This window comes from Streptosporangium sp. NPDC020072, assembly GCF_040631445.1.
Taxonomy (GTDB): domain Bacteria; phylum Actinomycetota; class Actinomycetes; order Streptosporangiales; family Streptosporangiaceae; genus Streptosporangium.
Window position 1 is genome coordinate 396282 of the sequence record NZ_JBEYAB010000002.1, and the last position, 57671, is coordinate 453952.

The window sequence follows — 57671 nt, forward strand, 5'->3', positions numbered from 1 at the left end:
CTCGATGTCGGCGGTGACGGGCAGGTCGACGGCGGCGGCGATCCTGGCGATCAGGTCGATCGCACGGTCACGGTCGAGCCGGTCACCGTCGGGGGCGCCGAGACTCCAGGCGACCCCGGCGCTGGTCGTCGCGACCGCCCCGGCCCCGGCCTCCTCCACGAGACGCGCGCCGGCGACGTCCCAGACGTTGGCGAGCACCAGCGGCGTGCCGCCCCGGTGCAACGAGTGGAACAGCTCTGCTCTCTCACGAAGGGTCGTCATGGCGAACAGTAAACCAGTTCGATCCCCTTCCAGGAGGGGAAAACCCGTTCGAGTCGCGACTTCGGAAAAACGCCGAGGGCGGCCGCGCGGACTCGGGTCCGTGCGACCGCCCTCAGACGATCTGCTCCGTGCGCGGGGCACGGAACGGGGGTGGAGGTGGCGGGAATCGAACCCGCGTCCTTCAACTCCAAGACAGGGCTTCTCCGGGTGCAGCCTGCTTTGCTTTTCTCAGCCCCGGCGATCACACAGGCAAGACGCCGACGGGCTCAGCCACTGTTTGGTTTCCCGATCTTCCCCGTGGCCGGGTCGATCGGTTGAGCCTCCTAGCGATGCCGGATCCGGGCCGGAGGCGCTCCCGGGCCGGCAGAAGTCACTCGCTGCTTAGGCGGCGAGCGCCAGGCGAGCCTGGCTGACTTCGGAGTGCGTCTTATTGGCACTTGTTGGTTGCGGTCACAGTGTTAACGAGGTTATGTCCGCAGTCCTCGACCCGCTTCTCCTGGCTTGCAAAGCCAAAGTCGAAACCAGTCACCCCCCTGTTGAATTGTCAACCCGGTCCTGGGACCGAGGATCCGAAGATACCCGGTACAACACCGGTAACGCCAACTCGATTCCCGGTGAACGGCTCGTTCCCCGGCGACCGGCGGGGCCTGGCGGTCGTGACGGGACCGAGGCCTCCCCCGAGACGAGGCCCCGGTCCCATCGAGGCGACCGGGTCCGCAACCCCCCAAGCGGTGCCCGGTCATCTGGGAAGACGCAGGCCGGGCACCCGATGGTTGCTCAGGGCGAGGAGAAAATCTCAGACCGTCACGACTCGGTGTGCAACTTCTGGAAGAAACGGCCCGCGACGGTCGCCCCCGCGGTCGAGTCGGCGCTCTCCATCAGCACGGCCACCGCGATGTCGCCCTGCCAGCCGACGAACCAGGCCAGCGGCTTACGGCTCTGCGTGGCGGCGGCCGTGACACCGTGGACCGGGTCGCCCGGCGCCGCGGCGGACCTGGCGGAGCCCGCGACCACTCCCGACCGCATGAGGGTGCGGAGCGTGGCGATGGCCTTGTCGTCGATCTTGATCGGACTCGGCGGTTTCGGCGGCTCCGCCTCCGCCGCGGGGTCCGGGCTGTGCGGGTCGGTGACCAGGACCGGCGGACGCCAGGTGCCCGAGGCGACCGCCCCGGCGACCAGGGCCATGGACAGCGGGCTGACCAGCACGTTCTGCCCGGCGATGGCCCTGGCGGTGGCCGCGTCCGTACGCAGGGGGCCGACCGAGCCGCTGAAGGACTTCAGCGGCAGTGTCCACGGCGACTCGATGCCGAACCTGGCGGCGCTGGCCGTCAGCTCGGCGCCGTCGATCCTGCGGGCCAGCGCGGTCAGCGCGGTCACGCACCCGCTGGCGAAGTCACCCTGGATGCTCGGCGCCGTCCCGCCCGGCGGGTCGGCCTGGTGGAAACGGGCACCGCCGACACTGCGCTCCACGGGGCAGGCGAGCCGCTGCTTGGTGCTGATCCCCGCCTTGAGCAGCCCCTCGACCGTCATGATCGAGAACGTGGTGCCCGCGGGGAACCTGCCCGCCAGGGCGTCCTTCTCCTGGTTGTACTCCTTGGTGCTGCCGACCGCGCGGATCTCACCGGTCGAGGCCTGGACCGCCACCAGCATGCCGGGGGTGCCGCCGAAGAGCGCGGCGTCGGCCGCCTTCTGGGCCGGGCCGTCGAGCGTGGTGCGCACCGGCGAGGTCGAGCGGCTGGGCCGCCACTTGCGCAGCTCGGCCACCTGCTGGTTCGTCTTCAGGTCGACCGTGATGACCCGTGTCTCCGTCGAACCGGTCAGGTGCTCCTGGTAGGCCTTCTGCAGCCCGGTCCTGCCGACGGTGTCGCCCGCCCGCTGCGGACCGCCGAGCTGCTGCTCGGTCTCCGGGGTCACCGCGGTGACGGTGCCGACGATCTGGGCGGGCGAGTCGGGGGCGACCGGCTGCTTCTGCGGCGAGACGACGATGCCGGGAACGGCCGCCAGCTTGTCGCTGAGCTGGGCGTACTTGGCGCGTCCGAAGGTCACCAGCGGCACCTGGACATTGGGCCTGGCCGACCTGATCCGGCTCAGCAGCCGGTCCTGGGGGAAGCCGGTGATCTTCGACAGCTGCTCGCAGACCGCCACCGGATCCTTCAGCGACGCCGGGACGACGTTCGCCACGTACAGCGTGGCCTCCTGCTGGAGCGGGTCGCCGTTGCGGTCGAGGATCGGCTTACGCCCCTCGGGGATGACGTCGACCGCGAAGCGCTGCCCCTCGTGCAGGTCGGGATGGAGCACGCTGGGCGACCAGCGCACCTTCCAGCGGCCGTCCACCAGGTGCAGGGGGAGCTTTCCTGTGTACTGCCACAGGGGGTTGTTCTCCCCCAGGTCGACCTCCGCGTCGAAGTCGGCCTCCGTCTCGTCCCCCGTACGGCGCATGCCCTTGACCTTGAAACGGAAGGACGCGGCGTCAAGCTGGACCTTGGCGTTCTCCAGGGCCTTGCTGACCGTCCGCTCGTCCCCGTCGGTACGCCTGGCCGCCGCGACGTAGTCGCCCGTCTGCCAGCCGACCAGGAAGTCACGCACCGCCTCGTGGGCCGAAGGCTCCTCGAAGCAGGCCGACAGCATGGGGACCGTCACCGCCAGCGTCAGTGCCGCGGCGACGGTCCGCCGAGCCTTCCCCGTCACAATTACCTGTTCCTGTGCCTGAGAGCGCGAGCCATCTCACGCTTGGCCTGCTTCTCCGCGAGGGTCTGCCGCTTGTCCCAGTCCTTCTTACCCTTGGCGAGGCCGATCTCGATCTTGGCCTTGCCGTCCTTGAAGTAGATCGCGAGCGGGATCAGCGTCAGGCCGCTCTCCTTGGTCTTCGCGACCAGCTTGTCGATCTCCTTGCGGTGGAGCAGAAGCTTACGGGTGCGACGCGCCGCGTGGTTGGTCCACGTCCCCATGGTGTATTCGGGGATGTGGACGTTGATCAGCCAAGCCTCGCCGTCCTTGAGGAGGGCGTATCCGTCGAGCAGAGAGGCCCTGCCCAGGCGGAGTGACTTGACCTCGGTGCCCTGGAGCACGAGACCAGCCTCGTAGGTTTCCTCGATGTGGTAGTCGTGCCAGGCACGCTTGTTCTGGGCGATGACCTTCCGCCCGGTCTCACGTGGCATGCCCCCGAGCCTACCGGGGACCGGGACGGCCGGCCGCGTCCCGAGGCGGGAGCGCGCCCGGCGGGCGCGCTCCCGGGCGCTCACACCCGCAGGTAGCGGCGGAGCGTGACGAACGAGGCGAGCACACAGATGAGCACGCCGATGACCATCGTGAGGCTGATCGTCGAGGCGACGGTCTCCCACGTGAGCGGGCTGGTGTTGGCCAGGTAGATCTGCACGCCGTCGAAGAGGAACACCTTGCTGACGATCAGCATCACCGCGGCGACCACACCTCCGATCAGGCCCGCGATGACCCCCTCCATGACGAAGGGAAGCTGGATGTAGAGGTTCGAGGCGCCGACGAGCCGCATGATGCCGGTCTCACGTCTGCGGTTGTACGCCGACAGACGCACCGTGTTGCCGATCAGCAGGGTGGCCGCGAAGACCAGGACGATGGCCACGACCAGGGCGGCCCAGCGCAGCCTCTCCAGCAGCCCGAAGAACTTGTCCAGGATCTCCTGCTGGTTGACCACGTAGGAGACGCCGCCCGCGCCCTTGACCTGCTCGATGACGGCCGGGTAGTCGGCGGGGTTCTTGAGCTTCACCCTGAACGACTCGGGCATGTCAGACACCTGCAGCACCGAGAGCAGGACGTTGTTGTCCTTGTACTGCTCGCGGAAGTTCGCGTAGGCCTGGGCCGCGTTCTCGAACTCCACCCGTTCGACCTGGGGCATGGACTCGATCTGCGCCTTGAGGGCGGCCTGCTCCTGGGCGTTGACGCCACCGCTGCCCTTGCACTGCGGGAAGGCGTCGTTCTTCTTGCACAGGAAGACAGAGATCTCGACCTTGTCCACCCAGAAGTCACGCATGGTGGAGATCTGAGAGTTGATCATCAAGCCGACGCCCAGCAACGCCATGCCGATCGCCACGGTCACGATGACCGCGATCGTCATCGTGAGGTTGCGGCGGAGGCCGATCCAGACCTCGGAGAAGATGAAGTTTGCCCGCATGCTCTTCCTGTCGCTTCGCTTCCTTGAGGTCCTGGGTCAGTACGCCTGGCCGTACACGCCACGCGACTGGTCACGGACGATCTTGCCGTCCTCCAGTTCCACTACGCGCTTGCGCATGGAGTCGACGATGGCGGCGTCGTGCGTGGCCATGACGACGGTGGTACCGGTCCTGTTGATCCGGTCGAGCACCTTCATGATGCCGATGCTGGTCGCCGGGTCGATGTTTCCCGTCGGCTCGTCGGCCAGCAGGATCATAGGGCGGTTGACGAAGGCACGGGCCATGGCGACCCGCTGCTGCTCGCCACCGGACAGCTCGTCGGGCATCCGGTGGGCCTTGCCCTCAAGGCCGACCAGTTCGACGACCTCGGGCACGACCTTGCGGATGAACCGGCGTGGCTTGCCGATGACCTCCAGGGCGAACGCCACGTTCTCGTAGACGTTCTTGTTCGGCAGCAGCCGGAAGTCCTGGAAGACGCAGCCGATACGGCGGCGCAGGTGGGGGATCTTGAAGTTGGACAGTCGGGCGAGGTCCTTGCCGGCCACGTGGATCGCCCCGGAGTCGGGACGCTCCTCCTTCAGGACCAGGCGGAGGAAGGTCGACTTCCCGGACCCCGAGGGGCCGACGAGGAACACGAACTCGCCCTTGTCGACATCGACGCTGACGTGGTCCAACGCGGGCCGCTTCTGGTTCGCGTAGACCTTGGTGACATTATCAAAATGGATCACGGGCGCATCACGGCATGCCAGTCTAGGGGTTAGGACAGTCGCGGTGGTGGCAGAGGTTCACTTCCGCCTCTCGCCGGCCGGGGGGCGCCGCTCTTTGCTAACGATCGACGTTCCGGTTGGCCGGAGCCCAGTCTAGGGGGAAGACTGGCATGGAACGTCCATAACGGAAACAAAACGATTCGGCGCCCGGTAACGACCACATAAAGTAGTTCTGACCTAGGAGACGGAGGCTCTCATGAGCTGTGAAGACCTCGTCTGCGCCCGATGCGCCCACCCTGTGGCGGAGGGCCGCTGCGCCCAGTGCCGCGCCTACCGCGACCGGATGCACCACGGCTTCGGCGGGCTGACGCCCGCCACGGTCGCGCTGCTGTTGATCGTGCTGTTCTTCCTCACCGTGGCCCTGCGGCACCTGGCGGGCCTGTGACGGCCCGCCACCGGGCGGGCCGTCGCGAAGAGCCTTACCCCTCGACGCCGGACTCCTGACGGCGGGTCCAGCGGATCTCCGCCTCGATGAACTCGTCGAGGTCTCCGTCGAGCACCGAGCTCGGGTTGCCCGCCTCCGTGCCCGTCCGCAGGTCCTTGACGATCTGGTACGGGTGCAGCACGTAGTTGCGGATCTGCGTGCCCCACGAGGTGGTCGACTCGCCCCTGATCTCGTTGAGCGCCGCCGCCTCCTCCTGCCGCTTGCGCTCCAGCAGCTTGGACTGCAGGACCGCCATCGCGGTCGCCTTGTTCTGCAGCTGCGAACGCTCGTTCTGGCAGGAGACCACGATGCCGGTCGGCAGGTGGGTCAGGCGGACCGCCGAGTCGGTGGTGTTGACGCCCTGGCCACCGGGGCCCGAGGAGCGGTACACGTCGACCCGCAGGTCGTCCTCGTTGATGTCGATGTGGTCGGTCGTCTCGACCACCGGCACCACGTCGACACCGGCGAAGGAGGTCTGGCGGCGGCCCTGGTTGTCGAACGGGCTGATCCGCACCAGGCGGTGGGTGCCGTGCTCGCCGCGCAGCGTGCCGTACGCGTAGGGCGCCTTGACCGTGAAGGTGGCCGACTTGATGCCCGCCTCCTCGGCGTAGGAGGTCTCGTAGACCTCCGTCGGGTAGCCCTTGCGCTCGGCCCAGCGCAGGTACATCCGCAGGAGCATCTGCGCCCAGTCGGCCGCGTCGACGCCACCGGCCTGGGAGTTGATCGTGACGACCGCCTCACGGGCGTCGTACTCGCCCGACAGCAGGGTGCGTACCTCAAGGGCGCCGACCTCGCTCCTGAGGGCGGCCAGCTCGCGGTCGGCCTCCTCACGGGTGTCCTCGTCCTCCTCGGCCGCGGCCAGCTCGTACAGGACGGACAGGTCGTCGAGGCGCCGTTCGAGCCCCTCGATCCTGTTGACCTCACCCTGCAGGTAGGAGAGCTTGCTGGTGACCTTCTGGGCCCGCTCCTGGTCGTTCCACAGGTCGGGCGCCGCGGCCTGCTCTTCGAGCTCCTCGATCTGCTTGCGTATCGCGCCGAGGTCGAGCACGTCCTGGATGTTCTTCAGCGTGCCGATGAGCTCGTTGATCTCTTCTACCGGATCGATGAGTGCCACGTCTGTAAAGGGTACGCGACCGACGCACCCCGTTGTGTACGGCCGGGCCCGCGCGCTGGCTAGCATGGGGCGCCGGAGACCGTGAGGAGGCGGACGTGCGGGGACGTGGTGGACGGGGGCTGCTCGTGTTCACCCTGGCCCTGATGACCGCGACCGCGGCCTGTGCGGACCAGGGCGGCGGCGCACGCGAGCAGGGCGCACAGGGAGCTCAGGGGGCCCAGGGGGCACAGACCGCGGGTCCCGCCTCAAGCCCGGTCCCGGCCGCGTTGCGGGAGCCTCCCGTCACGCTGGCCGAGGCGGGCAGGGCGCTGTCGAGCGTGCTCGGCGCGCAGGCGGTGCTCGAAAGCGCGACACCGCACCTGGAGGCCGACCGCAGGAACCTCCTGGAGCAGACCCGTGACTCCCAGGAGGCGCTCACCATGGCCGCCTTCAACAGCACGCCGGGCCCGCTGCCGCACTACACCTGGGGCAGGCCGGAGCTGCTGGTGCCCAGGGTCCAGCGGGCCCCCTTCTGGTTCGCCGCGGTCGTCGAGCGCGAGGACAGCGCGGGCGAGCGGCGCCCCGCCGTCCTGGTCCTGACCAAGTACGGCGGGCACGAGTGGTATCTCAGCTCGACCTCGCTGCTCGACCCCGGGGAACGGGTCCCGGAGATCGCCAAGGACGCCGGGGGCTACGCGACCGAGCTCGACGACGACGACCCGACCACGGCCATCAGTCCCCGTCTCATGGCGCCGCTGCACGCGACCTCGGCCGAGGAGGGCAGCGCGGGCTTCGCCGCGGGCCTGATCGAGAAGGGCCCGCACACCACGGACTACGCCGAGGAGATCGAGGGCAAGCGGCCGAAGTACAAGAGCGACTGTCTCGGCTACGACTCGATCTTCGGCGCGAGCAACTACCCGGTCCACGCCCTGCGCACCGCGGACGGGGGTTCCATGATCATGTACTCGCTGATCAGGACCACGACCGTGACGGCCAAGATCGAGCCGTGCGCCGACATCAGGGTTCCGCCGAACGCCGAACGGCTGGCCTCGGCGACGGGCGCGCGCAAGGAGCTGCGCACGGTCGAGACGCACCAGTACGTGAGCACGGTGCCCGCCAAGACGGGCAAGGGCCTCGCCCGGGTGATCGGCTACCTGGGCGGGGTCACCAAGGTCTCCGCCAACTGACGCCCGCTCCGCCGCCCCGTACGGCCGGGCGTGGCCGTACGGGGCGGCGGTGCCGTCAGGACTCGCCGAGCGGCAGGCTCGTCGAGGCGACCAGCGTGCGGATGGCGCGCAGCGCGACCGACAGCGTCGCCAGGTCGAAGTTGTCGCTCTCCCAGATCTCCGACAGGGTCTGCCGGGCCCTGGAGACGGCGGCCGAGTTGGCCTCCGTCCAGCGGGCCAGGCGCTCCTCCGGGGTCAGTCCGGGCGTGTTGTGGGCCAGGACGTCCCGGGTGAGCGAGGCGTGGGCGGCGTAGAGGTCGTCGCGGAGGGCGGCCCGCGCCATGGAGTTCCAGCGGCTGTCGCGCGGCAGCCCGATCACCCGCTCGCGCAGCCTGGCCAGCTGGAGCCGGTCGGCCAGGTCGAAGTAGACCTCGGCGACCTCGTTGACCGGACGGTTCGCCTGCACGGCCACCTCGACCAGGTCGAAGGTGGAGTAGGCCGGGACCATCGAGGCGACCCGCTCGGCCAGCTCGTTCGGCACCCCCCTGGCGACGAAGGAGTCGCGCCGCTCCTCGAAGCCCGCCAGGTCGGAGCCGGTGAGCAGCTTGGGCAGGTGGGGCAGCAGGCCGTTCATCCCCTTGGCGAAGAAGGTCACCGTCGAGGCCAGGTCGAGCGGCGTGCGCCGGTTGCCGAGCAGCCAGCGGGTGCCGCGCTCGGCGAGCTTGCGGGACTCCAGGAGCATGGCGATCTGGGTGGAGGTGTCCACCTTGTTGTCCAGCTCCTCGACCTGACGCCAGAAGCTCGGCAGGTCGAAGACCTCGCGGGTGACCAGGTAGGCGCGGGCGATGTCCGGCGCCGAGGCGCCGCTCTCCTCACCCAGGCGGAACATGAAGGTGGTGCCGCCCGAGTTGACCAGGTCGTTCACCACGCCGGTCGTGATGATCTCCCGGCGCAGCGGGTGGGTGTCCATGTGCTCCCGCATGCGCTCGCGCAGCGCCGAGGGGAAGTAGGACACCAGCCAGGAGGCCAGGTAGGGGTCGTCCGGCAGGTCGGAGGCGAGGATCTCGGCGTCGGTGACCAGCTTGGTGTAGGCCAGCAGCACCGAGAACTCCGGCGCGGTCAGCCCGAGCCCGGTCTGGCGCCGTTCGGCGAGGGCCTTGTCCGAGGGCAGGAACTCCAGCTCCCGGTTGACCAGCCCGGCCCGTTCGAGCCTGCGCAGCTGGCGGGCGTGGATGTGCAGCATGTCCGACGCCTGGGCGCGGGCGGCGGCCAGCACCACGTTCTGGTCGTGGTTGTCCCGCAGGACCAGTTCGCCGACCTCGCCGGTCATGTCGAGGAAGAGCTCGTTGCGCTGCCTGTCGGTCAGCTCGCCGTCCCGGACCGCGCGGTCCAGCAGGATCTTGATGTTCACCTCGTGGTCGGAGGTGTCGACCCCGGCGGAGTTGTCGATGAAGTCGGTGTTGACGAGGCCGCCCTCACGGGCGAACTCGATCCTGGCGAGCTGGGTGAAGCCCAGGTTGCCGCCCTCACCGACCACCTTGCAGCGCAGCTCGGAGCCGTTGACCCGCAGGCCGTCGTTGGCCTTGTCGCCCACGTCGGCGTTGGACTCGCTCGACGCCTTGGCGTAGGTGCCGATGCCGCCGTTCCACAGCAGGTCGACCGGGGCCCGCAGGATGGCGCTGATCAGGTCGTTCGGTGCCAGCGAGGTCACCCCGTCGGCGATGCCGAGCGCGGCGCGCGCCTGCGGGGAGACCGGGATCGACTTGGCCGTGCGCGGCCAGACGCCGCCGCCCTGCCCGATGAGGGCGGGGTCGTAGTCGGCCCAGGAGCTGCGCGGCAGCGCGAAGAGCCTGGCCCGCTCGGCGTAGCTCCTGGCGGCGTCGGGGTCGGGGTCGATGAAGATGTGCCGGTGGTCGAAGGCCGCGACCAGCCTGATGTGCTGGGACAGCAGCATGCCGTTGCCGAAGACGTCGCCGGACATGTCGCCGATTCCGACCACGGTGAAGTCGGTGGTCTGGATGTCGACGCCGGTGGTGCGGAAGTGGTACTTGACGGACTCCCAGGCGCCGCGGGCGGTGATGCCCATGGCCTTGTGGTCGTAGCCGATCGAGCCGCCGGAGGCGAAGGCGTCCCCGAGCCAGAAGCCGTACTCCTTGGCCACCGCGTTGGCGATGTCGGAGAAGGTGGCGGTGCCCTTGTCCGCGGCGACCACGAGGTAGGTGTCGTCCCCGTCGTGCCTGACCACGTCGGCGGGCGGGACGACCACGCCGTCGACGAGGTTGTCGGTGACGTCGAGCAGGCCGGAGATGAACATCCGGTAGCAGGCGACGCCCTCGGCCAGCAGGTCCTCACGGGTGCCGGACTTCGGCGGGTTCTTCACCACGAAGCCGCCCTTTGAGCCGGTGGGGACGATGACGGTGTTCTTCACCATCTGCGCCTTCACCAGGCCGAGGACCTCGGTGCGGAAGTCCTCCCTGCGGTCCGACCAGCGCAGGCCGCCTCGCGCGACCTTGCCGAAGCGCAGGTGCACGCCCTCGACCCGCGGCGAGTAGACGAAGATCTCGAACTTCGGCCTCGGCAGCGGCAGCACGCCGATCGACGGCGAGTCGAGCTTCAGGCTGACGTACGGCTTGCGCGCCCCGTCCACGGTCTGGAAGTAGTTCGTCCGCAGCGTGGCGTCGATCATCTCCAGGTAGGCCCGCAGGATGCGGTCCTCGTCCAGGGAGGCCACGTCGTCGAGGGCGCCGAGGATCTCCTCGTGCAGCGCCTCGGACAGGTCGGAGCGGACCTCCTCCTCGCGCCTGGGGTCGTGCCTGGCCTCGAACAGGCGCACCAGCAGGCGGGCGAGCCGTACGTTGTCCAGCAGGACCCGCTCGATGTAGTCCTGGCTGAAGGTGGTGCCCGCCTGGCGCAGGTACTTGGCGTAGACCCGCAGGATCTCGGCCTGCTCCCAGGTCAGCCCGGCCGCCAGGACCAGGGCGTTGAAGCCGTCGCTCTCGACCCTGCCCCGCCACAGGGCGTCGAAGGCGTCCTGGAAGAGCCGCTTGAACTCGTCCCTGTCCACCTCGGGCGACAGGTCGTAGCGCAGCCCGAAGTCGTAGATCCAGGCGTCCTTGGTCGCCGGGTCCCGGTCGCGGTCGATCTCGTAGGGACGCTCGTCGACGACCTCGACGCCCAGGCGCTGCAGCAGCGGCAGCACGTGCGACAGGGAGATGGACGCGCCGATCCGGTAGAGCTTGAAGCGGCGCTCCCCCTCGGGGGCGTCGTAGGGCTCGTAGAGGTTCATCCCGATCTCGTCGGGCGGCGAGTCGGCGAGCGCCTCAAGGCGGCGCAGGTCGGCGACGGCCAGCCTGGGCGGGAAGTCGGCCTTGTAGCCCTCGGGGAAGGCCGTGGCGTAGCGCCGGACGAGGCGGGGCGCCTCCTCCTCCGAGCTCAGCTCGGTGATCGCGGTGGCCAGGTCGTCGTCCCAGGAGCGGGTGGCCGCGGCCAGCCTGCCCTCAAGCTCCTCGACGTCCAGCTCCTGCGCGTTCAGCGGCCTGCCGCGCTCGCCGCGCACGACCACGTGCAGCCGGGCGAGGGCGGACTCGCCGATCATCGCGCTGTAGTCACAGGAGGTGCCGCCGACCGCCTTGAGCAGGAGGTCCTGCATCTTGATGCGGATCTGGGTGGTGTAGCGGTCACGCGGGAGGTAGATCAGGAAGGAGATGTAGCGGCCGTAGTCGTCGGGGCGCAGGAAGACCTTGACCTGCTTGCGCTCGCGCAGCCTGAGCACGCCGAGCGCGATCGGCAGCAGCTGCTCGACCGAGGTCTGGAACAGCTCGTCCCTGGGGAAGGTCTCCAGGATCTCGATGAGGTCCTTGCCGTCGTGGCTGTCGGCGGCGAGCCCGGCCAGGTCGAGGACCTCGGCCAGCTTGCGGCGCAGCACCGGGATGCGGGAGATCGACTCGCTGTAGGCCACGTGGGTGAACAGGCCGAGGAAGCGGCGCTCGCCGACGACCTCCCCCGCGTCGTCGAACAGCTTGACGCCCACGTAGTCGAGGTAGGCGGGGCGGTGCACGGTCGCCCTGGCGTTGGCCTTGGTGATGATCAGCATCTGCTGCTTTTCACGGGCCTTGGCGCGCAGCTCGGGCGAGAGCGCGGCGAAGCTCTCCGAGCCCGCCTTGTCGTGGCGCAGGATGCCCAGGCCCGTCCCCGGGACCTGGCGCAGCGCGTCGCCCTGCTCGCCCTCCTCAAGGCGGTACTCGCGGTAGCCGAGGAAGGTGAAGTGGCCGTCGGCCAGCCAGCGCATCAGCTCCAGGCTGTCCTCGACGCCCGCGAGGTCGAGCGGGGGCGGGTTGACCGAGACGTCCTCGGCCGTCTGCAGGGCCAGCGCCCGCATCTTGGCGAAGTCCTCGACGGCGTAGCGGACGTCCTCAAGGACCCGCTGCAGGTCGGTCTCCAGCTGCTTGAGCACGGCCGGGTCGTTCTGCCGGTCGATCTCGAAGTGCATCCAGGACTCGGTGATCTCCTGCCCGGCGGCCTGGTCGCGGTCCCCGCCGAGCAGCTTGCCTGTCACGTCCCTGCGCACCCGCATCTGCGGGTGGACGACCAGGTGGGTGGTGACGCCGTGCCGGTCGAGCTCCATGGTCGCGGAGTCGACCAGGAAGGGCATGTCGTCGGTCACCACCTCGATGACCGAGCGGCCGGGGTCCCAGCCGTGCTCCTCCAGGCTGGGGGTGTAGGCGCGCACCAGCGCCCGGCCCTGGGGACGCTTGTCGGCGAGCTGACGCTGGGCCGTCGCGGGGCCGTACACGTCGACCGGGTTGCGGTCCAGCAGGTCCTCTGGCGCGACATGCCGGTAGTAGAGCCTGAGGAAGTCGAGTGCCTCCTCGTCACTCCCGTGGTCGCCGCCGGGTGTGTGCCCGCAGATCTCGGCGGCACTCCTCAGCAGCTCATCCTTCGCCTCGTCGAGCGGCATGTCGCTCTCACTCCTTTGTGAGGGATTTTTCGTATTAGAAGAGGGATCTTCGATCAATGTCGTAGTTCCCGAGTAGGAGGGAAGTAATGCGGCATATGCCGCCTACCGAGAGAGACGTCGCTTTAGGTCGTCTCTGCCCGGTCCTACGTGGATCTGTCACCCGGCCACCGCGTGGACGGCCCGCCGTGAGGCGGGCTCATGACGCGCCGGTTCCCGGACGTGCGCGACAGGACTTGACCGCCCATCGCCCACCCCTCCGACTCCCCGTCCAGCGGGCACGGCCCGTGGCACAACACCTCCAGCGGCCACCCGCCCCGGTCTCCGTTGACCTGAGCATGCCGCCGCTCTGATACCACCCGAAAAGCCGTGAAACGTCAATGTGACGGACGGCCAACATCAGGGGAAGTGGAGCGCTCCATCCGGGGTCGGTCGAGGCTCGGGAAGCCCTCGGAAGCCCGGGATCTCCGTCGCCTCACCGGCGGCGCAAACCCGGACCGACCGCACCCGATTGGTTCCCCAGTCTCCCACGGCCGGCCGCGCCGCGTCCCCGTCTCGGCCCTCCGCCCCAAGATTATGCTTCCGCGATCCACGGCACCCTCGCCACGCCGACATCCCCCGCGGCTCCCCATCACGATCACCACACACACCGACAAAGGCCCCATTAGCCGCGACGTGATGTGAATGTAACCAACCAGACCGTAGGCGCGGCCGTCTCACCGGACAGACGACCAGCACCCAACGGGGAGAACAACCATGCAGCCCGCTCCGGACAGGCGGACGTTCCTTAGGCTCGGTGGTATGGCCGCGCTCACCATCGGAGCCGCTTCCCCCTCCTCCTCGCCACGTCCGACCCCGGCGGAGTGGACCGCCCTCGGCCGGGGTCTCGACGGCACCCTCGTACGGCCCGGCGACGCCTCCTACGACGCCGCCCGCCGCCTGTTCAACACCGCCTTCGACGCGGTACGGCCCGCGGGAGTGGCCTACTGCGCCAACCCCTCCGACGTGGCCGAGTGCGTGACCTTCGCCAGGAGGATGGGGGTGCCGCTGGCCGTACGGTCGGGCGGGCACTCCTACGCGGGCTGGTCGACCGGCCCCGGGCTGGTCCTCGACGTCTCCCGGATGAGCAAGGTCTCCTACTCGGGCGGACGGGCCGTCGTCGGGGCGGGCGCCAAGCTGGTCGACGTCTACGACAGGCTCGCCGCACACGGGGTGAGCATCCCGGCGGGCAGCTGCCCCACGGTCGGCGTCAGCGGTCTGACGCTCGGCGGCGGGATCGGCGTGGTGTCCAGGAAGTACGGCCTGACGTGCGACGTCATGGAGTCCGTCCAGGTCGTCACGGCCGACGGGCGGCTGCTGACGTGCGACGCCCATCACGAGCCCGACCTCTACTGGGCCTGCCGGGGCGGGGGCGGCGGCAACCTCGGGGTCGCGGTCTCCTTCGGCTTCAGGACCCACCCGACCCGCGAGGCCACGGTGTTCTTCCTGCACTGGCCGTGGGCCAGGGCCGCCAAGGCGCTCAAGGCATGGCAGTCGTGGTCGCGGGCCGTACCCGACGAGCTGTGGTCCACGATGCACCTGAGCAGCGACGGCGGGATGGACGTGCAGATCGGCGGCCTCCACCTGGGCGGCAGGGCGGAGTGCGAGCGGCTGCTCGACCGGCTGACGAGCGCGATCGGCCCGGTCTCCTCCTCCTTCGTCAAGCAGACGTCCTACAGCCACGCCATGATGATCATGGGGGGCTGCTCGACGCTCACGGTCTCCCAGTGCCACCGGCAGGGCTCGCTTCCCGGGCAGACCCGCGACGGAAGGCTGCCGCGCGACTCCTTCAGCGGCAGGTCGCACATGGCCTACGCCCCGCTGTCCGAGGCCGGGATCAGGACCCTGGTGGCCCAGGTCGCCAGGTCCGGCAGCCACACGGTGCTGCTGGACGCCCTCGGCGGAGCCGTGGGGCGGGTGCGGCCCGACGCGACGGCCTTCCCGCACCGGGCGGCGCTCTACAGCGTCCAGTACTACGCCCACCGCGCGGGCGCGGCCTCCTGGACCGCGAACGCCAGAAACGCCATGCGCCCCCACTTCGGCGACCACGCCTACGTCAACTACGTCGATCCCGGGCTGGCCGGCTGGCGCTCGGCCTACTACGGCGCGAACGCCACCAGGCTCGCCCGGGTCAAGGCCGCCTACGACCCCGGCCGTCTCTTCCGGATACCCCAGGGGTTCTGACCCGGGTGTCCCGGGACACCGGCCCTCCTGAACCAGGACAGAACACCGGTACGGTGTGGCGACCGGCTCGGAAGGCTTTCGGGAGACACGATGACCGTGCGCCTCGCGTGGGCCTGCTGCGCCCTGACGTCGCTGCTGGTCGTGGCCGCCGCCGTACTGGCCACGCGTAACGGGGTCGGCCCGCTCGGGCTCGGTCACCTGGTCTTCGTGGCCGCCTGCGCGCTCGCCGGCGGCCTGATCGGCTCACGGCGCCCCGAGCACCCGGTCGGCCGGGCGCTGGCGCTCGGCGGCCTGTGCTTCGCCCTGATGGAGGCCTGCGGCCAGTACGCCATCCTCGGCCTGGTCACCGGTCCCCCGCTGCCGCTCGCCCGGGCCGCCGCCTGGCCGCAGACCTGGCTGTGGGTCCCGGCGAACCTGTCGATCACCTTGATCCCGATGATCTTCCCGGGCGGGACGCTCTCCTCCCCCGGCCTGCGGCGCCTGGTCCGTCTGACGCTCGCCGCCGCCGTACCGGTCATGCTGCTCAGCGCGCTCAGACCCGGTGAGAACAACCAGGTCGGCACCGGCGCCGGCACCGGGGTGGTCAACCCGCTCGGGGTCGCGGCGCTGGCCGGTCCCGCGCCGGTGGCGGAGACCGCGATGACGGCCCTCATGGCGGTGGTCTTCGTCGTCGGCGGCGCCGACCTGGTCCGCAGGGCGCTGCGCAGCTCCGGGGTGGAACGCCGCCAGATCATGTGGCTGGCCTACGCGGTCGGCGTCGAGATGCTGGTCGTCGCCGCCCGCCTGGCCGCCGGGCTGACCGACGCGGTCCCCGGGCGCATCTGGCCCGCGACCGACACCCTCTGGGAGCTCGGCTCGGCAACCACGGCGCTGCTCCCGGCCGCCGTCTGCGTCGCGATCCTGCGTCACCGGCTCTTCGACATCGACCTGGTGGTCAACAGGACCCTGGTGTACACGCTGCTGTCCGGCTGCGTGAGCGCCGGATACGTGGCCGTCGCGGCCTATCTGGGCGCGGTCTTCCCCGGCGGGGACCTGTCCGTCTCCGTGCTGGCCGCCGGGCTCGTCGCCCTCGCCTTCGCGCCGCTGCGCGGGCGGCTGCAGGGCTGGGTGAACCTGCTGATGTACGGCGAGCGGGACGACCCCTACGCCGCCCTCACCCGCCTGGGCAGACGCCTGGAGAACAGCGGGGAGCCGGACGGCGTGCTGCCCGGGGTGGCGCGCTCGGTGGCCGAGGCGCTGCGGCTGCCCTACGCGGCGGTGGAGACCTCGGCGGGCGCCCGGCACGCCTTCGGCACCCCCTCCGGCACCCTGGTACGGCTGCCGCTGACCCACAACGGCGAGCGGGCGGGCGACCTCGTCCTGTCGCCCAGGCCAGGGGAGAGCGGCTTCGGCCCCCGTGACCTGCGGGTGCTGACCGACCTGGCCAGGCAGGTCGCGATCGCGGCGCACGCCGCCCGGCTGACCGCCGACCTGCGGCGCTCGCGGGAGAGGCTCGTGATGGCCAGGGAGGAGGAGCGCCGCAGGCTCAGGCGCGACCTGCACGACGGGCTCGGCCCCACGCTGGCCGCGCTGACCATGCGGGCCGAGGCCGCGTGCGACCTGGTCGAGGACGGGCCCGCCCGGCGGCTGCTCACCGAGATCGTCGCCGACGCCGAGGCCGCGGTCGCCGACGTGCGGACCCTGGTCGACGGGCTGCGCCCGCCCGCGCTCGACACCCTCGGGCTGCTCGGCGCCCTGCGCGCCCACGCCGTACGGCAGCCGCCCGGCCTGCGGGTGACCGTACGGGCCCCGGACGGGCTCGGGCCGCTGCCCGCGGCGACCGAGGTGGCCGCCTACCGCGTCGCGGCCGAGGCGCTGGCCAACGTGCGCAGGCACGCCGGGGCGTCCCAGGCGTGGCTGCGGGTCGAGGTGTCCGAGGGCACGCTCATGCTTGAGGTGTCCGACGACGGCGACGGGCTGCGGGCTGTACCCTCCGGACCTTCGGGGCCCTCCGGAACGGACGGGGTGGGGCTGGCGTCGATGCGTGAGCGGGCGCTCGAACTCGGCGGCACGTTCGCGGCCGAGGACCGTCCAGGAGGCGGGACCCTGGTCAGGGTCACGCTTCCCGCACGTGAGGGAGGGGATCACGATGATCCGGGTCCTGCTCGTTGACGACCACGCCGGGTTCCGCGCCGGGCTGCGCACACTGCTGTCCACCGCGCAGGACATCGAGGTCGCCGACGAGGTGTCCAGCGGGGAGCAGGCGCTGGCGGTGGTCGGGCGGTTGCAGCCGGACGTGGTGCTGATGGACCTGACGATGCCCGGCATGGGCGGGGTCGCGGCGACCGGGCGGCTCGTCCGTGACCACCCGCACATCCGGGTGGTCGTGCTCAGCATGTCGGACGACGACGACTCGGTGTTCGCCGCCGTGCGGGCCGGGGCCCGCGGTTACGTGCTCAAGGGCGCGCGCAGGGCGGAACTGGTCAGGGCGGTGCAGGCGGCGGCCGACGGCGAGGCCATCTTCGGCCCCGCCATCGCGGCCAGGCTGGTCGGCTACTTCACCGAACGGGAACGCGCGCCCGCCGGGCAGGGACCCGCGCTGCCCGAGCTGACCCGGCGGGAACGGGAGGTGCTCGGCCTGATGGCCGAACGCCTGACGAACCCGCAGATCGCGGCCAGGCTCGGGCTGAGCCACAAGACGGTTCGCAACCACGTCTCCGCCGTCTTCACCAAGCTCCAGGTGAACGACCGGGCCGAGGCGATCACACGGGCGAGGCGGGCGGGGCTGTGAGGCCCGCCCGCCACGCGCTGTCCGAGGCCCGCAGCACCCGCAGCGCGACCCAGCCGTAGGCGAGCAGGTGGAACAGCGCGCCGAGCGCCTGTACGGCGGGTGCCCGATCCTGGGTCAGGAACGGCGTGAGGGTTCCGACGAGCGCGGCGACCGGCACCCACCAGGGGACGATCCTGGCGGTGAGCAGACCGACGAGCAGGACGAACAACCCGATGTGCGCCAGGAAGCCGGGCAGCAGCATGCCGTACAGGAAGCCCCACAGCTCGCCTGCCCGGGCCGTGACCGCCTCGGCCTGCGCGTCCGGCAGGCTCTGGGCCAGGGCCAGGTCGTAGAAGTCGGTGGTGAAGAGCGTGAGCGCGTGCCCGGCGCCGAGCAGTCCCAGCGCGGCGCCGATGTTCCCGGCCATCGGAGCCCGGCGGCGGAGCAGGTGGGCCAGGCCGAGGACGACCGGGACGAGGGCCAGCGTCGCCCAGAGGAACAGCAGGCCGCTGACCTGGACCAGGTCGGGATGTTCCCGGAAGACGGCGGGGTCGTGGGTCGCGGAGGGGGGAGAGGTCAGGAAGGCGAGGAATTCGAGGACGGGCCAGGCGAGGAGGGCGGTTCCGGCGACCACCCGACGGAACGAATCCGGATTTTTCAGCATTTGCCCATCGAATCCAGGGGGTGTCCCGGGGCACATGAGCCCTCTGTCCCGGGCGACCGGGAGGAATCCCGGGCCTCAGGCCGGGAGGGGCTGCGGGTTCTAAAACGACTGGACCCGCGTGTGGCGGAACGGCAGCATCGGGGGATGCGCAACTGGCCCCTCACCGGACTACGGGTGACCACCCCACGTCTCGAACTCCGCCTGCCCTCCCTCGACGACCTCGACCGGCTCGCCGACCGCGCCGCCGAGGGGGTTCACGACCAGGGCACGATGCCCTTCATCGTGCCCTGGAGCGACGCCGAGCCGCAGGAGCGGGCTCGCAGGACCATCCAGTACCACTTCTCCCTGTGGGGCGCCTGGACCCCCGCCGAGTGGACCTGCGCGTTCGCCGTGGTCTTCGAGGGGGAGGTCGTCGGCACCCAGGCGATAGCGGCCACCGACTTCGCCGTCACCCGCGAGGTCACGAGCGGCTCCTGGCTGGGCAGGCGCTTCCACGGCAGGGGCATCGGCACCGAGATGCGCGCGGCCGTACTGCACCTGGCCTTCGAGGGTCTCGGCGCCCGCTACGCCACCTCGGGCGCGTTCGCCGACAACCACGCCTCCCTGGCGGTCTCCCGCAAGTTCGGCTACGCCGACGACGGCGTACAGATCCACAACAGGCAGGGCGAGCCCGTGACGACCCTGCGCCTGCGCCTGGCCCGCGAGGACTGGGCAGGCGGGCTCGGGGTCGGGATCCACGGTCTCGAACCCTGCCTGCCGCTGTTCGGCGCGGCCCCTACTTCCCCGGATCGGTGACCGGGACGAAGTAGGACAGGATCTCCGGGTTGGCCATGGCGTCGAGGTTGGCCGCCTTCTCCGGGGGGACGCCGAGGAGGATCTTGCGGATCGGGACCTCCAGCTTCTTGCCGCTGAGCGTGCGGGGGATGCCGGGGACCTCGACGATCTCGTTGGGCACGTGCCTGGGGGACAGCTCCTCCTTGATCGCCCGGCGCAGCCGCATGATCAGCGAGTCGGACAGGCTCGCCCCCTCGGCCACCGTGACATAGAGCAGCAGACGCCCCTCCTGGCCGAGCTGCCCGGTGTCGATCACCAGGCTGTCGGCGATCTCCTCGAAGCGCTCGACCACCCGGTAGAACTCGCTGGTCCCCATCCGCACTCCACCCCGGTTGAGGGTGGAGTCGGAACGGCCGTAGATCACGCATCCGCCGTCAGGCAGGATCTTGATCCAGTCGCCGTGCCGCCACACCCCGGGATAGTCGGCGAAGTAACTCTCCCGGTATCTCGTCCCGTCGGGGTCGTTCCAGAACATGACGGGCATCGACGGCATCGGCGCGGTCAGCACCAGCTCCCCCACCTCGCCGATCACCGGACTACCCGACGGGTCGAAGGACTCGACCCTGGCCCCCAGGCACCGGCACGGGATGACCCCGGCCCTGACCGGCAGCAGCGGGACCGCCCCGACGAAGCCGGTGCACACGTCGGTGCCGCCGGAGAACGAGCCGAGCTGCACCTCGGGCATCGTGTCGTGCACCCAGGCGAAGCCCTCCGGCGGCAGCGGCGAGCCGGTCGAACCGACCCCCCGCAGCGCCCCGAGCCCCGAGGGGCGCAGGTTCGCCTTCATGGACGCCACGATGTACGGCGCTCCCGTGCCGAAGTAGGTGACACCCTCCTCGGCTGCCAGCCGCCACAGCGCGTCCGTCCCCGGGTGGGTGGCCGAGCCGTCGTACAGCACGATCGTCGAACCGGCCAGCAGGCCGCCGACGAGGTAGTTCCACATCATCCAGCCGGTCGTGGTGTACCAGAAGAAGACGTCGCCCTCCCCCAGGTCCTGGTGGAAGGAGAGCGCCTTGAGGTGTTCGAGCACCACGCCGCCGTGCCCGTGCACGATCGGCTTCGGCAGCCCCGTGGTGCCCGAGGAGTAGACGATCCACAGCGGGTGGGCGAAGGGCACCGGCTCGAAGCCGAGCGGCCCCTCCACGGCCCGCAGCTCGGACCACTCGACCGTACGGTGCCCGGCCTCCCCGCTCTCCCCGGCTTCCCGGGGCGGCGCGCCGTACAGGGGCATCCGTACCCGGGCGGCCAGGGTCGGCAGTTTGGCCGCGATGTCCTCGACCACCTGGGAGCGGTCGAACCACCTGCCGTTGTAGGCGTAGCCGTCGATCGCGACCAGCACCTTCGGCTCGATCTGGGTGAAGCGGTCGATCACGCTTGAGGCGCCGAAGTCCGGGGAGCACGAGGACCACACGGCCCCGAGGGAGGCGGTGGCGAGGAAGGCGACCAGCGTCTCGGGCACGTTCGGCGCGTAGGCGGCGACCCGGTCTCCCCGCCCGACGCCCAGCGCGGCCAGCCCGGCGCGGACCCGCGCGACCTCCCCGGCCAGCTCGCCCAGCGTGAGCGTACGGCGTGACCCCGACTCGTCGCGGAAGACCACCGCGAGCCGCCCAGGGTCGGCCTCCGCCCCGCGCAGCGCGTTCTCGGCGTAGTTCAGCGTCGATCCGGCGAACCACTCGGCCCCGGGCATCGTCCCGGACAGGACGGGCCCCGCGCCTCGCTCCCCGACCACGCCGAAGTAGTCCCAGAGCGACGCCCAGAACTCAGCCGGCGAGTCGACCGACCACTGCCACAGATCCTGGTAGTCACCGGATCTGCCGAGCCACTCCATGTAACGGGTGACCTTGGCGTCCCGCACGGTCTGGGGGGTGGGTTCCCAAAGGAGCGTACCTTCCTCAACCATGCCCCCATCCTCCCGACGGCCCACCGGAATGTCATCCCCCTCGGGCACACACTCCCCCGGCACACGGTGTGGCCCGCCCCCACGTGCCCGCCGTACCGGAGACGGTCTCAGCGGGCGGCGCGGTGACGGCGGGGCCTGCGGAACAGGAGGAAGGCGCCGACCAGGCAGAGCAGCCCGACACCGAGTCCCGTTCCGCCGATGACGAGGTAGTCGGAGTCGACGGGCGGGTGATCGACGGGCGAGCCGACCGGGCCACCGCCGAGATACCTCTTGCCGGTGTAGGCGACGGCCTTCGCCGCCGGGGGCGGCGTGTCCGCGGCCTGGACCGCCGCGGCGGCGTCGACGATCCCGTGGCCGAGATACAGGGTGTAGCCCGCGGGGGGCTTCATCGCGGTCCTGGTCAGGATCTCGCGGACCTGCCTGATGGTCAGCCTGGGGTTGCGCGACAGCATCAGGGCGACCGTGCCCGAGGTCAGCGCCGCCGCCGGTGAGGTGCCGCTGCCCGGCTCGTAGCCGCCCAGGTTGCGGGCGGCGTAGATGTCGACACCGGGTGCGGCGATCGTGGTGTAGGTGTGCACCTGGGAGAACTCCGCCCGCGCGCCGTCGGGGCCCGCCGCGGCGACCCCGATCACACTGGGAAAGGCCGCCGGGTAGGACACCCTGTTGTTGGCGTCGAGGTCCATGGCGTCGGTCGATCCGCCGTTGCCCGAACTGGCCACCACCACGACGCCCTTACTGGAGGCGTAGTCGACGGCGGCGGCGGTGTCCTCCTCGTATCCCGCCCACGACCACTCGTCGGTGCCGAGGGACATCGAGATGACCTTGGCGTCGTGGTCCACCGCGTAGCGGATGCCCTTGGCCACGGCGCCGGCCCACTTGCGGCTCTCCTCCTGTCCGACCTTCTTGCTCTTCTTCGCCGACTCCTCCGCCCGCTTGCGCGCGGGGTCCTCCCGGTCCCAGATGACCCGCACGGACAGCACGCGCGCCTGCGGGGCGACAGCGAGGACGCTCGACGCCATGGCGGTGCCGTGCGCGCCCCAGTACGACCGGCCTGGCCTGGCGCCACCGCCGACGAAGTCGGGACCGGAGGTCACGCGCCCCCTGAAGGCCGGATGGTTCGCCATCACCCCGGTGTCCAGCACGGCGACCGTGACCCCCCTGCCCTGGGCCAGGGTCTGCGCCTGCCGTACCTTCATGACCTGGAGTTCCCAGCCGTGCGGCGCCTCGGCCAGCGCGGGCGCCGCCGTACCCGCGAGGAGGGCGGCGCCGAGCAGGGCCGCGGTCAACGTCCGGCGGATCATGGTCGCACCTTCTCCGCCTCGGTCTTCAGGCGCGTGGACAGCGTCTGGGCGAGGCCGTACGCCGTCATCTTCCACGGTTCGCGGTCCTCCTGTTGCTTGAACTGCCCCTTCCCCCAGGGCTGCGGCACGTGTCCGGCCACCCGGCCGTCGACCGGGCCCGAGGTGACCACCACGAACAACGTGGCGTAGGGGGCGAAGACGCTGATTCCTCCGCTTCCGGCCCGAGCGCCGTCCTTCCACCGCACGCCCGGAACGCCGAGGGCGTGCACCGCCTGCTCGGCCCCGCCCTCGTCGTCCTGGGTCCGGGTGAGCACGTCGGTGAGATCACTGCGGTCGTTCTCGTTGGGAAGGGCCAGGACGACGGCCGTGGCCGCGGTCCCGCCACCGGGGTCGAGGTAGGTGGCCCGCAGCGCCGCCACGCAGCCGTGTCTGGTCGCCGCCGCCGCGAACCGCCCGGAGAGCGCCGCCTTGCAGGAGGTGTCCTGCGAGATCGCGGCCCTGGTCCAGCCCTTCTCCACACTGACGGTCGCGTCGGGGTCGCGCACCCCGATGGAGGCGGGGAAGACCGTCTCGACGGGCACGTTGCGCCACAGGTTGCGCATGTACTCCTTGCTGATGATCTCCTGCTCGCTGTTGGCGACCGCACGGGCAACGATCGTGCCGCCGCCCAGCGCCACCACCAGCCCGATCCCGGCGACGAGGGTCCCCGCGACGATCCGCCCGATCCCCCGCCTCGGCGCGGCCTGGGACTCCTGGGGTCCCGGCGGGTACGGCGCCTGCCCGTTCTGCGGAGGCGGCGCCGACGGCTGGGAGCCCCGGTACGGCGTACCCGGCTGTCCCTGGGGCGGGTACATCTGGGGTGCCCGCCCCTGCTGCGGATACGCCTGGTACGGATACGGCTGCTGCTGAGGGGGCTGCTGAGGCTGCCCGTAGGGCTCCCCCTGCGGGGGGTACGCCGGCCACGGTGTGCCCGGCGGTGGGTACGGCCCCGACCCCTGTCCCCCCGCGGGAGGCCGGTTAGCGGGTGGGGGATGGCTCATCGTCGCTCCCGATCATGCGTGCTGCATTCCAGGAGGGGAAACGCCCGTTCCAACACCGCAGTTCCCACTACACCATTTATCCAAATAACCCCATACGTCGCATCCGTCACTCTGAGACATCCCCAGAGGATGGCCCACGACCCCGCCGTGGAACCCCGGTCCGTCCGACGCTCCCGGGGCACCGGCCCCCACCAGGTCAGAGACGGAAGCGGTCCGTGACCATCAGGCGAGCCCCGAGAAACCGGCGCAAGGGCCCGGACACGTCACCCGGCACCCACCGGTCCCCGGACGGACCGAACCGCCGCTCTCCCGTCGAACACACCGTTCATGGGAACGAAGACGGTCAGGCGCTGTGGACCGGGGTCGTCAGGCTCTCGACGGCGGCCACCACCGCTGAGGGGTCGGACAGGTCGGGAAGAACGACGTCGGCGCCCGCCTCCCGGAGTTCGGCCGGGAGGGAGCGGCCGGTGGCCACGGCGACCATGGAGGCTCCGGCGATCTTGGCGGCCTGGACGTCCCTGGCCGAGTCGCCGATCAGCACCGTGTTGGTCCCGTCGAACGCCGCGCCGTACTTCTGCCTGGCCCTGCCCTGGGCGACCTGGAGCAGGGTGGCCTTGGGGTAGACCTCCTCGCCGTAGCCGCCGACCTCGAAGTCGACGTACCTGTCCAGCTTGAAGGCCTTCAGCTTGTGTACGGCGTTGCTCCTGATGGTGCCGGTCAGCACCGACTGGACCGTGCCGCCGAGTCCGCCCACGGCCCTGAGCGTCTCGGCCGCACCCCGCATCATCCGCCCCTCCCTGGCCAGCCGCCCCCGCCGGGCCGCGAACGCCTCGGCCAGGGCGTCGAGGAACCTGGGCAGGTGGGCGTCCTCGGCGACGATGTCGTTGATGGCCAGCGTCTCGAAGATGATCTCGGAGTCGGGACGGCCGTTGTGCTGGGTGAGCTTGACCAGGGGCCGTCCGGTGACCTGGCGGAAGGCGTCGGCGTACGCCTCACGGGTGAGGATGGACACGTCGACCAGGGTGAGGTCGACGTTCCAGAGAACGAGACGGCTAATCGTGGCCTCCGGGGTGGGGGTGAGGACCCGTCGGGCCCCAGAGTACGGCCGTCGCCCGCCTCACGATCACCGAACCGCCCCGCCGGGCACCCGCACGCACGAAACCGACGCTCAGGCGTGGTCGAGGGCGTCGGTGAGGGTGTCCACGACGGGGACGCCGAGGGCGTGCAGGTCGGCCCGGCTGGTCATGCCGCCGGTGTAGAGGACGGCGCGCGCCCCGACGTGCTGGGCCGCGTGGGCGTCGTCCACGCTGTCACCGATGACGAGCACGTTCGCCGGGTCGACGCCGAGCGCCTCGATGTGGGCCGCCATCGAGGCGGCCTTGTGCCCTCCCATGGCCGGGGGCGCTCCCGAGTCGGTGCGCAGCCCGTCGATCCGGCTGAAGTGGTGGTCGATGCCGAACTCGGCGACCTTCGGCCCCAGCCGGTCGTGCGTCCACATGGACAACAGCGACTGACGGTTGCCCGTGGCGCTCCACGCCTCAAGCGCGCCCACGGCGTCGGCCGTCAGGCCGCACTCCAGCATCAGCCGGTGGTAGTGGTCGTGGAAGCCCGCGTCGAGGCGTTCCCACTCGCCGTCGTCGAGGGGGCGGCCCAGCATGCGCTCGTAGGCCGTCCAGATCGGGCGCATGTAGACCGCCCGGAAACCGTCCGCGTCGTAGGCGGCTATCCCGTACGGCTCGAACACGATGTTCGTGGCGCCGACAACGGCGTCGATGTCGTGAAAAAGTGTGCCGTTCCAGTCCCAAACGATGTGTCTCATATCGTTCTCCAGGATAACCGCCCAGAACTCAGCCGATCAGGTCGGGAATCTCCTGGGTGGCGTACCACAGCAGTTCGTTGGCCTCGGCGCCGTCCACGGTGAAGCGGGCGTCGTCGTCACCGAGGTCCGCGGCGGGCAGCGCGGAGACGGCGGCCTCGACGTCGGGCGTCGCGGCCTCCTCGTCCACGTGGACCGCGGCGATCCTGCTGAGGGGGACCGCGGTCGACAGCCGTACCCGGGCGCGTTCCTCCAGGTCGGCCCCGCCGTTCACCTCGTCGTCGGGGACCTCGGCGGCGATCACCACGCGGCGGGCGGGCGCCTTGACGCCGTCGGCCCTGTCCTCGGCGATCATCCGCAGGGAGGCCCTGGCCGCCTCGGTCAGGGCGACGTACTCCAGTTCCTCGGTGTCACCCGAGGCGTACCATTCGACCAGCGCGGGGGTCACCGCGTAACCGGTCAGCGGGGCCGGGCCGAGCTCCCCGACCGTGGCCACACGGGCCAGCGCCGGGAGCGTGCACGGCAGGTAGACGCGCATCGATGCCTCGATCTGTTCTTCCGACGTGGCGCCGTCCGGCGCCGATCACCCATCGAGTGTGACAGCTCCGCCGCCCGGCCCGCGAGGTACGGCGCACCACCGGTCAGCGCAGTGGCGTCCCGAGCAGTCTTTCCAGCTCGGCGATGGTCGGCTCCGGATCCCTGTGGTGGAGGCCGACGATGCCGAGGGCCCGGGCGGCGGCGACGTTGACCTCGGCGTCGTCGACGAACACGCACTCGGGACCGGTCAGGTTCAGCGCGCCCAGGGCGTGCTCGAAGATCCCGGGCTCCGGCTTCCGCATGCCGACCTCCCCCGAGATCACCACCGCGTCGAAGACCTCCTCCCAGCCCTCACGGGGGTACTCGTTGGCCCAGGAGTTGGACAGCAGGCAGGTGCGCACTCCCGCGGCACGGGCCTCACGCAGCATGCCGTACATGGACTCGACCCGGCGGAACCCGGCGAACATCCTGGTCAACAGGCCCTCGGCGACCGGTGGAACGCCGTCGAGTGTGACGAGCAGGGCGGCCAGGCGCCGTTCGAAGTCCGGTCCGGAGATCTCGCCGCGTTCCAGGGCGTGGACGAGGTTCTCCTCGCCGTCACGGACGCCGTCGTAGGCGCGTGCGACCAGCTCGCGCATCACCTCGTGGTAGTGGTCCGCGTCGATGCGGTCCACGGTGATCCACTCCGTGATCGCCTCGGTCATGTTCACGGTGAGCACGCCGCCCCAGTCGATCAGTACGCCTCTGAGCATTCGGCCTCCTTCGTGGAACCCGTTCCAGGTTAGGTCCGCCCTGTGCGGAGCACCGGCGAAGGGGGGTGCCAAACTGACCGCCATGGACTTCGCGCTCAGCACGAAGGCGGAGGAGTACCTCGCCGACCTGACCGATTTCATGGTGTCGTATGTCTACCCGGCCGAGCCGGTCTACCACGCCTGGCGGCAGGCCGCCGGACACGGGGACCACCGTCTGCCCCCGGTCGTCGAGGACCTCAAGGCGGAGGCCCGTTCGCGTGGCCTGTGGAACCTGTTCCTGCCCTCGGAGTCGGGGATGTCCGTTCTCGACCACGCCAGTCTCGCCGAGGTCACCGGCCGCTCCCCCGACCTGGCCCCCGAGGCGCTGAACTGCGCCGCCCCCGACACGGGCAACATGGAGTTGCTGCACACCTTCGGCTCGCCCGAGCAGCGGGCCCGCTGGCTCACCCCGCTGCTCGCGGGCGGCATCCGCTCGGCGTTCGCGATGAGCGAGCCCGCCGTGGCGTCGAGCGACGCGACGAACCTCACGACCTCCATCGTCCGCGACGGCGACGACTACGTGGTCAACGGCCGCAAGTGGTTCGTCAGCGGTGCCGCCGACCCGCGCTGCCGGGTCGTGATCGTGCTCGGCAACACCGACCCGGAGGCCCCCGCGCACCGCAGGCAGTCGACGGTGCTGATCCCGATGGACACCCCAGGCGTCGAGGTCGTCCGCCACCTGCCGGTGTTCGGTTACCAGGAGCAGCGCGGCTACTCCGAGCTCGTCCTGTCCGACGTGCGGGTGCCCGTGGCGAACCTCCTCGGTGAGGAGGGCGACGGCCTGCGTATCGCGCGGACCCGTCTCGGTCCCGGGCGTGTCCACCACTGCATGCGCGCGATCGGCATGGCCGAGCGTGCCCTTGAGCTGCTGTGCGCCCGCGCCGCGAACCGGGTGGCCTTCGGCGTGACTCTGGCCCAGCAGGGCGTCGTGCAGCAGCAGATCGCCGAGTCGCGGCTGGCCGTCGACCAGGCCAGGCTGCTGGGGCTGCGGGCCGCCTGGATGATCGACACCGTGGGTGCGAAGGCCGCCTCCGCCGAGATCTCCGCCGTCAAGGCCGTCGCCCCCAGGGTGGCCTGTGAGGTGATCGACCGGGCCATCCAGGTCCACGGCGCCCTGGGGGTCTCCGACGACGTCCCGCTGGCCTCGATGTACGTCCACGCCCGCGCGATGCGCATTCTCGGCGGCCCCGACGAGGTACATCTGCGGGCCGTCGCCCGCCGTGAGCTCAAGCCTCACCTTTCCTGACATCACCACCCTTCCCTCCTTAATGTCCGATTCTTGGAACGCGACCGCGTTTCGGAGACCTGGGGTGAGGAAGGCTAAAAGAACGCCCCAGCGCCGAATAACCGCACGTGAGAGGTGTCGCCGCCGCTCGCGGGCACCATGTTGGAACGATGTTGGAACGATCCCTCGACTCCTTTGGGGAGGGGCCATGACCGTAAGTCAGACAGGTGGCACGACGCGGAGCCGTACGGCTTCGAAGTCAAGCCCATCCGCCACGCGGAAACCGGCCGCGAGGAAGAGCACCGCGACATCCTCGGCGGCGAAGACGACCACCCGGCCGAGCACCACGCAGCGGTCCTCGGCGGGCACCTCGGCCAAGAAGCCGACCAGAACCTCGGCCAGGACCTCGGCCAAGTCCCCGGCGACGAAGGCCTCGACCACCAGGGCTTCGACCACCAGGGCTTCGACCGCCAAGGCACCGACCACCGGGACCACGGCGACCAGGGCATCGGCCAAGTCACCCGCCAAGTCCCGCGCCAAGACTCCGGCGAAGACCTCGACCGGCGCCTCGACCAAGTCCCCGGCGACGTCTTCGGCGGCCAAGCCCTCGACGACCTCGACGACCTCGACCGCCAAGCCCCGGGCCAGGTCTCTGGCCAAGACCTCGACCAGGGCCTCAACGAGGACATCGGCCAGGGCCTCGACAACGGGGACCACCGCGCAGCGCAGGAACACCGCCCAGCAGGCCACGACGCAGGGCTCGGCGGGAACCTCGACGCACCGGGCGAACGGCAGCGGCGGCAAGCGCGGGCTCACGGTGAACCTGCCCATGATGACCGTGAAGTTCCACGCCCCGCACCTCCACATGCCGCACGTCGGCCTGCCACACGTCAACCGCCAGGAGGCGGGCCAGGCCGTGGACGCCGCCAAGTCGTTCCTGCCGCCGCCCGAGCGCATGGTCTACTACGGCGGGCTCGGCGCGCTGGCCGTCGCGGGCCTGATCGAGTGGCCGGTCGCCGCGGCCATCGGGGTCGGCACGGTGATCGCCCAGCGCGCCCGTGGGATGAGCCGTTCGGGGCGGGCCAGAGCCTCCGCGCGGTGACACGGCTGCTCCGGCGTGTTCCCGTGACCTGACCGCCAGGAAAGCACCATCCGCCGTCCGGCCCGCCCGCGCGGGCCGTACGGCTCCGTCATGGCCGTCAGGCCCGAGTGACCCGTCTGGAGAGCCGAATGTTGCTGTCACGTGTGCTCACGCTTTCCGCCGAGACGCTGTGGGAGGCCGTACCCGACGCCGTGCGCAGGGCGTTGCCTCGTCCCCGCGCGGTACGGGCGGCCCCGGGCGGCTTCCATGTGGACCTGCGCGCGATCGGCGGCCCCGGCACGGAACGGCTCGCCCGGCGGCTTGAGACGCTGTTGCTCGCGCTCGACGGGGTCGAGCGGGCCGAGGTCAACGGGGTGCTGGGCACCGTCTTCGTCGGCGGCGACGACGGAGTCGTCGACCTGAAGAGGCTGCTGTCGATCGTCGCGGAACTCGACGACGAGGACGAGTGGGAGCAGGAGGAGGACGAGGAGGCGCGGGGCGCAGCGGAGGGCACGGCGGGGCGGGGCCCCGGACCGGCCCTGGCCAGAGTGGTCGAGCAGCGCACCCGGGCGGGCATCAGGCTGGGCGCGAGCGCCCTCGGAACGGGACTCGCGGTCGCCGGGCGGCTTGCGCACCTTCCGCCGCTGTCCCCGGTCGTCCCCGCCCTGCTGCACCTGGCCGAGTCCACCCCGGCGATTCGGACGAGACTGACCTGCCATCTCGGCCACCAGGCCACCTCCGCTCTGTTCACGACGGCGAACGTGGTCACGGGCACGCTCGCGCTCCAGCCCGTCGGGCTGCTGGTGCAGGCGGTCTCCGCCGCCGAGCGTTACGTGGAGGCCCGTGAGGCACGGCGGGCCTGGGACTCGCGCGCGCGGGAACTGGCCTCCGACGAGGGCGCCTACCGGCACGTCCGCAGGCGCAGGAGGACCAGGACCACGCCGCTTGAGCACAGTCCCGTCGAGCGGTTCGAACGACTGGCGAGCCCGGCGGCGCTCGGTGTCTCGGTGCTGACCCACGTCGTCAGCGGCAGCCGTGACCGCGGTCTCGCCATGATGATCGCCGCGACGCCCAGTGCCGCGAAGGCCGGGCGGGAGGCGTTCTCCAGCGCGGTCGGGCGCACCCTGGCCAAACGCGGCGCGGTCGTCCTCGACAGTCACGCGCTGCGCCGGATGGACGGCCTCGACACGGTCGTGCTCGACGCCGCCCTGTTCCTGACCGGCTCGTGGACGGTCGAGCGCGTCGTGCCCCTGGCCGAGGGCATCGACCCCGCCGAGCTGAACGCCCTGCTGCCCGGCCTGCTCGACGCGACCGATCCCGGCGCGCGCCGTGAGCGCGGCCACTGGGCGGCCGAACCCGCCAGGCTTCCCGCCGCCGAGGGACGCGAGTGGCGTTCCCTGGGGCTGCGGCCGGTCCGGGTGACCAGGCGGGGCGTGCCGGTCGCCCTGGCCGGTCTGGCGCCCGAACTCGTGTCCATCGCGGACGCGCTGGTCACCGCCCCCCAGGGCTGCTCGGTGCTGCTGGCGGGTGAGGGTGCCCGCGAGGTGGTCAGGCGGCTCGCCGTGGGAGGCGGAGGCGGGGACGGCACGCCGCCGAAGACCCTCCCGGGAGGCCACCGGCTGACGACGCGGATCCGCGCGCTCCAGGCGGAGGGCCACGGGGTCGCGGTGGTCTCCAGGCGGTCGACGTCCGCGATGGCCCAGGCCGATCTGAGCGTCGGCGTGCTCGGTGGTCCCGACGGCGTGCCGTGGGAGGCGGACGTGCTGGGCGACCTGGAGACGGCCCACCTGCTGCTGAGCTGCCTGGCCCCGGCCAGACGGGCCGGTGAGCGGTGCGTACGGCTCAGCCTGGCGACGGCGGCGGCGGGCGCGGCGCTCGCGGGCACCGGCCCCAGGACCGCCTCTGTGAGCAGGGCCCGCCTGGTCAGTGACGGTACGGCGCTGGCCGCGATCGTCGTGGGCGAGTGGACGGCCCGTGAACTGGGCAACGCGGCGCCCGCCGAGCGCGCCGACCCGACCCCCTGGCACGCCCTGCCGGTCGACGCCGTGCTGTCCAGGCTCGGTTCCTCCCTCGACGGCCTGCCCAAGTCCGAGGCCGTACGGCGCAGGCCTCCGCCGCCGCCGGGAGAGCCGGACGGCACCGACTCGCTGCTGCGCGCCTCCCTTGAGGAACTGGCCAACCCGCTGACCCCGGTGCTGGCGGCCGGGGCGGGCCTGTCCGCGATGGTGGGCTCCGTCCTGGACGGCGTGCTGATCGGCGGCGTCATGATCGTGGACGCGCTCATCGGCGGCGGGCAGCGAACGTCGGCCAACCGGGCCGTGCACCGCCTGACCGAGTCCGTCGCCGACCACGTACGGCTGCGCCGTCCCTTCTCCAAAGACGTCAAGGACCTCAAAGAGCCCAAGAAGGGCAAGAAGGCCAAAGAACCTGAGAGAGGCTCGGCGCACACGACCGAGGTGGCGACGGCGGACACGCTCGTGCCGGGAGACGTCATCGAACTGCGGGCGGGCGACGCCGTACCGGCCGACTGCCGGATCCTGTCGTCGATCGGCCTGGAGATCGACGAGGCGGGACTGACCGGTGAGTCCCTGCTGGTCCCGAAGGCGCCCGCCCCGGTGGACGCCTCCGCGGTCGCCGACCGCAGCTCGATGGTCTACCAGGGCACGACGGTCGCCGCGGGGCACGGGCTGGCCGTGGTCGTGGCGTCGGGTGAGGAGACGGAGGCGGCGCGCACCGCGCGGCTCTCGGCCGACGAGCGCCCGCAGAGCGGGGTCCACCTGCGGCTGCGGACGCTGAGCCGCAGGATCCTGCCGGTCGCGATCGGCTCCGGTGTCGTCGTGCTGGTCGCGGACCTGCTGCGGGGGCGGTCGATGCCGCAGGCGCTCGCCCTGGCGGTGAGCCTCGCGGTCGCCTCGGTGCCCGAGGGGCTGCCCTTCATCGCCTCGGCCGCCGAACTGGCCGCGGCCAGGCGATTGTCGAGCCGCGAGACCCTGGTGCCCAACCCCTCGACGATCGAGGCCCTCGGCCGGGTGAACGTGCTCTGCTTCGACAAGACGGGGACCCTGACCGAGGGGCGCATCAGCCTGCGGGTGGTCTCCGACGGGCGTTCCGAGCACTCGACGGAGCGGCTGAACGAGGAGCTACGGCGGATCGTGGCCGCCGGGTTGCGCGCGAGCCCCCGCTACGAGGACGGCAAGCCCATCGCCCACCCGACGGACCGCGCGGTGGTCGAGGGGGCGCGGCGGCTCGACGTGACGCCGCAGGAGGGGCTGGGCGTCTGGAGCCGGGTCGAGGAGCTGCCCTTCGAGCCGGGACGCGGCTACCACGCGGTGCTCGGCCTCGGCCCCTCCGGGCACGTGCTGAGCGTCAAGGGCGCCCCCGAGATCGTGCTCACCGGCTGCGCGCACCTGCTGCGCGACGGCCGTACGGTCCGCATGACCGCCGCGGCGAGGAAGGGACTTGAGGAGGAGGTCGACCGGCTCGCCCTGCAGGGTTACCGGGTGCTCGCGGTGGCCGAACGGCCCGCCTCCGACCGCCGTGACCTGGACGACTCCCGGGTCGACGAACTGACCTTCCTGGGGTTCCTGTGCCTGGCCGACCCGGTCAGGCCTACGGCGGCCGAGAGCGTCGGCCGCCTGACGAGGGCGGGCGTCAGGATCGTCATGATCACCGGTGACCATCCGAGCACCGCGGCGGCGATCGCCGCCGAGCTCGACCTGCTGGACGGCGGGCGGGTGATGACCGGCCCCGAGCTGGACGAGATGGACGACGCGACCCTGGTCGAGCGGCTTCCCGGGGTTGCGGTCTTCGCCAGGACGACCCCCGCGCACAAGGTCAGGATCGTCAGCTGCCTGCGCCGGGCGGGGAAGGTCGTCGCGGTGACCGGAGACGGGGCCAACGACGCCCCGGCCATCCGCGCCGCCGACGTCGGGATCGCCCTGGGCTCCCGCGCCACCCCGGCGGCCAGGACCGCGGCCGACGTCGTGGTGACCGACGACCGCATCGAGACGATCGTGGACGCGTTCATCGAGGGCAGGGCCATGTGGAGCTCGGTCCGCGACGCCCTGAGCATCCTGCTCGGCGGCAACGTCGGGGAGATCGTCTTCGCGGTCGGCTCGAACCTGCTCACCGGCGGCAGCGTGCTGAACGCCCGCCAGTTGCTGCTGGTCAACCTGCTGACCGACATGCTGCCCGCGATGGCGGTCGCGGTCAGGCCTCCGGCGGCGACCAGCCCGGAGCGGCTGCTGGCCGAGGGTCCTGAGGCGTCCCTGGGCGCCTCGCTGACCCGGGACATCTACCTGCGCGCCACGACGACGGCCGGGGCGGCGTCGATGGCCTGGCTGGTCGGGCGGGCGACGGGCACGCGGGGACGGGCGAACACGATCGCGCTGGTCGCCCTGATCTCCACGCAGCTGTTCCAGACCCTGGCCAGCGGCGGCCGGGACCGGGTGGTCCTGCTGGCCGTGATCGCCTCGATGGGCGTCCTGGCGGCCAGCGTCTCCGTCCCCGTGATCTGCCTGTTCTTCGGCTGCCGGCCGCTGGGGCCCGTGGGATGGGGCATCGCCCTGGGCAGCTCCCTGGCGGCCACGCTGGCCGGAACGGCGTTCGAGCGGTGGACCCGCGATCCTTCACCGTCTGTTCATTAAAAGGAAACCTCAAAGTATTGATTTGTGACGCTATGTCGGCAATTATCCCCGAAGTAGCGTTTCAGCGATTTGAGGTAGACATGTCCGGATTCTTGAGCTCGGTCGTCGCCAAGGCCGTGGCTCTTCTGCTCGAAGCCCTCATCATGCGCATCGTGCAGTCGCTCACCCTCGCCATGATCCGTCGCGGCGGCCTCCTGCCCGCCTGACCCCGATCTTCACGGACCCGCCGGCGGGCCCCTCAGGGGACCCTCAGCGGGCCCGGCTGTTGATGAGCCGGGCGACCTTGCGGTGCTCGGGTGAACGCAGCACCCGCTCGGCCTCGTCCGGGTCGGCGACCGGCGCCTTCACCAGCAGGCCCCGGTTGAACTTCAGCTTCAGCAGCCGCCGTACCGACTGGTCGAGCCGCGCCCTGGAGATCTTCCCCGACTTCACCGCGGTCAGCACCCCGTCGTAGGCCGCCGAGTAGTTGGGCGGCATCAGAAGCAGGTCCGCCCCCGCCTGTACGGCCCGCACCGCCACCTGGGCGTCGCCGTACTTCTTGCGCACCCCGGCCATGTCCAGCGCGTCGGTCGAGACGACGCCGTCGAAGCCGAGCTTGTCACGCAGCAGGCCGGTCAGGATCGGCTTGGACAGGGTGGCCGGGTCGCCCGACGGGTCGAGCTTGGGCATGACCACGTGGGCGCTCATGATCGCGTCGACGTCCGCACCGATCGCGGCGGCGAACGGAGGGGCGTCCAGCTTCTCCCACTGGGCCCGGGAGTGCTGGATGACCGGCAGCCCGGTGTGGCTGTCCACGTTGGTGTCGCCGTGCCCGGGGAAGTGCTTGGCCGTCGAGGCGACGCCCGCGTCGTGGAAGCCCTGGACCGCGGCGGCGACCATGGGCGAGACCTTCTTCGGGTCCGAGCCGTAGGCGCGGGGACCGATCACCGGGTTGCGCGGGTTGATGTTCACGTCGGCGACCGGGGCGAAGTCGAGGTTGATGCCCAGCGCCTTCAGCTCGGCGCCGGTCACCTTGGCGGCCCTGCGCGCCAGCGACGGGTCGCCGGTCGAGCCGATGACCGAGGCCCCCGGCATGTCGGTGACCAGCGGCGCCAGGCGGGACACCCGGCCGTTCTCCTGGTCGGCGCCGACGAGCAGCGGAATCCTCGGGGAGGCCTTCTGCAGCCCGTTGGTGAGCGCGACGACCTGCCGGACGCCCTTGACGTTGTTCGCCCAGGGGAACAGGATCACCCCGCCGGGACGGTACTTCTCTATCACCTTCGCCGGGGTGTCCACCCCGTAGCGGGCGCGGTTCTCCGGCGAGGAGGTGTCGGCGGCCGGGCCGTACAGAACCGGCATGAAGAGCTGGCCGACCTTCTCCTCCAGGCTCATCTTCCGCAGCACGGCCTCGACCTGGGCGGGAGAGCCCGCAGGAGGGGCCGTGGACGGCTCAGGCGAGGACGCGGAGGGAGATGCCACCGAGGGCGAGGCCGCCTGGGCCGAGGCGCTCCCGGCCTGGCTCTCCGCCCTGACAGGCGCCGAGGCCCCCGTCGCGGCACATCCGGCCACCATCGTCGCGATCACTGCGAGACCAGTCGTGCGAATACACCGAACCATGGGTTCCACGCTATCCGCGTCACGGACTCCGACACGCCGCGCCTCCCCGTTACGGAAAAGACCTCAGAGGGCGAGTCCGGCAAGTTCCGGCAGGTGGGCGCGGGCCGCGGCCCTGGCGTCCGACGGACTGGAGGCCGCCAGCGCGGCCTGCGCGGCCAGCACGCACCGCTCCCGCGTGTGCAGCGACAGAGCCGCCCGTACGGCGGGCAGCGCGGTCGGCGCCATCGACAGTGAGGTGACGCCCATCCCGACCAGCACACAGGCCAGGGCCGGGTCCCCGGCGGCCTCCCCGCAGACCCCGCAGGACCTGCCTCGCTCGGCGGCGCCGTTGACCGCCGCGAGGACCAGGTCGAGCAGCGCGGGCTGCCAGGGGTCGTGCAGCATGCCGAGTCCCCCGACCTCCCGGTCCGCGGCCAGGGTGTACTGGGCCAGGTCGTTGGTGCCGATGGAGAAGAAGTCCGCCTCGGCCGCCAGGTCACCGGAGCGCAGGGCCGCCGAGGGGATCTCGATCATCACCCCGGCCGAGGCGATCCCGGCCTCCTTGCACGCCGCCACGTACCAGGCGGCCTCCTGCCTGGTCGCCACCATCGGGGCCATCACCTGGAGCTTGGCCGAAGACCGCGCGGCCGCCCTGGCCAGCGCCCTGAGCTGGGTCTCCATGATCTCCGGGTACCGCTGGAAGAGCCGCAGACCGCGCTGGCCCAGCGCCGGGTTGGGCTCCTTGCCGGGCGGCGGCAGGAAGGCCAGCGGCTTGTCCGCCCCCGCGTCGAGTGTGCGCACCACGACCCGCCCGCCGGGGAAGGCGTCGAGCACCCCGAGATAGGCGGCGACCTGCTCCTCCTCCGAGGGCGGCGCCGTCCTGTCGAGGAAGAGGAACTCGGTGCGGTAGAGCCCGACCCCCTCGGCGCCGTGCCGCAACGCCCCCTCCACGTCACGCGGCCCGCCGACGTTGGCCAGCAGCGGCACCGGATGACCGTCCGCGGTGGCCCCGGGGCCGGTGGCCGCCGCGAGCACGGCCTGCCTCGCCGCCGCGGCCCTCGCCACGGTCTCCACCTCCTCCGGGGAGGGGTCGAGCCGTACGAGGCCGGAGAAGCCGTCGACGAGCACCTCGGTCCCCGCGGCGACGGAGGCCGCCCCCGGGCAGGCGACCACGGCCGGCACGCCCATGGCCCTGGCGAGGATCGCGGTGTGGCTGGTCGGCCCGCCCTGCTCGGTGACGAACGCCGCGACCACCTCCCTGGACAGCGCCGCCGTGTCCGCGGGCGCCAGGTCACGGGCCAGCAGCACGTACGGCCGGACACCGGGCGCGGGCAGCCCCGGGGCGGGCAGTCCCTCAAGGAGGGCGACGACCCTGTCCCGCACGTCGTCCAGGTCGGCCGCGCGCTCACCGAGGTATCCCCCGGCGCCGACGATCATCTCGCGGTATCCGCCGAACCCCTCGTAGACGGCCCTCGACGCGTTCATCCCGGCGTCGATCAGCCCGGCGACCCCGACGGCCAGCCCCGGGTCGCGCGCCATCAGCGCCTGGGCCTTGAGGATCTCCTGGGCCTGGCCCCCCGCCCTGGCCCCCCGCTCCTCCAGGTCGGCGGCGACCCGTTCGAGGGCGCGGGCGGCCCTGGCGCGCTCGGCCTCGGCGTCACCGTCGTGACGGGCGTCGGCGTCCGGCACGGGGACCTCGCGTGAAAGGACGTATCCGGGCCCGGATCCGACACCCGGGCTCACGCCGACCCCCGTGAGCGCGTTCATGGAGCCGATGCGATGAGTGCGAGCTCGTCCAGCAGCTCGTCGGCCCCCTCGCCCTCCGCCTCGATCACCACGGTGTCCCCCTGCCGGACGTCGAGGGAGAGGACCGCGAGAATGCTCTTGGCGTTCACCGGCTCCCCGCCCTTCTTGGCGACGGTCACCTCAAGGGACGCCTTGGCCGCGGTCTGCACGAACGTCGCGGCGGGGCGGGCGTGCAGGCCGACCTCGGACTCAACGGTGACTTGGCGCTGGGCCACGTGCTCCTCCTGCAGGGTCGACCGGGCGGTCTAGACCGCCCGGATCATCGAATGGTGGATGGAGGCCAGTCGACCGTCGTCAGGTCGGTGACCACAAGGTCCGCCTCGGCCAGCTCGGAGCCCTCGTGGGTCGTCGCTATCCCCACGCATGTCATACCCGCCGCCTTGGCCGCCGCAATCCCCGCGATCGAATCCTCGAAGACGACGCACCGCGCGGGTTCGACGGCCAGCCGCTCCGCGGCCAGCAGGAACCCCTCGGGGTCGGGTTTGCCGACGGTCACGTCCCGGGAGGAGACGACGGTCAGCACGAGGTCGCTCACCCCGGCCTCGGCGAGCCTCTTGTCCGCCCAGTCCGGGTGGGCCGAGGTGACGACGGCGATCCGCGCGCCGTACTCGGCGGCCCTGCGCATCAGGTCGGCGGCGCCGGGAACCTGGGTGACCTCGGGCAGTCCCGGGTGGTCGTGGAAGGAGCGGACCTCGGCGAGCAGGTCGTCGATCGCGACGCCGGGGAAGAGATCGGTCCGCTCGGCTAGGACGTCACGCCCCCGCCGCCCGATGAATCCGCGTAACACGTCGCGGTCGTGGCCGACCCCGTGCCTGTCGAACAACATGGCCCACATGGCCTGGCTCCGCCGCTCGGAGTTGATGAGCGTGCCGTCCAGGTCGAACAACGCAGCATCCATGGTCGTCCCCGCTAGAGATCGTCGTGGTCTTCGCGGGCCCCACTGCCGCGCGAAGGGCTCACACCCCGGGGAAGGGCTCACGTCCACACGAAGAGCTCGTCTCCTGTGCGCACCGGACCGTCGGCGATCCTGGTGACGGCCTCCGTGACGGCGTCCAGCGCCACGACGGGGCAGACCGGACAGCGTCCGCCCGCCTCGACCTCAGCGGGGTTCCAGGCGACCACGGGCTGACCCGCCTCCACCCTGTCACCCTCCGACGCGAGCACCTCGAAACCCTCACCTCTGAGCTGGACGGTGTCGATACCCAGATGGACCAGGACCCCTCTGCCGTCGTCGCCGACGACGACGAAGGCGTGCGGGTGGAGCTTCACGATCTTACCGGCGATGGGAGCGACCGCCCGGCCCGGCTCCCTCAACGGCTCGATCGCCAGCCCGGGCCCGACGAGGCCCTGCGAGAACACCGGGTCGGGTACGGCTCGCAGAGCGAGAGCCGCTCCCGCGACCGGGGCAAGCACGGTGGTCATCACACCCCCTTGGCGCCCCACGCCGTCCCCCCACCGGTGAGGGTGAGAGGACGGCCCGGCGTCTCCTAGCCGATGATGTCCTCGATGTCGCTGGCGATGGTGTCGGCCTCGGGGCCGACCACCACCTGGACGATGTTGCCCGCGGCCATCACTCCGTGCGCGCCCGCCGCCCGCAGAGCCGCCTGGTCGACCTTGGCGGCGTCGTGCACCTCGGTGCGCAGGCGGGTGATGCACGGCTCGATCTCGATGATGTTCTCCGCGCCACCCAGTCCCGCGATGATCGCGTGGGCGTCAGCCGCCATGTCGTCCTCCAGTCGTCATCGGTCTCTGACCAGGCTAAACGACCCGAGACGATCAGTCCGTCTGGGTCACCTTGTTGAGACCCCTGGGGGCGTCGGGGTCGATGCCGAGCCTGCGTGCCAGGGCCTCGGTCAGCAGCTGGCCGGGGACGATGAGGCCGAGCGGGGCGACCCACTCGGGGAGGTCGGGGCCGTTGAGCGCGGCGGTGCCGACCGCGGCGAGCGCGGTGCCGCCGCCGACGGTGAAGGCGGAGGCGCCCGCCCCGGTGACCCGCTCGGCGAGCGCGACGGTCCCGGCCAGGGTGGGGCCCTCGCCCGCGGCGACCAGGAGGGCGGGGGTGTCCTCGTCGACCACGGCGATCGGGCCGTGCAGCAGGTCGGCGTACGACAGGCCCATGGCGTGCAGGTAGCAGGCCTCCTTGAGCTTCAGGGCCAGTTCGAGGGCGGTGGAGAAGGCCAGTCCCCGGCCGGAGACCACGACGCCGGGCTTGTCCGCCAGGCCCTCGACGATCGCGTCCAGGTCGCCGGGCTCGGCGATCAGCTTCTCCACCGCGTCCGGGACCCGCTGCAGGTCGGCGGCGTCGACGTCGGCGCCGAGACCGAGTCCGAGCACGGCCAGCGCGGCGAGCTGGGTGGTGTAGGTCTTGGTCGCCGGGACGGCCTTCTCCTCACCGGCGAGCGTGCACAGGGCCAGGTCGGCGGCCTGGGCGAGGGGACTCTGCTCGCCGCCGTTGGTGATGGCCACGGTGCTGGCGCCGCAGTCCTTGGCCCAGGCGAGGGTCTCGACGATCTCCTCGGTCCTGCCGGACTGGGAGAGGGCGACCGCGAGCACCCCGTCGAGGTCGAGCCTGCGCCGGTAGGTGGTGGCGATCGACGGCGCGGCGAGGGTCGACAGGCGGCCCGCGTGCGCCTCGGCGAGGTAACGGCCGTAGACTGCGGCATTGTCGGAGGTACCGCGGGCGATGAACAGTAGCTGGCGAGTCTGTCCCGCGAGCCGTTCCACCTCCTCGACCCTGGGGAGGAGGGCGTCCAGCGTGGCTCGCAAAGCGGCGGGCTGCTCAGCGATCTCGCTGCGCATCTTGGTCGTCATCTCGCGCTCATCCTTCGGTCGGACGGACGGAGATCGGGCCGTTATCGATCCGTCGCCGGTCCGCACATTGACACCCTTTTCCGGCCTGTGGTCTAGTCCGGACTAGACCAGTACGAACCATAACTCATCCGTACTTCTCAGATCGAGAGGGGAGGATCTCGTGGCCCAGATCGATCCGGACAGCCCTGTCCCCAAGTACTTCCAGCTTCGCGAGATCCTGCTTGACCTGATCGAGAACAACGAGCTGCCGATCGGCGCGGCGATCCCGTCCGAACGCGAGCTCTGCCAGCGCTTCGAGCTGTCCCGCATGACCGTACGGCAGGCGGTCGACCACCTGGTCTCCGAGGGCAGGCTGCAGCGCGTCGCGGGCAAGGGCACCTTCGTCGCCCGCCCCAAGATCGAGATGGCCCTCAGACTGACCTCCTTCAGCGACGAGATGCGCGCCCGTGGCATGGAACCGGGATCACGCGACCTCGACCGCAGGATCGTCAGGGCCAGCGCGCACCTGGCCAGGGAACTCGGCATCCACCCCGGAGACGAGGTCCACTTCATCGAGCGGCTGCGCACCGCGGCCGACGAGCCCATGTGCATCGAGCGGGCCCACATCCCGGTGTCCCTCGCCCCCGACCTCGACGCCCACGACCTGACGGGCCGGTCCCTGTACGCCCTGCTCGAAAGCCGGTACGGTCTGATCCTCGACGCGGGTGAGCTGACCATCGACGGCGGAATCGCCGACCCGGGAGACGCCGACCTGCTGAAACTGCCACGTGGCGGCGCCGTGCTGCTGCTCCAGCGGCGTTCCTTCGCCGGGAACGTCTGCGCCGAGCTCGGGGTCTCCACCTACCGAGCCGACCGCTACCAGCTCCGCACGGTCCTGGAGACCCCGGCACGCCGCACCTGACCTCCTCGCGATCCCCACCCCCCTGGAGGAAAGTCCGATGAGTTCCCCCTCAACGGACGCGGGACGCCCTCCCGCCCCGCCCTCGGCCGGGTCCGCCGTGATGAGCGTGCTCCAGCGCCTGGGACGCTCCCTCATGCTGCCGATCGCGATCCTGCCCGCCGCGGGACTGCTGCAGCGGCTCGGCTACGACGACCTCATCGGCCGCACGGACAACGTCCTGCTCGACGACATCGCCCACGTGATCGGCACCGCGGGCCAGACCCTCTTCGACAACCTGGCGCTGCTGTTCGCCGTCGGCGTGGCGATCGGGTTCGCCCGCAAGGCCGACGGCTCGACCGCGCTCGCCGCGCTCGTCGGCTACCTCGTCTTCCACGCGGTCAGCATGACCATCTTCTTCGACCTGTTCGACCCCGCCCTGAAGGACACGATCTCCAAGAAGCTCTTCAACCCGGCCCATCCGGGCGTCCCCGACGTGGTGCTCAACCTCGGCGCGGAGAACCCGACCCGGGTGCTCGGCGGCATCGTGATGGGCCTGGTCTCGGCGACGCTGTGGCAGCGGTTCTACCGGACCAAACTGCCGACCTGGCTGGCCTTCTTCAGCGGACGCCGCCTGGTGCCGATCATCACCGCCTTCGCCGGTCTGATCATCGGTGTCCTGTTCGGCTTCGTCTGGCCGGTCATCGGCAACCTGATGAGCGTGTTCGGCAACTGGCTCGCCGCCCACAGCGTCGCGGGCGCCGGGATCTACGGCATGTTCAACCGGGCGCTGCTGCCCCTCGGGCTGCACCACATCGTCAACAACGTGGTCTGGACGCAGGTCCCCGACTGCGTGGTCAACGGCAAGCGACTCGCCGGGGACCTGATCTGCTTCAACAACGGCGCCCCGGGCTTCGGCGGCTTCGAGGCGGGCCTGTACCCGGTGCTGATGTTCGGCCTGCCCGCCGCGGCCCTGGCCATCTGGCGGGCCGCGCCGCCGCACCGCCGCAACGCGGTCGGCTCGATCATGGTCTCCGCGGCCCTCACCGCCTTCCTGACCGGGATCACCGAGCCGATCGAGTTCGCCTTCGTCTTCGTCGCCCCGGTCCTGTTCGTGGTCCACATCGTCCTGACCGGCATCTCCCTGGCGGTCGCCTCGGCCCTGGGCGCCAAGCTCGCCTTCAGCTTCTCCTCCGGCCTGATCGACCTCGTCCTGTACGGCACCGCCCCCAACGCCGAGGGCATCCCGATCATCATCGTGATGGGCCTGGTCTACGCGGTGATCTACTACGTCGTGTTCAGCTTCCTGATCAGGAAGCTGAACATCATGACGCCGGGCCGGGAGCCGGAGGCCGACACCGAGTCCGGCTCCCCCGCGGTGCCCGAGCAACTCCCCGAACCCGCTGAGCCCCCCGCTGAGACCCCCGAGCCCGCCGAGGCCGTACCCGCAGAACGGAAGGCTGAGCGGCCCTGAGGCCGTGTATCCGCCGCGCCCGGTGGTAGATACCAGACATCCCCCGCCATCGACAGGCAGGGGGACCGGCAATGGGCACGGCGGCCGTGGAGCGCGGCCCTTCGGGGTGGGCGTCGGCTCTGGCGATCCTGCAGCGCGTCGGGCGCTCGCTCATGATGCCCATCGCGGTGCTGCCCGCCGCCGGACTGCTGTTCAGGTTCGGCCAGGAGGACATGCTCGGGCGGACGGACAACCTCTTCCTCGACCAGGTCGCGGGCGTCTTCGCGGCGGCCGGTGGCGCGCTGTTCGACAACCTGCCGCTGCTGTTCGCGATCGGCGTGGCGATCGGGTTCGCCCGCAAGGCCGACGGCTCGACCGCGCTCGCCGCGCTCGTCGGCTACCTCGTCTTCGACCGGGTCAGCAGGACGCTGTTCTTCACCTCGGCCCCGGCCTCCCAGGTCTACAAGAAGGTGGCGCTGACCGTCGTGGGCCCTGACGGACGGCCCGTGCCCGCGCTCAACCTCGGCGTCCAGAACCCGACCGGGGTCCTGGGGGGCATCGTCATCGGCATCGTCGCCGCCCTGCTCTGGGAGCGGTACTACCGGATCAAACTGCCCGCCTGGCTCGCCTTCTTCGGCGGGCGCAGGTTCGTCCCCATCGTCACCGCCGTCTCCGCGCTCGTCCTCGGCGTCGTCTTCGGCCTGCTCTGGCGGCCCGTGGGCGACTGGCTCGCGGGCGTGGGCGACTGGCTCGCCGCCCACGGCACCGCGGGCGCCGGACTGTACGGCGTGGCCAACCGGCTGCTCATCCCGATCGGCCTGCACCACTTCCTGAACACGATCGTCTGGTTCACCCTGCCCGAATGCCACGCCGGGGTCCAGGGCGCGACCAAGAACGCCGCAGGCGACCTGAACTGCTACTTCGCGGGCGAGCAGGGCGCCGGGATCTTCATGACCGGCTTCTTCCCGGTCATGATGTTCGGCCTGCTCGGCGCGGCCATCGCGATGTGGCGCGCGGCCCCGAAGGAGAAGCGGGGCGTCGTGGGCGGCATCATGCTCTCGGCCGGTCTCACCTCGTTCGTGACCGGCATCACCGAACCGCTCGAATTCGCCTTCATCTTCGTCGCGCCCACGCTGTTCGCGGTGCACGCGGTGCTCACCGGGATCTCGATGGCCCTGATGGCCGAGTTCGGGGCCAGGCTGGGGTTCACCTTCTCCGGCGGCGCCATCGACATGCTTCTCAACGCGGGCAAGTCCAACACCCACGAACTCGCCCTGATCATCGGCTTCGGCCTGGTCTACTTCGTCGTCTACTACCTGCTGTTCACCGTGCTGATCAGAAGGCTGAACCTGGCGACCCCTGGCCGTGAGCCCGAGGAGGCCCCCGCCGCCTCGCCGTGACCCGTTCCGGTCGTCCGTGGAAGGGACGGCCCGGACGCCGGAACCGCAGGGCACCGCTCCAGCTTCGGGTGATTCGCCACGCCCTTTCCGTGCCCTTCACGGAGGAAACACCACCGGACGCCGGAAAGCTGGCGTGCCACGTATTCGGCGGCAGGACCGGAAACTCCTAGCTGTGTCAGCCCCTCGCAGGAGAAACCGGAGCCAGCATGCCGCGCCCCTCGCACCTCCCCCGCGTCACGTCCTCCTCCACCGTGGAGCCGCTCTACGACGACGAGCGGCCCTCCCCGAAGGCCACCGCCGCGCCGCCGTACGTCCAGGGCGCGCTCGCCCTCGCCCTCGACCACGAGACGGGGACGGCCGGGCCACCGGGGCCACCACCCGCGGTCCCCGAGGGGAGGCGGCTGCGGGCCCTGTGCCAGGCCGTCGCCGAGGTCCTGGCGGGCCTGAGGCCGCCCTCCAGCGTCGCCTCCCACCTCACCGGCAGGGCCGGCAACGAGCTGGCGCGCAGCGGAAGGGTCATGCGGTGCGCGCGGCCCCCGCGGACCGGCGTCCCCCACGTGTCCCAGCCGCGTGACGGGGTGGTGGAGATGTGCGTCCTGGTGCACTGCGGTGACCGGTCACGGGTGCTGGCGCTGCGGCTTGAGCGCGTGGGCGCCCGCTGGCTGTGCACGGACGTCGAGACGGCCCCCTGAGAGCCCCGGAGAGCCGCCTGCCGCTCGCGGCCCTTCTTTCCAGGGAGAAAGCCCACAGGGCCCGTACGGGATCGTACGGGCCCTGTGAAGCGGGTGGATCAGACCTCGGCGTTCCTGGGGTCGCCGTGGCAGCGCTTGTACTTCTTGCCGGAGCCACAGGGGCAGGGGGCGTTGCGCTCGACGTTGCCGTAGGCGTCGCGCTCGGCCTTGGTGCTGACCCTGGTGTGCTCGACGTCGCCGCTCTCGCCGGGCGCGGAGTATTCGAGCTCGGCCGGGCGCTGCGGACCGCGCAGGCCCCGGGCGATGATGGAGCGGGTCTCGGCGATCGCCTCGTCCTCGTGCTCCTCCTGCTCCTCGACGATCGGGTTGGTCTGGACCTCGACCTCAAGGTTGAACAGGTAACCGACCGACTCCTCCTTGATGCCGTCGAGCATCTGGGAGAACATCTCGAAGCCCTCGCGCTGGTACTCGATCAGCGGGTCGCGCTGGGCCATCGCGCGCAGGCCGATGCCCTCCTGGAGATAGTCCATCTCGTAGAGGTGCTCACGCCACTTGCGGTCGAGGACCGACAGGATGACCCTGCGCTCCAGCTCCCGCATGGTCTCGGCGCCGAGCTCCTCCTCGCGGCGGTCGTAGGCCGCCGTCGCGTCGGCCTTGACCTTCTCGGCGAGGACTTCCGCGGTGAGCTCCTCACGGCCGCCGACCTCCTCAAGGAGGTCGTCCAGGCCGAGGGTGATCGGGTAGAGCTGGCCGAGCGCCTTCCACAGCTTGTCGAGGTCCCACTCCTCGGCGAAGCCCTCCGCGGTCGCGCCGCCGACGTACTCCTCGATCACGTCGTTGACGAAGGTGCGGATCTGCTCCTGCAGGTCGGCGCCCTCAAGCACGCGGCGACGCTCGGCGTAGATCACCTTGCGCTGCCGGTTCATGACCTCGTCGTACTTCAGAACGTTCTTGCGGATCTCGAAGTTCTGCTGCTCGACCTGGTGCTGGGCGGAGGCGATGGCCTTGGAGACGATGCCCGACTCGATCGGGACGTCGTCCGGGATGTTCAGCCGCGTCATGATCATCTCGACCCTGGCCGAGTTGAACAGGCGCATGAGGTCGTCCTCAAGCGAGAGGTAGAAGCGCGACTCGCCCGGGTCGCCCTGACGGCCGGAACGACCGCGCAGCTGGTTGTCGATACGCCGCGACTCGTGGCGCTCGGTGCCCAGCACGTAGAGGCCGCCGAGCCCGGTGACCTCCTCGTGCTCGGCCTGGACGGCCTCCTTGGCCTTCTCCAGCGCCTCGCCCCAGGCCTTGTCGTACTCCTCCGGAGTCTCGACGGGGTCCAGGCCCCGGCCGCGCAGCTCCAGGTCGGCGCGGAAGTCGGGGTTGCCGCCGAGCATGATGTCGGTGCCTCGACCGGCCATGTTGGTCGCGACGGTCACGGCGTGCTTGCGGCCCGCCTCCGCGACGATCGACGCCTCACGCGCGTGGTTCTTGGCGTTGAGGACCTCGTGCTTGACGCCCTTGCGCTTGAGCTCCCTGGACAGGCGCTCGGACTTGGCGACGCTGGTGGTGCCGACGAGGACCGGCTGGCCGCGCTCGTAGCGCTCCTTGATGTCCTCGACACAGGCCAGGAACTTGGCGTCCTCGGTCTTGTAGACCACGTCGGCCTGGTCCTTGCGGATCATCGGCCGGTTCGTCGGGATCGGGACGACGCCGAGCTTGTAGGTCTGGTGGAACTCGTTGGCCTCGGTGGTCGCCGTTCCGGTCATGCCGGACAGCGTGGTGTAGAGGCGGAAGTAGTTCTGGAGCGTGATCGTGGCGAGAGTCTGGTTCTCGTCCTTGATCTTCACGCCCTCCTTGGCCTCGATGGCCTGGTGCATGCCCTCGTTGTAGCGGCGGCCGTGCAGGACTCGACCGGTGAACTCGTCGACGATCAGGACCTCGCCGTCGACGACGATGTAGTCCTTGTCCTTCTTGTAGAGCTCCTTGGCCTTCAACGCGTTGTTGAGGAAGCCGACCAGGTGGGTGTGCTCGGGCTTGTAGAGGTTGTCGATGCCGAGCCAGTCCTCGACCTTCTCCACACCGGACTCGAAGATGCCGACGGTGCGCTTCTTCTCGTCGACGGAGTAGTCGCCGGTGTTCTCCTCGCCGTCCTTGCCCTCGGTGCCCCTGCGGAGCCTGGGCACGATCTTGGCGAACTCGGAGTACCACTTGCCCGACTGCTCACCGGGACCCGAGATGATCAGCGGCGTCCTGGCCTCGTCGATGAGGATCGAGTCGACCTCGTCGACGATGGCGAAGTTGTGGCCGCGCTGGACGCACTCCTCCAGCGACCAGGCCATGTTGTCGCGCAGGTAGTCGAAGCCGAACTCGTTGTTCGTCCCGTAGGTGATGTCGCAGTTGTACTGCTTGCGGCGCTCATCCGGCGGCATGTTCGCCAGGATCACCCCGACCTCAAGACCGAGGAAGCGGTGGATGCGCCCCATCTCGTCGGCGTCACGCTTGGCCAGGTAGTCGTTGACCGTGATGACGTGGACGCCCTTGCCCGAGATGGCGTTGAGGTACGCCGGGAGCGTACAGGTCAGGGTCTTGCCCTCACCGGTGCGCATCTCGGAGATGTTGCCCATGTGCAGGTTGGCCCCGCCCATGATCTGCACGTCGAAGTGGCGCTTGCCCAGGACACGCTTGGAGGCCTCGCGAACGGTGGCGAAGGCCTCGGGCAGCAGGTCGTCGAGGGACTCGCCGTCGGCGTGACGCTGCTTGTACTCCGCGGTGAGGGCGCGCAGCTCCGCATCGCTCAGGCCGATGAAGTCGTCCTCGATGGAGTTGACCTGGTCGGCGATCCGCTTGAGCTTACGCAGAAGCTTGCCTTCGCCTGCGCGAAGAATCTTATCGAGAAAGGCTGGCACTTTAGGTAAGGCTCCTCGCAGGTCTTCCGTGGCCGGACGGCTCCGGATGAGGACGAGTCATGGTTCTCCGCTGCCATCGTAGGCGGTTCCACCACCCGACACAGCCACCTGAAAGACGCTCTTCGTGTCCGCGGAGTTCCCGGCACCCTATTCATAGAGGCTAGTGCTCACTTTAAAGGGTATGTCGCTTTGCAGAGTTGTATGACGATGAGTCAGGCCGTACGGCGCGTCGCGCCCGGGCCCCGAAGTCCCTGATGACACCGGCGTAGCATTTTCGTCGGTGTGGCGCGCTAGCCTCTGGGCCATGCTGACGTGTTCTCTCCCCGCCATCCGGCCATGACGCTCACCCTCTCCCCGGACGAGGCCCGCCGGATCATCCTGCACGCCCAGGGGTTCCTGGGGGCCGACGCCCGGCGCGCGGGCGTCGCCGCCACCCTGCGCCGCCTCGGCGCGGTCCAGCTCGACACGATCTCCGTCCTGGCCCGCTCCCACGAGCTGATCGCCTACGCCCGTCTCGGCGCCGTCGGCAGGGCGGAGATCGAGCGGGCCTACTGGGACGAGCCCGCCCGCGCCTTCGAGTACTGGTGCCACGCCGCCTGCGTCCTGCCGATCGAGGACTGGCCGCTGTACGCCTTCCGCAGGAGGCACATGCGCTCCTGGAAGCACCGCAGGGACGACATCCCCGCGACCATGGACAAGGTGCTCGACCAGGTCCGTGAGGCCGGCCCCGTCACGGTCGCCGACATCGGCGGCAGCAGGAAGGGCGGCGGCTGGTGGGACCGGTCGGACACCAAGATCGCCATCGAGTGGCTGCTCAACGTGGGCGAGGTCGTGTGCACCCGCCGTACCGGATGGCGGCGTGTCTACGAGCTGGCCGAGCGGGCGGTGCCCGCCCACCTGCTGGCCGAGGACCTCTCCGACGCCGAGTGCGTCACCCGTCTCGCCACGGTCGCGGGCCGCGCGCTGGGGGTGGCGACCCGCGCCGACCTGGTTGACTTCCTCCGGCTTCGTGCCCCGGAGGCGGCGCTGCTCGACGCCGCGCTGCTCGACGGCTCGGCGGGGCTCACCCCCGTGCGCGTCCCCGGCTGGCCCGAGCGCTCGGCGAACGCGTGGGCCGACCCCGTGGCCCTGGAGACCGAGCCGAAGGGACGCCACCGCACGGCTCCGCTCTCGCCGTTCGACTCCCTCGTCTGGGACCGCGCCCGCACCGCCAGGGTCTTCGGCTTCAACCACCGGCTTGAGGCCTACGTCCCCAAGGACAAGCGCGTCCACGGTTACTTCACCATGCCGGTGCTCTCCGGCGGCCGTCTGATCGGCAGGATCGACCCGGCCCGCCAGGGGACGACGCTGGTCGCGCGGCAGGTCGGCGTCGAGGAGGGCGTCAGCCCGCGCAGGGCCGCCCAGGGGATGGCCGAGGCCCTGTGGGAGGCCGCGAGCTGGGTCGGCTGCGACGACGTGCGGGTCGACCGTGTCGATCCCCGGCTCGCCGCGCCGTTGTTCGAGGCCCTGATGCGCTGAGCGCTCGGGCCGGGGTTCCGGCCGGTTCCCGTGGGACCCGGCCGGAACCGGCCGTCAGGTGATCTCCAGCATCCGTTCTCGGACCGCGTAGACCACGGCCTCCATCCTGGAGTGGAGTTGCAGCTTGTCCAGGATGTTGCGGACGTGGTTCTTCACGGTGTTCTCCGAGATGAACAACTGCTTGGCGATCTCGCGGTTGTTCATGCCCTTCGCGACCAGGCGGAGCACCTCCATCTCCCGGTCCGTCAGCCTCGGGACCGGGAGCTGGGGGGGACGCTCCGCCTCCTTGCGGCTCATGTTGGCGAACTCGGTGATCAGCTTCGCGGCCATGGCCGGATTGATCAGCGACTGCCCTTCGTGAACGCCGCGCACGGCCTCGGGGACCTCGTCGAGCTGCACGTTCTTCAGCAGGTAACCGGTGGCACCCGCCTTGATCGCGTCGAAGAGGTCCTCCTCCTCGTCGCTCACCGTGAGCATGATGATCCGCGTGCTCGGCACCGAGGCCTTGATCTCACGGGCGGCCTCGATACCGCTCCTGCGCGGCATACGGACGTCCATGAGCATGACGTCCGGGGTGAGACGGTCGGCGAGCTCGATCGCCTCCTGCCCGTCGCTCGCCTCACCCACCACCTCGATGTCCGTCTCCGCGCTCAGCGCCATCTCCAGACTTCGGCGGATCAGCGCGTGATCGTCGACGATCAGCACGCGGATCGGGTCGCCTCGCCTGGCAGGGCGGGTCGCTTCGTCGGGTTCCGTCACGCCTCCTCCTCGGGGGGCCAGAGCCGTTGGACCGCCATGATTACACGGGTTTCAGGTCCTAGGGTTGGTCGGAGAGGATCTTCGAACGCGACCGTCAGGATTCGACGAGCCGCAGCACGCCGTAGTTGTAGCCTTGCCGGAGGTACACGACGCTCGGCTGCCCGCTCTCCTTGTCACGGAACAGGTAGAAGTCGTGTCCGACCAGCTCCATCTCCAGGAGGGCCTGGTCGACGGTCATCGGCTCGGCCTGGTGGTGCTTCTCCCGCACCACCAGCGGGCCGTCGCCGTCCATCTCGATCGGGACGATGGCCTTGTCCTCGGAGTGATCGGCGTCGTCCTCACGCCTGCGGGTCCCGTTGAGGGAACCGGTGTCCGCCCGCACGGTGTCGGCCTCGGCGGACTCCGCGAGCGCGGTGGCGGTCGCGGTCAGCTCGGCGACGGAGGGAGGGCAGTGGTTGCCGTGGTGGACCTTGCGTCGGTCGGCCAGGCGCCTGAGCCTTCCCTCAAGCTTGCCGATGGCGATGTCGAGGGCGGCGAAGCGGTCGTCTGCGGCGGCCTCGGCGCGGACGGCCGGGCCCCGCGAGTGGATGGTCAGCTCGACCCGCTCGCGCGATCCGTTGATCCGCTCGTTGGTCTCCCTGGTCACCTCCACATCAACGCTGATGAGCTTGTGGTCCAGACGCTCGATCTTGGCCAGCTTGGTTGTCACGTGGTCTCGGAATCGGTCACTCACTCCGGTGTGCCGACCCTTGACGATGATTTCCATGCACAGCCCCCCTTCGAACCTCGACGGTGGTACAGCGGCACCCGCTCGGCCGACCTGGTCTTCGTCCCCACATCCGCCTGCTGAGGGTTTCGCAGCTCTTTGCCACTACATGCCCTTCTCTTCTGGCGAGGAACATCTGGCTCCTCGGGAAGGCAGGACTTACCTCTAAGCCGCACCGTGATCGACCGACGAAAAGTCGTCTTACGTGGACCGTTTAGCCTGCGGCTGGCATCGGCTAGCCAGGCCGGCCCCCCAGAGGGAGTCGGTCCGGCGCAACCACGGACCCGAGCGGGTGCCATGGCACAGACGCTATCCGCATCGGGGCCGAATGTCAGCCTGGGAGACCGCCCGAACCTCACGTTGTGTGATCTCCAGGGAAGGTCTCCCGTCGGAGAGTCCCGCCAGGATCAGGCGATATACCCATATATGGACACTTCCCATATCCATCCATCAGCGGCGAACTTCCACCCGGGACAGGGAGATCCGACGCCGTGGTGACAGGCCCGTTCCCCTGCCCGCTCACCCTCGGTGACGATCGCGGGGTCGCTCCCACCGGCGTGTCGCGGCGACCGTCGCGGCCAGACGCGCCGTGATCCCGGCCGCGCCCAGCGCCCTGGCGGCCTCCGCCAGGGTCGCTCCGGTGGTGACGATGTCGTCGACCAGCACAACCGCCCCTGGGCCACCCCAGAATCCCGGCACAGGGCCGTTCCGGCCGGCTGCAACCCTGAATGCCCCGGAGAGGTTCGCGACCCTCTGCGACGAACTCAGCCCCGCCTGGTCGGCGACACGGCGGCGTTGCAGGAGCAGTCTCTCCACCGTCGCGGGCCACCCCGCCGAGCGGAGGTAGGCCGCCGCCAGCGTGGCGAGCCGGTTCACCGGATCGTGCCCGCGCCGCCTGCCGGCCGAGCGCGCGCTGGGCACCGGGACGAGGACGACGGGCCGCCCGCCCGCCCCCGCGGCGACCGCCAGCGCCAGTGCGCCCGCGAGCGGGGCGGCCAGCGCCGTACGGCCGTGCTCCTTGTAGGCGAGGAGGGCGCGCCGGACGGCCCCGGAGTAGTCGGCGGCCGACCAGCACTCGGGCAGGCCGGGCGGGGACGGGTCGGGTGTCCTGCGCTCGGGCTCGCCGTGCAGCAGCGCGGCGCAGCGGGGACACACGAGGGCGTCCGCCGCGCCGCATCCGGCACAGCGCGCGGGCAGGACCAGGTCGAGCAGAGCGGTCGGCACGGAACCAACCGTGCCAGGCACCACCGACAAACCACCGACGAGCCGCGCCTCAGTCCAGGGGGTAGGCGGGGAAGGCCGGTCCCTGCTCGGCGAAGTCCGTCCTGCCGTTCTCGTTCTTGACCCGGGGCTCCCACTTGGAGGAGGTCCAGTAGAGGATCTGCCGCTTGCCGTCGTCGTCGACCGCTCCGGCCAGCAGGGAGCCGTCCAGGGCGGTGATGTTCTGGATGCCCGTGTTGGAGGGCAGCGACTTCGACTCTCCGGTGAGCGAGACCTCAAGCAGGTCGGACTTGTCGGTCAGGACGTAGAGGGTCTTGCCGTCCTTCCAGGCGATGTCCCTGATCTTCTGCTTGTCCTCGACCGGCACCACGACCTGCAGGTTCGTGATGCGGGTCGCGCCGCCCCTGCCGATCACCGTGCCGACCTTGACCTGCTCGCCGGTGCCGTCCCGCACGACGACCGCGACGTGCACGCCGTCCCGCGCGACCTTGAGCAGGCTGACGTGGACGGAGTCCAGGTCGGGGGCCGAGACCGCGTACCGCTGCCCGTCGCGGATGCGGATGACCCGGGAGGTGTGGTCGTCGGGGCGCTCGACCGTCCACAGCGTCTGGTAGCGGTCCCAGCACGGCGGGGCCAGCGACCGCCCCGTCGCCCACTGCCGCCACTCGCCACCGGTGGCCAGCGGCGCGACCGACAGCGCCGTGCCGTTGTGGGAGAGGGCCGCCACCTGGGCGTGGGCACTGATCGCCATGTCGGTTCTCGTGCCGTCCTTCTCCCCCGCCTTGCCCAGCACGGGCTGACCGGTGTTGTCCTTGCCCAGCAGCCACAGCGCGTCGTCGGCCACGTAGTAGGGGTAGATCTCGCCGGGCGCCATCCAGGGGTCGAACCTCGTCTGCTCCTGGGCGTCGACGGTGAGCGGGTTGTCGGTGTAGTACGGCTCGCCCCTGACCCTGACCTCGAAGCCCCAGCCGCCCTTGGTCAGCGCGGCGAGCGTCCCGGCGAGTTGTGCCGTCATCGGCCCGACGAGGTCGGGGGCGACCCGGTTGGTCAGGTCGACCACGACGCGGTTGTCCTCGGTGGTGACGTCGATGAGCCTGGTGCCGTCGAACGCCGAGCGCACCGCGCCCTTGAGCGAACTGCTCGGTCCCTGCAGCAGCCGTTCCACGGTCGTCTTCGCGAAGTTGGAGGCGGGGTCGATCGGCACCCTGACCTGGTCGATCACCAGGCCCTTCTCCTCGGCGTCGAGGAAGTAGAGGTCGACCTTGAGGTAGGCGCGCTCGGCGTCGGCCTCCGACAGCAACAACCCCGGGGGCGCGCTGTCGATCCGCCAGCCGCCGGCCCCCTTGACCAGGACGAAGGGCTCGTTCAGCGGTCCGCCGCTCGGCCGGTAGCGGCCGTCCTGGTCGATGAGCGCCGTGACGGTCCCCTTGAGGGTCACCCGGGTGTCCTTCTCCCCCTCCCCGACCTGCACGACCGGGGGCTCGCCCTGCCGGTAGACCGTGACCCCGCTCTGCGGGTTCCAGGTCCTGGCGAAGGAGTCGGTGAGGTACTTGCGCGCCACCTCACGCCCGGGGTCGTCCACGCTCGCCATGGCGGCCTTGAACCCGTTGACGACGTCGGCCGCCGACCAGTCGGCGCTCGGCGCCACCGCGATCACCCGCGCGTACGGGTCGCCGAGCGGGTTGCCCTTGTGGCCGTTCTCCCCCACGGTCGAGTGCATCCCGACGGGGATGACCGAGCAGGAGGCCAGCCCGCAGGCCAGCGCGGCCACCAGGGCCGTCACCCCCGCGCGGGCCCTGAGAGTCCTAGTCGGCATCGCGTCCCCCGTCGGCCACCGCCGGAGAGAGCACCGGCGTCATCTGTCCCCGCCACGTGCGCCGCATCTCCACCTCCGGCGGCACCAGCGGCAGCGGTGAGCCCCGCAGCGGCGCCCCGGCGACCCTGGGCAGCGAGAGCCTGAACTGCGAGCCCTCCCCCGGTACTCCCCACGCCTGCAGCCAGCCGCCGTGCAGCATGGCGTCCTCGCGGGAGATCGCCAGGCCGAGGCCGGTGCCGCCGATGGTCCGCGCCCGGGAGGGGTCGGCCCGCCAGAACCGGTCGAAGACCATGTTCTCCTCCCCCGGTTTCAGGCCGACCCCGTGGTCCCGTACGGCCACCGCGACCGCGTCGCGGTCGGCCCCGACGGAGACGACGATGTCGCGGCCCTCGCCGTGCTCGATCGCGTTGAACAGCAGGTTGCGCAGGATGCGCTCGACCCGGCGGCTGTCCATCTCGGCCATGCAGGGGTCACCGGGCAGCCGCAGGTCGAAGCGGGTCGAGTGGCGTTCGGCCAGCGCCTCGGAGTCGGCGACCGCGCGCAGTACCACGTCCCTGATGTCCACCGGCTCGATGTCCAGCTCGGCGGCGCCCGCGTCGTAGCGGCTGATCTCCAGCAGGTCGGCGAGCATCGACTCGAACCGGTTCAGCTGGTTCTGCATCAGCTCGGCCGAGCGCGCGGCCATCGGGTCGAAGTCCTCGCGGGCGTCGTAGAGCAGGTCGGCGGCCATCCGCACGGTGGTCAGCGGGGTGCGCAGCTCGTGCGAGACGTCGGAGACGAACTGCCGCTGGACGTGGGAGAGCTCCTCCAGCTGGTGGATCTTCAGCGCCAGGGTGGTGGCCATCTCGTTGAAGGAGGCGGCCAGGCGGGCCAGGTCGTCCTCCCCCCTGACCTTCAGGCGCTCGTCGAGGTGCCCGTTCGCCAGCCGTTCGGCCGCCTGGCGGGCCAGCCGTACGGGGGTGACGACCTGGCGGGTCACCAGTGAGGCGATGGCCGCGAGCAGCAGGACCAGGGCGGCGCCGACCAGGATGAGCATCTGCCTGACCGAGGTGAGGTTCTTCTCCTCCTCCTCAAGCGGGATCAGGTGGTAGATCTCGTAGCCGTCGTCCAGGCCGGTGCCGTAGGTGTCGAGCCGGGTGCCGATCACCAGGCCGCGCACCGGCTCGGGCCTGCCCATGTAGCGCAGGTTCCAGTACTGGGTGCTGTCCTCGTCCGCGGGCTTCCTGAGCACCTCCTCGCGCAGCTTGGGAGGGATGCTCGCCGGGTCGATGTTCGTGGTGCCGTAGAACTCGCCCGGCCGGTTCTCGTTGCGGACGATCACCGAATATCTCACCGCGGGTCCCGCCCGCGCCGCCAGCGCCGCCAGCGCCCGGCCGAGCGGGCTGTCCTCGCCCTGCTGCGCCCCCTGGCCGGGGTCGGTCGACTGCTTCGAGGCGTCGCCGTCCTGCTGGTTCAGGTAGACGAGCACCGCCTTGCGGTCGGCCTGCGCCTCGCTGCGCGCCGCGCGGTCCCTGGCCCCCAGGATGGTCGCGCTGATCGACTGCATGAGGAAGACGCCGAGCACGGCGACGACCACGATGGAGATGACCATCGTGCTGGTGACCACGTGCAGCTGCAGGGAGCGCCGCCAGACCCTGCGCACGCCGCCCACCGCGCGCCGTGCCCTGCGCCGTCCCCCCCTGACGATCTGCGGGAGGGTACGGCGGCGCCTCTTCTGGGTGGGCATCTCGGGAGTCCCGGGGAGGCCGCAGGCCTAGGCCGGACCGGCCTTGTAGCCGACGCCGCGCACGGTCACCACGATCTCGGGGTGCTCGGGATCCTTCTCGATCTTGGCGCGGAGCCGCTGGACGTGCACGTTGACCAGGCGGGTGTCGGCCGCGTGACGGTAGCCCCAGACCTGTTCGAGCAGCACCTCCCTGGTGAAGACCTGGCGCGGCTTGCGGGCCAGGGCGACCAGCAGGTCGAACTCAAGCGGGGTGAGGTTGATGGTCTCCTCTTCGCGCTTGACCGAGTGACCGGCGACGTCGATGGTGATGTCGCCGATCTGCAGGATCTCCGGCGTCGGCTCGTCCGTGCGGCGCAGCCGCGCGCGGACCCTGGCGACCAGTTCCTTGGGCTTGAACGGCTTGACGATGTAGTCGTCGGCGCCGGACTCCAGGCCGAGGACGACGTCGATGGTGTCGCTCTTGGCCGTCAGCATGACGATCGGCACGCCGGACTCGGCGCGGATGCGCCGGCACACGTCGATGCCGTCGGCCCCGGGAAGCATCAGATCCAGCAGCACCAGATCCGGGCGGGTGTCACGGAACGCGTCCAGCGCCTTGTCCCCATCGGAGACGAAGGAAGGCTCGAAGCCCTCCCCGCGTAGCACGATGCCGAGCATCTCGGCGAGAGCGGCGTCGTCGTCGACGACCAGCACGCGTCCTTTCATGGCCCCTCATTCGTTTTACGCAGTTTGGGAGTTTTTGGGGTAAACGGCACGGCTGTCGAAGATTACCCTCGCCGGACCACCGGATGACACAGTCTGACCACCAGACATCCGAATGCCGAATTTTAGGCGCACACGGCGTAAAGCGCGTAGTAGCACCCCCACGCGGCGTAAGCCCCCCACGTGGCCACCTCCGGCCACGGCGCCCTCGGGCACCGGATCGGCGACGGTCACGGTCCCAGTCTGAGGTAAACGACACCGTCTCGGCCATCCCTGGGACGGACCCGGCCACCCCGGGCGGTGAAACCTCGCCGTGATCTCCCGAGCAGCCCAAGCAGTGGGGCCACATGTCAGGATTGGGATATGTCAGACGGACACGGCTCCACTCCCGACACCCCACCCGGCTGGGCGTCCAACCAGCCCCCGCCGTACGGCGACGCCCAGGGAACGCCGTGGGCCGCGCCCGGATCGGGACCCGGCGGACCGTCGCCGTCCCAGCCCCCGCCACAGTACGGGCAGCAGCACGGGCAGCAGCAGCCGCCCTCCTCCCCGCCTCCGCCGTACCAGCAGCACCCCGGGCATCACCCCGGGCAGCAGCCGTACCAGGGGCAGCCGTACCCGCCGGGACAGCCGCATCCGGGGCAGGGATACCCCCCGCCTCCGTACGGCTACCAGCAGCCGCCCCCGGCGTTGCGGCCCGGGATCATCCCGCTGCGCCCCCTCGGCGTGGGCGACGTCATCGACGGCGCGATCAAGCTGATCCGCTCCAACCCCAAGGCCGTGCTCGGCCTGTCCGCGATCGCCGCCGCGCTCGGCGCCATCCCGGTCGCCATCGGCCAGGCCCTGACCTTCGGCAGGATCGGCGACGCCTTCAGGAACAACGACCCCACGGCGCTGGAGGTCACGGGGCAGACCGACTTCCTCGCCGACTACGGCGGCTCCCTCATCTCCTACGCCGTGCAGTTCGTCGCGGTGACCCTGCTCAGCGGCGTGCTGACCCGCATCCTCGGCCGCGCCGTCTTCGGCGGGAAGATCACCACCGGTGAGGCGTGGCGGCTGACCAGGGGACGGGTGCCCACCCTGTTCGGGCTGGTCGCCATCGAGGCGGGCATCCTGCTGCTGCCGCTGGCCGCGGTCGTGGGACTGCTGTACGCGGCCGCCGTCTCCGGCATCGACCTCGGGGCGTTCGTGCTGGTCATGGTGCTGGTGATGATCCTCTACATGGTCTACGCCGCCTTCATCACCACCCGGCTCGTGCTCGCGGCACCCGCCGCGGTGCTGGAGAAGACGGGTGTCATGGCCTCGCTGAGCAGGTCGTGGCGGCTGACCCAGGGCAGTTTCTGGCGGCTGTTCGGCATCCTGCTGCTCACGAGCATCCTCGCGGGCCTGGTCGGCCTGGTGATCTCCGTCCCGTTCTCCTTCGCCGCGGCCTTCGTCGGCATTCTCGTCTCGGGCGGGACGGGCGTGCAGATCCTCCTCGCGATCCTCCTCGCGATCGGCGGGACCGTCGGAGCGATGCTCACCTACCCGTTCCAGGCCGGGGTGTACGGCCTGCTCTACGCCGACCGCAGGATGCGCGCTGAGGCCTTCGACCTGGTGCTGCAGACCGCGGCCATCGAGCAGCAGCGCCAGGGGTGGGTGCACGCCTCCGCCGACGACCTGTGGAGTTCCTCCGCCACCCCCGGGCAGCCGGGCCAGGGAGCCCCGTGGCCGGGCCGCTGACGGCGTCGGCGCTCACGGTCCCCGTCGACACCGACCGCGGACAGGCGGCGGGTGAGGCGATCCGTGAGCTGCTCAAGGCCGAGTACGCCAAGGAGAACGTCGTCGACCGCGTCATGCGGGTCGTCAACCAGTTCCTCGGCGACCTGCTCGACCAGGAGGCGGCGGGCACCGTGGGCAGTGTGATCGCGTGGATCGTCCTGGGCGTGATCGTCCTGGCCGCGCTCACCGCGGTCTTCCTGGTCGCCCGCAGGACGGCCGGTCGCGGCTCCACCAGGCGGGAGGGCGTCTTCGGCGACGGCCGCCGCAGCGCGGC

Annotated in this window: 47 protein-coding genes and 1 other RNA gene (2 of these 48 cut by a window edge); 17 read left to right on the forward strand and 31 right to left on the reverse strand. The window is 70.8% G+C overall.

Features of this window, described 5'->3' with window-relative positions; genetic code table 11:
- The 6 genes from ABZ470_RS05050 to ftsE form a co-directional block, all read right to left on the reverse strand.
- Nucleotides 1-261: the beginning of an isocitrate lyase/phosphoenolpyruvate mutase family protein gene (locus ABZ470_RS05050; RefSeq protein ID WP_362772335.1), read on the reverse strand. 573 nt of this gene lie to the left of the window's left edge; 261 of the gene's 834 nt are visible here — the first part of the coding sequence; its start codon is at nt 259-261; the stop codon falls past the left edge of the window.
- Between the two features lie 148 nt (nt 262-409).
- Nucleotides 410-794, reverse strand: a transfer-messenger RNA (tmRNA) gene (gene ssrA, locus ABZ470_RS05055).
- A gap of 271 nt (nt 795-1065) precedes the next feature.
- The gene (locus ABZ470_RS05060) at nt 1066-2949 is read right to left on the reverse strand and encodes a penicillin-binding transpeptidase domain-containing protein (RefSeq protein ID WP_362772338.1); all 1884 of its coding nucleotides are present in this window, start codon (nt 2947-2949) and stop codon (nt 1066-1068) included.
- A gap of 2 nt (nt 2950-2951) precedes the next feature.
- Nucleotides 2952-3419: an SsrA-binding protein SmpB gene (gene smpB, locus ABZ470_RS05065; RefSeq protein WP_352009812.1), complete on the reverse strand. Its 468-nt coding sequence runs from the start codon at nt 3417-3419 to the stop codon at nt 2952-2954.
- 80 nt (nt 3420-3499) lie between these two features.
- Nucleotides 3500-4408, reverse strand: a complete 909-nt coding sequence (ftsX, locus tag ABZ470_RS05070; RefSeq protein ID WP_352009813.1) for a permease-like cell division protein FtsX — start codon at nt 4406-4408, stop codon at nt 3500-3502.
- Between the two features lie 36 nt (nt 4409-4444).
- Nucleotides 4445-5134, reverse strand: a complete 690-nt coding sequence (ftsE, locus tag ABZ470_RS05075; RefSeq protein WP_184713049.1) for a cell division ATP-binding protein FtsE — start codon at nt 5132-5134, stop codon at nt 4445-4447.
- Between the two features lie 235 nt (nt 5135-5369).
- Here ftsE and ABZ470_RS05080 point away from each other — a divergent pair, with 235 nt between their 5' ends.
- Complete coding sequence (locus ABZ470_RS05080) at nt 5370-5558, forward strand: hypothetical protein (protein ID WP_352009814.1); 189 nt, start codon at nt 5370-5372, stop codon at nt 5556-5558.
- A 34-nt stretch (nt 5559-5592) separates the two neighbouring features.
- On the opposite strand, the gene prfB is transcribed toward ABZ470_RS05080, so the two are convergent.
- Nucleotides 5593-6711 (reverse strand): peptide chain release factor 2, encoded by a 1119-nt coding sequence (gene prfB / locus ABZ470_RS05085; protein WP_352009815.1) that lies wholly within the window; start codon nt 6709-6711, stop codon nt 5593-5595.
- Nucleotides 6712-6806: 95 nt separating this feature from the next.
- Here prfB and ABZ470_RS05090 point away from each other — a divergent pair, with 95 nt between their 5' ends.
- A complete protein-coding gene (locus tag ABZ470_RS05090; RefSeq protein WP_362910046.1) occupies nt 6807-7877 on the forward strand; it encodes a hypothetical protein in 1071 nt (356 codons plus the stop codon).
- Nucleotides 7878-7932: 55 nt separating this feature from the next.
- On the opposite strand, the gene ABZ470_RS05095 is transcribed toward ABZ470_RS05090, so the two are convergent.
- The gene (locus tag ABZ470_RS05095; RefSeq protein WP_362910048.1) at nt 7933-12813 is read right to left on the reverse strand and encodes an NAD-glutamate dehydrogenase; all 4881 of its coding nucleotides are present in this window, start codon (nt 12811-12813) and stop codon (nt 7933-7935) included.
- A gap of 798 nt (nt 12814-13611) precedes the next feature.
- Between ABZ470_RS05095 and ABZ470_RS05100 the strand changes: the two genes are divergently transcribed.
- The 3 genes from ABZ470_RS05100 to ABZ470_RS05110 all read left to right on the forward strand — a co-directional run bounded on the left by ABZ470_RS05100 (nt 13612) and on the right by ABZ470_RS05110 (nt 17803).
- Nucleotides 13612-15033: an FAD-binding oxidoreductase gene (locus ABZ470_RS05100; protein ID WP_362910050.1), complete on the forward strand. Its 1422-nt coding sequence runs from the start codon at nt 13612-13614 to the stop codon at nt 15031-15033.
- 90 nt (nt 15034-15123) lie between these two features.
- On the forward strand, nt 15124-17184 hold the full coding sequence (locus ABZ470_RS05105) for a histidine kinase (protein WP_362910052.1): 2061 nt from the start codon (nt 15124-15126) through the stop codon (nt 17182-17184).
- Complete coding sequence (locus ABZ470_RS05110; RefSeq protein WP_362910055.1) at nt 17162-17803, forward strand: response regulator transcription factor; 642 nt, start codon at nt 17162-17164, stop codon at nt 17801-17803. The genes ABZ470_RS05105 and ABZ470_RS05110 overlap by 23 nt, the downstream gene beginning before the upstream one ends.
- On the opposite strand, the gene ABZ470_RS05115 is transcribed toward ABZ470_RS05110, so the two are convergent.
- Nucleotides 17775-18416: a hypothetical protein gene (locus ABZ470_RS05115; RefSeq protein WP_362910057.1), complete on the reverse strand. Its 642-nt coding sequence runs from the start codon at nt 18414-18416 to the stop codon at nt 17775-17777. The genes ABZ470_RS05110 and ABZ470_RS05115 overlap by 29 nt on opposite strands.
- Before the next feature lie 174 nt (nt 18417-18590).
- Between ABZ470_RS05115 and ABZ470_RS05120 the strand changes: the two genes are divergently transcribed.
- On the forward strand, nt 18591-19241 hold the full coding sequence (locus tag ABZ470_RS05120; protein ID WP_362910059.1) for a GNAT family protein: 651 nt from the start codon (nt 18591-18593) through the stop codon (nt 19239-19241).
- On the opposite strand, the gene ABZ470_RS05125 is transcribed toward ABZ470_RS05120, so the two are convergent.
- The 7 genes from ABZ470_RS05125 to ABZ470_RS05155 all read right to left on the reverse strand — a co-directional run bounded on the left by ABZ470_RS05125 (nt 19222) and on the right by ABZ470_RS05155 (nt 26626).
- The gene (locus ABZ470_RS05125; protein ID WP_362910061.1) at nt 19222-21180 is read right to left on the reverse strand and encodes an acetoacetate--CoA ligase; all 1959 of its coding nucleotides are present in this window, start codon (nt 21178-21180) and stop codon (nt 19222-19224) included. The genes ABZ470_RS05120 and ABZ470_RS05125 overlap by 20 nt on opposite strands.
- A gap of 107 nt (nt 21181-21287) precedes the next feature.
- Nucleotides 21288-22481 (reverse strand): S8 family serine peptidase, encoded by a 1194-nt coding sequence (locus ABZ470_RS05130; protein WP_362910063.1) that lies wholly within the window; start codon nt 22479-22481, stop codon nt 21288-21290.
- Nucleotides 22478-23335: a hypothetical protein gene (locus tag ABZ470_RS05135; protein ID WP_362910065.1), complete on the reverse strand. Its 858-nt coding sequence runs from the start codon at nt 23333-23335 to the stop codon at nt 22478-22480. Before ABZ470_RS05135 ends, ABZ470_RS05130 begins: the two co-directional genes overlap by 4 nt.
- Before the next feature lie 529 nt (nt 23336-23864).
- Entirely contained in the window at nt 23865-24578 is a 714-nt protein-coding gene (locus ABZ470_RS05140) for a haloacid dehalogenase-like hydrolase (RefSeq protein ID WP_362773267.1), read from the reverse strand.
- 111 nt (nt 24579-24689) lie between these two features.
- Entirely contained in the window at nt 24690-25340 is a 651-nt protein-coding gene (locus ABZ470_RS05145; protein ID WP_362910067.1) for an HAD hydrolase-like protein, read from the reverse strand.
- Between the two features lie 28 nt (nt 25341-25368).
- Nucleotides 25369-25875, reverse strand: coding sequence for a hypothetical protein (locus tag ABZ470_RS05150; protein WP_352009827.1), 507 nt, complete (start codon nt 25873-25875; stop codon nt 25369-25371).
- A gap of 103 nt (nt 25876-25978) precedes the next feature.
- Nucleotides 25979-26626, reverse strand: a complete 648-nt coding sequence (locus ABZ470_RS05155) for an HAD family phosphatase (protein ID WP_352009828.1) — start codon at nt 26624-26626, stop codon at nt 25979-25981.
- Between the two features lie 82 nt (nt 26627-26708).
- Here ABZ470_RS05155 and ABZ470_RS05160 point away from each other — a divergent pair, with 82 nt between their 5' ends.
- Nucleotides 26709-27911 carry an acyl-CoA dehydrogenase family protein gene (locus tag ABZ470_RS05160; RefSeq protein ID WP_362910070.1) on the forward strand — a complete coding sequence of 401 codons (1203 nt, stop codon included), beginning with the start codon at nt 26709-26711 and terminating at the stop codon, nt 27909-27911.
- Nucleotides 27912-28109: 198 nt separating this feature from the next.
- On the opposite strand, the gene ABZ470_RS05165 is transcribed toward ABZ470_RS05160, so the two are convergent.
- Complete coding sequence (locus tag ABZ470_RS05165) at nt 28110-28706, reverse strand: hypothetical protein (RefSeq protein ID WP_362910072.1); 597 nt, start codon at nt 28704-28706, stop codon at nt 28110-28112.
- A gap of 13 nt (nt 28707-28719) precedes the next feature.
- Here ABZ470_RS05165 and ABZ470_RS05170 point away from each other — a divergent pair, with 13 nt between their 5' ends.
- From ABZ470_RS05170 to ABZ470_RS05180, 3 genes are all read left to right on the forward strand, one after another.
- Entirely contained in the window at nt 28720-28992 is a 273-nt protein-coding gene (locus tag ABZ470_RS05170) for a hypothetical protein (protein ID WP_362910074.1), read from the forward strand.
- A gap of 128 nt (nt 28993-29120) precedes the next feature.
- Complete coding sequence (locus tag ABZ470_RS05175) at nt 29121-33617, forward strand: HAD-IC family P-type ATPase (RefSeq protein ID WP_362910076.1); 4497 nt, start codon at nt 29121-29123, stop codon at nt 33615-33617.
- A gap of 80 nt (nt 33618-33697) precedes the next feature.
- Nucleotides 33698-33823 carry a hypothetical protein gene (locus tag ABZ470_RS05180; protein WP_362910078.1) on the forward strand — a complete coding sequence of 42 codons (126 nt, stop codon included), beginning with the start codon at nt 33698-33700 and terminating at the stop codon, nt 33821-33823.
- Nucleotides 33824-33866: 43 nt separating this feature from the next.
- Here ABZ470_RS05180 and ABZ470_RS05185 read toward each other — a convergent pair whose 3' ends face one another.
- The 7 genes from ABZ470_RS05185 to ABZ470_RS05215 all read right to left on the reverse strand — a co-directional run bounded on the left by ABZ470_RS05185 (nt 33867) and on the right by ABZ470_RS05215 (nt 39809).
- Nucleotides 33867-35180 (reverse strand): glycoside hydrolase family 3 protein, encoded by a 1314-nt coding sequence (locus tag ABZ470_RS05185; RefSeq protein ID WP_362910080.1) that lies wholly within the window; start codon nt 35178-35180, stop codon nt 33867-33869.
- Nucleotides 35181-35276: 96 nt separating this feature from the next.
- Entirely contained in the window at nt 35277-36959 is a 1683-nt protein-coding gene (gene ptsP, locus ABZ470_RS05190) for a phosphoenolpyruvate--protein phosphotransferase (RefSeq protein ID WP_352009835.1), read from the reverse strand.
- Nucleotides 36956-37213, reverse strand: a complete 258-nt coding sequence (locus ABZ470_RS05195) for an HPr family phosphocarrier protein (protein WP_352009836.1) — start codon at nt 37211-37213, stop codon at nt 36956-36958. The genes ptsP and ABZ470_RS05195 overlap by 4 nt, the downstream gene beginning before the upstream one ends.
- A gap of 44 nt (nt 37214-37257) precedes the next feature.
- Nucleotides 37258-37896 carry an HAD family phosphatase gene (locus ABZ470_RS05200; RefSeq protein WP_362910082.1) on the reverse strand — a complete coding sequence of 213 codons (639 nt, stop codon included), beginning with the start codon at nt 37894-37896 and terminating at the stop codon, nt 37258-37260.
- A gap of 77 nt (nt 37897-37973) precedes the next feature.
- Nucleotides 37974-38420: a PTS glucose transporter subunit IIA gene (locus ABZ470_RS05205; protein ID WP_352009838.1), complete on the reverse strand. Its 447-nt coding sequence runs from the start codon at nt 38418-38420 to the stop codon at nt 37974-37976.
- Between the two features lie 65 nt (nt 38421-38485).
- The gene (locus tag ABZ470_RS05210; RefSeq protein ID WP_352009839.1) at nt 38486-38722 is read right to left on the reverse strand and encodes a PTS glucose/sucrose transporter subunit IIB; all 237 of its coding nucleotides are present in this window, start codon (nt 38720-38722) and stop codon (nt 38486-38488) included.
- 52 nt (nt 38723-38774) lie between these two features.
- Nucleotides 38775-39809, reverse strand: a complete 1035-nt coding sequence (locus ABZ470_RS05215; RefSeq protein WP_362910084.1) for an SIS domain-containing protein — start codon at nt 39807-39809, stop codon at nt 38775-38777.
- Between the two features lie 160 nt (nt 39810-39969).
- On the opposite strand from ABZ470_RS05215, the gene ABZ470_RS05220 reads away from it, so the two are divergent.
- From ABZ470_RS05220 to ABZ470_RS05235, 4 genes are all read left to right on the forward strand, one after another.
- Nucleotides 39970-40710 carry a GntR family transcriptional regulator gene (locus ABZ470_RS05220; protein ID WP_352009841.1) on the forward strand — a complete coding sequence of 247 codons (741 nt, stop codon included), beginning with the start codon at nt 39970-39972 and terminating at the stop codon, nt 40708-40710.
- Nucleotides 40711-40747: 37 nt separating this feature from the next.
- The gene (locus tag ABZ470_RS05225) at nt 40748-42160 is read left to right on the forward strand and encodes a PTS transporter subunit EIIC (RefSeq protein WP_362910086.1); all 1413 of its coding nucleotides are present in this window, start codon (nt 40748-40750) and stop codon (nt 42158-42160) included.
- Between the two features lie 71 nt (nt 42161-42231).
- Entirely contained in the window at nt 42232-43539 is a 1308-nt protein-coding gene (locus ABZ470_RS05230; protein ID WP_352009843.1) for a PTS transporter subunit EIIC, read from the forward strand.
- Nucleotides 43540-43745: 206 nt separating this feature from the next.
- Complete coding sequence (locus ABZ470_RS05235) at nt 43746-44231, forward strand: Rv3235 family protein (protein ID WP_362910088.1); 486 nt, start codon at nt 43746-43748, stop codon at nt 44229-44231.
- A gap of 98 nt (nt 44232-44329) precedes the next feature.
- On the opposite strand, the gene secA is transcribed toward ABZ470_RS05235, so the two are convergent.
- On the reverse strand, nt 44330-47128 hold the full coding sequence (gene secA / locus ABZ470_RS05240) for a preprotein translocase subunit SecA (protein WP_362910090.1): 2799 nt from the start codon (nt 47126-47128) through the stop codon (nt 44330-44332).
- A 336-nt stretch (nt 47129-47464) separates the two neighbouring features.
- Between secA and ABZ470_RS05245 the strand changes: the two genes are divergently transcribed.
- Nucleotides 47465-48646, forward strand: coding sequence for a crosslink repair DNA glycosylase YcaQ family protein (locus ABZ470_RS05245; protein ID WP_362910092.1), 1182 nt, complete (start codon nt 47465-47467; stop codon nt 48644-48646).
- A gap of 54 nt (nt 48647-48700) precedes the next feature.
- Here ABZ470_RS05245 and ABZ470_RS05250 read toward each other — a convergent pair whose 3' ends face one another.
- From ABZ470_RS05250 to mtrA, 6 genes are all read right to left on the reverse strand, one after another.
- Nucleotides 48701-49405, reverse strand: coding sequence for a response regulator transcription factor (locus ABZ470_RS05250; protein WP_184713016.1), 705 nt, complete (start codon nt 49403-49405; stop codon nt 48701-48703).
- A 94-nt stretch (nt 49406-49499) separates the two neighbouring features.
- Complete coding sequence (gene raiA / locus ABZ470_RS05255) at nt 49500-50171, reverse strand: ribosome-associated translation inhibitor RaiA (RefSeq protein WP_352009847.1); 672 nt, start codon at nt 50169-50171, stop codon at nt 49500-49502.
- A 519-nt stretch (nt 50172-50690) separates the two neighbouring features.
- The gene (locus ABZ470_RS05260; protein WP_362910094.1) at nt 50691-51395 is read right to left on the reverse strand and encodes a phosphoribosyltransferase family protein; all 705 of its coding nucleotides are present in this window, start codon (nt 51393-51395) and stop codon (nt 50691-50693) included.
- Nucleotides 51396-51444: 49 nt separating this feature from the next.
- The gene (locus tag ABZ470_RS05265; RefSeq protein WP_362910096.1) at nt 51445-53208 is read right to left on the reverse strand and encodes an LpqB family beta-propeller domain-containing protein; all 1764 of its coding nucleotides are present in this window, start codon (nt 53206-53208) and stop codon (nt 51445-51447) included.
- The gene (gene mtrB / locus ABZ470_RS05270; RefSeq protein WP_362910098.1) at nt 53198-54934 is read right to left on the reverse strand and encodes an MtrAB system histidine kinase MtrB; all 1737 of its coding nucleotides are present in this window, start codon (nt 54932-54934) and stop codon (nt 53198-53200) included. Before mtrB ends, ABZ470_RS05265 begins: the two co-directional genes overlap by 11 nt.
- Before the next feature lie 27 nt (nt 54935-54961).
- Nucleotides 54962-55639 carry an MtrAB system response regulator MtrA gene (mtrA, locus tag ABZ470_RS05275; protein WP_030907316.1) on the reverse strand — a complete coding sequence of 226 codons (678 nt, stop codon included), beginning with the start codon at nt 55637-55639 and terminating at the stop codon, nt 54962-54964.
- A gap of 360 nt (nt 55640-55999) precedes the next feature.
- On the opposite strand from mtrA, the gene ABZ470_RS05280 reads away from it, so the two are divergent.
- A complete protein-coding gene (locus ABZ470_RS05280; protein WP_362910100.1) occupies nt 56000-57358 on the forward strand; it encodes a glycerophosphoryl diester phosphodiesterase membrane domain-containing protein in 1359 nt (452 codons plus the stop codon).
- A protein-coding gene (locus tag ABZ470_RS05285; protein WP_362910102.1) for a DUF4129 domain-containing protein crosses the window boundary here: on the forward strand, nt 57343-57671 show its start. The gene runs 349 nt beyond the window's last position; the window shows 329 of its 678 coding nt (coding positions 1-329); the start codon lies at nt 57343-57345; its stop codon lies beyond the right edge, outside the window. Before ABZ470_RS05280 ends, ABZ470_RS05285 begins: the two co-directional genes overlap by 16 nt.

What these genes read in the sequence shown, in the direction of transcription:
- ABZ470_RS05225 (WP_362910086.1), top strand. Translation starts at nt 40,748, where the DNA reads ATGAGTTCCCCCTCAACGGACGCGGGACGCCCTCCCGCCCCGCCCTCG.
- ABZ470_RS05280 (WP_362910100.1), top strand. Translation starts at nt 56,000, where the DNA reads ATGTCAGACGGACACGGCTCCACTCCCGACACCCCACCCGGCTGGGCG.
- ABZ470_RS05135 (WP_362910065.1), bottom strand. Translation starts at nt 23,335, where the DNA reads ATGTACCCGCCCCAGGGACAGCCGGGTACGCCGTACCGGGGCTCCCAG.
- mtrA (WP_030907316.1), bottom strand. Translation starts at nt 55,639, where the DNA reads ATGAAAGGACGCGTGCTGGTCGTCGACGACGACGCCGCTCTCGCCGAG.
- ABZ470_RS05105 (WP_362910052.1), top strand. Translation starts at nt 15,124, where the DNA reads ATGACCGTGCGCCTCGCGTGGGCCTGCTGCGCCCTGACGTCGCTGCTG.
- ABZ470_RS05210 (WP_352009839.1), bottom strand. Translation starts at nt 38,722, where the DNA reads ATGGCGGCTGACGCCCACGCGATCATCGCGGGACTGGGTGGCGCGGAG.
- ABZ470_RS05125 (WP_362910061.1), bottom strand. Translation starts at nt 21,180, where the DNA reads ATGGTTGAGGAAGGTACGCTCCTTTGGGAACCCACCCCCCAGACCGTG.
- ABZ470_RS05130 (WP_362910063.1), bottom strand. Translation starts at nt 22,481, where the DNA reads ATGATCCGCCGGACGTTGACCGCGGCCCTGCTCGGCGCCGCCCTCCTC.
- ABZ470_RS05235 (WP_362910088.1), top strand. Translation starts at nt 43,746, where the DNA reads ATGCCGCGCCCCTCGCACCTCCCCCGCGTCACGTCCTCCTCCACCGTG.
- ABZ470_RS05160 (WP_362910070.1), top strand. Translation starts at nt 26,709, where the DNA reads ATGGACTTCGCGCTCAGCACGAAGGCGGAGGAGTACCTCGCCGACCTG.
- ABZ470_RS05230 (WP_352009843.1), top strand. Translation starts at nt 42,232, where the DNA reads ATGGGCACGGCGGCCGTGGAGCGCGGCCCTTCGGGGTGGGCGTCGGCT.
- ABZ470_RS05180 (WP_362910078.1), top strand. Translation starts at nt 33,698, where the DNA reads ATGTCCGGATTCTTGAGCTCGGTCGTCGCCAAGGCCGTGGCTCTTCTG.
- smpB (WP_352009812.1), bottom strand. Translation starts at nt 3,419, where the DNA reads ATGCCACGTGAGACCGGGCGGAAGGTCATCGCCCAGAACAAGCGTGCC.
- ABZ470_RS05205 (WP_352009838.1), bottom strand. Translation starts at nt 38,420, where the DNA reads ATGACCACCGTGCTTGCCCCGGTCGCGGGAGCGGCTCTCGCTCTGCGA.
- ABZ470_RS05170 (WP_362910074.1), top strand. Translation starts at nt 28,720, where the DNA reads ATGATGACCGTGAAGTTCCACGCCCCGCACCTCCACATGCCGCACGTC.
- ABZ470_RS05120 (WP_362910059.1), top strand. Translation starts at nt 18,591, where the DNA reads ATGCGCAACTGGCCCCTCACCGGACTACGGGTGACCACCCCACGTCTC.
- ABZ470_RS05100 (WP_362910050.1), top strand. Translation starts at nt 13,612, where the DNA reads ATGGCCGCGCTCACCATCGGAGCCGCTTCCCCCTCCTCCTCGCCACGT.
- ABZ470_RS05200 (WP_362910082.1), bottom strand. Translation starts at nt 37,896, where the DNA reads ATGGATGCTGCGTTGTTCGACCTGGACGGCACGCTCATCAACTCCGAG.
- ABZ470_RS05215 (WP_362910084.1), bottom strand. Translation starts at nt 39,809, where the DNA reads ATGACGACCAAGATGCGCAGCGAGATCGCTGAGCAGCCCGCCGCTTTG.
- ptsP (WP_352009835.1), bottom strand. Translation starts at nt 36,959, where the DNA reads ATGAACGCGCTCACGGGGGTCGGCGTGAGCCCGGGTGTCGGATCCGGG.
- ABZ470_RS05080 (WP_352009814.1), top strand. Translation starts at nt 5,370, where the DNA reads ATGAGCTGTGAAGACCTCGTCTGCGCCCGATGCGCCCACCCTGTGGCG.
- ABZ470_RS05155 (WP_352009828.1), bottom strand. Translation starts at nt 26,626, where the DNA reads ATGCTCAGAGGCGTACTGATCGACTGGGGCGGCGTGCTCACCGTGAAC.
- ABZ470_RS05095 (WP_362910048.1), bottom strand. Translation starts at nt 12,813, where the DNA reads ATGCCGCTCGACGAGGCGAAGGATGAGCTGCTGAGGAGTGCCGCCGAG.
- ABZ470_RS05145 (WP_362910067.1), bottom strand. Translation starts at nt 25,340, where the DNA reads ATGAGACACATCGTTTGGGACTGGAACGGCACACTTTTTCACGACATC.
- ABZ470_RS05175 (WP_362910076.1), top strand. Translation starts at nt 29,121, where the DNA reads ATGTTGCTGTCACGTGTGCTCACGCTTTCCGCCGAGACGCTGTGGGAG.
- ABZ470_RS05110 (WP_362910055.1), top strand. Translation starts at nt 17,162, where the DNA reads ATGATCCGGGTCCTGCTCGTTGACGACCACGCCGGGTTCCGCGCCGGG.
- ABZ470_RS05245 (WP_362910092.1), top strand. Translation starts at nt 47,465, where the DNA reads ATGACGCTCACCCTCTCCCCGGACGAGGCCCGCCGGATCATCCTGCAC.
- ABZ470_RS05265 (WP_362910096.1), bottom strand. Translation starts at nt 53,208, where the DNA reads ATGCCGACTAGGACTCTCAGGGCCCGCGCGGGGGTGACGGCCCTGGTG.
- ABZ470_RS05150 (WP_352009827.1), bottom strand. Translation starts at nt 25,875, where the DNA reads ATGCGCGTCTACCTGCCGTGCACGCTCCCGGCGCTGGCCCGTGTGGCC.
- mtrB (WP_362910098.1), bottom strand. Translation starts at nt 54,934, where the DNA reads ATGCCCACCCAGAAGAGGCGCCGCCGTACCCTCCCGCAGATCGTCAGG.
- ftsX (WP_352009813.1), bottom strand. Translation starts at nt 4,408, where the DNA reads ATGCGGGCAAACTTCATCTTCTCCGAGGTCTGGATCGGCCTCCGCCGC.
- raiA (WP_352009847.1), bottom strand. Translation starts at nt 50,171, where the DNA reads ATGGAAATCATCGTCAAGGGTCGGCACACCGGAGTGAGTGACCGATTC.